The 48634-nt window shown below is 63.4% G+C and carries 50 protein-coding genes; 17 read left to right on the plus strand and 33 right to left on the minus strand.

What is annotated here, in order from left to right:
* Positions 1-93 precede the first annotated feature (93 nt).
* Entirely contained in the window at positions 94-1458 is a 1365-nt protein-coding gene (locus M3G19_RS09020) for an MFS transporter (RefSeq protein ID WP_259902271.1), read from the minus strand.
* 220 nt (positions 1459-1678) lie between these two features.
* On the opposite strand from M3G19_RS09020, the gene M3G19_RS09025 reads away from it, so the two are divergent.
* Positions 1679-2353 (plus strand): helix-turn-helix transcriptional regulator, encoded by a 675-nt coding sequence (locus M3G19_RS09025; protein ID WP_259902272.1) that lies wholly within the window; start codon positions 1679-1681, stop codon positions 2351-2353.
* Positions 2354-2611: 258 nt separating this feature from the next.
* Here the strand turns inward: M3G19_RS09025 and M3G19_RS09030 are convergent, their stop codons facing one another.
* From M3G19_RS09030 to M3G19_RS09040, 3 genes are all read right to left on the minus strand, one after another.
* Complete coding sequence (locus tag M3G19_RS09030; protein WP_083476082.1) at positions 2612-2893, minus strand: 3-oxoacyl-[acyl-carrier-protein] synthase III C-terminal domain-containing protein; 282 nt, start codon at positions 2891-2893, stop codon at positions 2612-2614.
* Positions 2894-3031: 138 nt separating this feature from the next.
* Entirely contained in the window at positions 3032-3535 is a 504-nt protein-coding gene (locus M3G19_RS09035; protein ID WP_259902273.1) for an ATP-binding cassette domain-containing protein, read from the minus strand.
* A gap of 88 nt (positions 3536-3623) precedes the next feature.
* Entirely contained in the window at positions 3624-4385 is a 762-nt protein-coding gene (locus tag M3G19_RS09040) for a MerR family transcriptional regulator (RefSeq protein WP_259902274.1), read from the minus strand.
* An 82-nt stretch (positions 4386-4467) separates the two neighbouring features.
* Between M3G19_RS09040 and M3G19_RS09045 the strand changes: the two genes are divergently transcribed.
* On the plus strand, positions 4468-5145 hold the full coding sequence (locus tag M3G19_RS09045) for a 3'-5' exonuclease (RefSeq protein ID WP_259902275.1): 678 nt from the start codon (positions 4468-4470) through the stop codon (positions 5143-5145).
* Here M3G19_RS09045 and M3G19_RS09050 read toward each other — a convergent pair.
* Complete coding sequence (locus M3G19_RS09050; RefSeq protein WP_259902276.1) at positions 5142-5390, minus strand: hypothetical protein; 249 nt, start codon at positions 5388-5390, stop codon at positions 5142-5144. The genes M3G19_RS09045 and M3G19_RS09050 overlap by 4 nt on opposite strands.
* A gap of 77 nt (positions 5391-5467) precedes the next feature.
* Here M3G19_RS09050 and M3G19_RS09055 point away from each other — a divergent pair, with 77 nt between their 5' ends.
* Complete coding sequence (locus M3G19_RS09055; protein WP_259902277.1) at positions 5468-5827, plus strand: helix-turn-helix domain-containing protein; 360 nt, start codon at positions 5468-5470, stop codon at positions 5825-5827.
* Complete coding sequence (locus M3G19_RS09060; RefSeq protein ID WP_259902278.1) at positions 5817-6641, plus strand: ImmA/IrrE family metallo-endopeptidase; 825 nt, start codon at positions 5817-5819, stop codon at positions 6639-6641. The genes M3G19_RS09055 and M3G19_RS09060 overlap by 11 nt, the downstream gene beginning before the upstream one ends.
* Before the next feature lie 320 nt (positions 6642-6961).
* Here M3G19_RS09060 and M3G19_RS11960 read toward each other — a convergent pair whose 3' ends face one another.
* Positions 6962-7264, minus strand: coding sequence for a hypothetical protein (locus tag M3G19_RS11960; RefSeq protein WP_396121775.1), 303 nt, complete (start codon positions 7262-7264; stop codon positions 6962-6964).
* A gap of 446 nt (positions 7265-7710) precedes the next feature.
* Positions 7711-8397, minus strand: coding sequence for a hypothetical protein (locus M3G19_RS09065; RefSeq protein ID WP_259902279.1), 687 nt, complete (start codon positions 8395-8397; stop codon positions 7711-7713).
* A 177-nt stretch (positions 8398-8574) separates the two neighbouring features.
* On the opposite strand from M3G19_RS09065, the gene M3G19_RS09070 reads away from it, so the two are divergent.
* Complete coding sequence (locus M3G19_RS09070) at positions 8575-9396, plus strand: IS3 family transposase (protein WP_259902280.1); 822 nt, start codon at positions 8575-8577, stop codon at positions 9394-9396.
* Between the two features lie 254 nt (positions 9397-9650).
* Here M3G19_RS09070 and M3G19_RS09075 read toward each other — a convergent pair whose 3' ends face one another.
* Entirely contained in the window at positions 9651-10547 is an 897-nt protein-coding gene (locus tag M3G19_RS09075; RefSeq protein WP_259902316.1) for a methionine synthase, read from the minus strand.
* A 50-nt stretch (positions 10548-10597) separates the two neighbouring features.
* Between M3G19_RS09075 and M3G19_RS09080 the strand changes: the two genes are divergently transcribed.
* Entirely contained in the window at positions 10598-10969 is a 372-nt protein-coding gene (locus M3G19_RS09080) for a PH domain-containing protein (protein WP_076598605.1), read from the plus strand.
* Between the two features lie 29 nt (positions 10970-10998).
* Here the strand turns inward: M3G19_RS09080 and mnmA are convergent, their stop codons facing one another.
* A complete protein-coding gene (gene mnmA, locus M3G19_RS09085) occupies positions 10999-12093 on the minus strand; it encodes a tRNA 2-thiouridine(34) synthase MnmA (RefSeq protein WP_259902281.1) in 1095 nt (364 codons plus the stop codon).
* Positions 12094-12199: 106 nt separating this feature from the next.
* Here mnmA and M3G19_RS09090 point away from each other — a divergent pair, with 106 nt between their 5' ends.
* From M3G19_RS09090 to M3G19_RS09115, 6 genes are all read left to right on the plus strand, one after another.
* A complete protein-coding gene (locus tag M3G19_RS09090) occupies positions 12200-13333 on the plus strand; it encodes a sensor histidine kinase (protein WP_259902283.1) in 1134 nt (377 codons plus the stop codon).
* The gene (locus M3G19_RS09095) at positions 13330-14016 is read left to right on the plus strand and encodes a response regulator transcription factor (RefSeq protein ID WP_259902284.1); all 687 of its coding nucleotides are present in this window, start codon (positions 13330-13332) and stop codon (positions 14014-14016) included. Before M3G19_RS09090 ends, M3G19_RS09095 begins: the two co-directional genes overlap by 4 nt.
* A gap of 83 nt (positions 14017-14099) precedes the next feature.
* Positions 14100-15017, plus strand: a complete 918-nt coding sequence (locus tag M3G19_RS09100; protein WP_259902285.1) for an ABC transporter ATP-binding protein — start codon at positions 14100-14102, stop codon at positions 15015-15017.
* Positions 15014-15760 carry an ABC transporter permease gene (locus tag M3G19_RS09105; protein ID WP_259902286.1) on the plus strand — a complete coding sequence of 249 codons (747 nt, stop codon included), beginning with the start codon at positions 15014-15016 and terminating at the stop codon, positions 15758-15760. The genes M3G19_RS09100 and M3G19_RS09105 overlap by 4 nt, the downstream gene beginning before the upstream one ends.
* A 4-nt stretch (positions 15761-15764) precedes the next feature.
* Positions 15765-16514 carry an ABC transporter permease gene (locus M3G19_RS09110; RefSeq protein ID WP_259902287.1) on the plus strand — a complete coding sequence of 250 codons (750 nt, stop codon included), beginning with the start codon at positions 15765-15767 and terminating at the stop codon, positions 16512-16514.
* Positions 16515-16525: 11 nt separating this feature from the next.
* Positions 16526-17326: a spermidine synthase gene (locus M3G19_RS09115; protein WP_259902288.1), complete on the plus strand. Its 801-nt coding sequence runs from the start codon at positions 16526-16528 to the stop codon at positions 17324-17326.
* Between the two features lie 3 nt (positions 17327-17329).
* On the opposite strand, the gene M3G19_RS09120 is transcribed toward M3G19_RS09115, so the two are convergent.
* Genes M3G19_RS09120 through M3G19_RS09150 form a run of 7 tightly spaced genes read right to left on the minus strand, consistent with a single transcriptional unit; the run spans position 17330 to position 24315 of the window.
* Entirely contained in the window at positions 17330-18418 is a 1089-nt protein-coding gene (locus tag M3G19_RS09120) for a glycoside hydrolase family 25 protein (RefSeq protein ID WP_259902289.1), read from the minus strand.
* Between the two features lie 51 nt (positions 18419-18469).
* Positions 18470-19615, minus strand: coding sequence for a cysteine desulfurase family protein (locus M3G19_RS09125; RefSeq protein WP_259902290.1), 1146 nt, complete (start codon positions 19613-19615; stop codon positions 18470-18472).
* Positions 19612-20559 (minus strand): electron transfer flavoprotein subunit alpha/FixB family protein, encoded by a 948-nt coding sequence (locus tag M3G19_RS09130; RefSeq protein ID WP_259902291.1) that lies wholly within the window; start codon positions 20557-20559, stop codon positions 19612-19614. Before M3G19_RS09130 ends, M3G19_RS09125 begins: the two co-directional genes overlap by 4 nt.
* 14 nt (positions 20560-20573) lie before the next feature.
* Entirely contained in the window at positions 20574-21365 is a 792-nt protein-coding gene (locus M3G19_RS09135) for an electron transfer flavoprotein subunit beta/FixA family protein (protein ID WP_210572254.1), read from the minus strand.
* A 40-nt stretch (positions 21366-21405) separates the two neighbouring features.
* Positions 21406-22632, minus strand: a complete 1227-nt coding sequence (locus M3G19_RS09140) for a THUMP-like domain-containing protein (RefSeq protein WP_259902292.1) — start codon at positions 22630-22632, stop codon at positions 21406-21408.
* Positions 22622-23449, minus strand: a complete 828-nt coding sequence (locus M3G19_RS09145) for an NUDIX hydrolase (RefSeq protein WP_259902293.1) — start codon at positions 23447-23449, stop codon at positions 22622-22624. Before M3G19_RS09145 ends, M3G19_RS09140 begins: the two co-directional genes overlap by 11 nt.
* A gap of 14 nt (positions 23450-23463) precedes the next feature.
* Positions 23464-24315, minus strand: a complete 852-nt coding sequence (locus tag M3G19_RS09150) for an ABC transporter ATP-binding protein (protein WP_210574730.1) — start codon at positions 24313-24315, stop codon at positions 23464-23466.
* Positions 24316-24446: 131 nt separating this feature from the next.
* On the opposite strand from M3G19_RS09150, the gene M3G19_RS09155 reads away from it, so the two are divergent.
* From M3G19_RS09155 to M3G19_RS09165, 3 genes are all read left to right on the plus strand, one after another.
* Entirely contained in the window at positions 24447-26474 is a 2028-nt protein-coding gene (locus tag M3G19_RS09155; RefSeq protein ID WP_259902317.1) for a maltotransferase domain-containing protein, read from the plus strand.
* 46 nt (positions 26475-26520) lie between these two features.
* Positions 26521-28737, plus strand: a complete 2217-nt coding sequence (gene glgB, locus M3G19_RS09160) for a 1,4-alpha-glucan branching protein GlgB (RefSeq protein WP_259902294.1) — start codon at positions 26521-26523, stop codon at positions 28735-28737.
* Positions 28738-28889: 152 nt separating this feature from the next.
* Positions 28890-29990, plus strand: a complete 1101-nt coding sequence (locus M3G19_RS09165; protein ID WP_259902295.1) for an HNH endonuclease signature motif containing protein — start codon at positions 28890-28892, stop codon at positions 29988-29990.
* On the opposite strand, the gene M3G19_RS09170 is transcribed toward M3G19_RS09165, so the two are convergent.
* The 17 genes from M3G19_RS09170 to rho all read right to left on the minus strand — a co-directional run bounded on the left by M3G19_RS09170 (position 29987) and on the right by rho (position 45239).
* A complete protein-coding gene (locus tag M3G19_RS09170) occupies positions 29987-30262 on the minus strand; it encodes a hypothetical protein (protein ID WP_259902296.1) in 276 nt (91 codons plus the stop codon). The two genes, M3G19_RS09165 and M3G19_RS09170, sit on opposite strands and share 4 nt — an antisense overlap.
* A gap of 2 nt (positions 30263-30264) precedes the next feature.
* On the minus strand, positions 30265-30957 hold the full coding sequence (gene nucS / locus M3G19_RS09175) for an endonuclease NucS (RefSeq protein ID WP_259902297.1): 693 nt from the start codon (positions 30955-30957) through the stop codon (positions 30265-30267).
* 53 nt (positions 30958-31010) lie between these two features.
* The gene (locus tag M3G19_RS09180) at positions 31011-31478 is read right to left on the minus strand and encodes a DUF2550 domain-containing protein (protein WP_259902298.1); all 468 of its coding nucleotides are present in this window, start codon (positions 31476-31478) and stop codon (positions 31011-31013) included.
* 116 nt (positions 31479-31594) lie between these two features.
* Positions 31595-31957 (minus strand): F0F1 ATP synthase subunit epsilon, encoded by a 363-nt coding sequence (locus M3G19_RS09185; RefSeq protein WP_259902299.1) that lies wholly within the window; start codon positions 31955-31957, stop codon positions 31595-31597.
* 9 nt (positions 31958-31966) lie between these two features.
* Entirely contained in the window at positions 31967-33517 is a 1551-nt protein-coding gene (atpD, locus tag M3G19_RS09190) for a F0F1 ATP synthase subunit beta (protein ID WP_259902300.1), read from the minus strand.
* Between the two features lie 3 nt (positions 33518-33520).
* Entirely contained in the window at positions 33521-34495 is a 975-nt protein-coding gene (locus M3G19_RS09195) for a F0F1 ATP synthase subunit gamma (protein WP_259902301.1), read from the minus strand.
* 79 nt (positions 34496-34574) lie between these two features.
* Entirely contained in the window at positions 34575-36254 is a 1680-nt protein-coding gene (atpA, locus tag M3G19_RS09200) for a F0F1 ATP synthase subunit alpha (RefSeq protein ID WP_259902302.1), read from the minus strand.
* 9 nt (positions 36255-36263) lie between these two features.
* The gene (locus tag M3G19_RS09205; RefSeq protein WP_210574715.1) at positions 36264-37097 is read right to left on the minus strand and encodes a F0F1 ATP synthase subunit delta; all 834 of its coding nucleotides are present in this window, start codon (positions 37095-37097) and stop codon (positions 36264-36266) included.
* An 8-nt stretch (positions 37098-37105) separates the two neighbouring features.
* A complete protein-coding gene (locus tag M3G19_RS09210) occupies positions 37106-37687 on the minus strand; it encodes a F0F1 ATP synthase subunit B (RefSeq protein WP_259902305.1) in 582 nt (193 codons plus the stop codon).
* A 47-nt stretch (positions 37688-37734) separates the two neighbouring features.
* Positions 37735-37977, minus strand: coding sequence for an ATP synthase F0 subunit C (locus M3G19_RS09215; protein WP_210574711.1), 243 nt, complete (start codon positions 37975-37977; stop codon positions 37735-37737).
* Positions 37978-38077: 100 nt separating this feature from the next.
* On the minus strand, positions 38078-38875 hold the full coding sequence (gene atpB / locus M3G19_RS09220) for a F0F1 ATP synthase subunit A (RefSeq protein WP_210574704.1): 798 nt from the start codon (positions 38873-38875) through the stop codon (positions 38078-38080).
* A 308-nt stretch (positions 38876-39183) separates the two neighbouring features.
* Positions 39184-39612 (minus strand): hypothetical protein, encoded by a 429-nt coding sequence (locus M3G19_RS09225; RefSeq protein ID WP_259902306.1) that lies wholly within the window; start codon positions 39610-39612, stop codon positions 39184-39186.
* 11 nt (positions 39613-39623) lie between these two features.
* Positions 39624-40763, minus strand: coding sequence for a glycosyltransferase family 4 protein (locus M3G19_RS09230; RefSeq protein WP_259902307.1), 1140 nt, complete (start codon positions 40761-40763; stop codon positions 39624-39626).
* The gene (locus tag M3G19_RS09235) at positions 40760-41425 is read right to left on the minus strand and encodes an L-threonylcarbamoyladenylate synthase (protein WP_210574699.1); all 666 of its coding nucleotides are present in this window, start codon (positions 41423-41425) and stop codon (positions 40760-40762) included. The genes M3G19_RS09230 and M3G19_RS09235 overlap by 4 nt, the downstream gene beginning before the upstream one ends.
* A 31-nt stretch (positions 41426-41456) precedes the next feature.
* Positions 41457-42311 carry a peptide chain release factor N(5)-glutamine methyltransferase gene (prmC, locus tag M3G19_RS09240; protein WP_259902310.1) on the minus strand — a complete coding sequence of 285 codons (855 nt, stop codon included), beginning with the start codon at positions 42309-42311 and terminating at the stop codon, positions 41457-41459.
* A complete protein-coding gene (prfA, locus tag M3G19_RS09245; protein ID WP_259902311.1) occupies positions 42298-43377 on the minus strand; it encodes a peptide chain release factor 1 in 1080 nt (359 codons plus the stop codon). The genes prmC and prfA overlap by 14 nt, the downstream gene beginning before the upstream one ends.
* Positions 43377-45239, minus strand: a complete 1863-nt coding sequence (gene rho, locus M3G19_RS09250; RefSeq protein WP_259902313.1) for a transcription termination factor Rho — start codon at positions 45237-45239, stop codon at positions 43377-43379. Before rho ends, prfA begins: the two co-directional genes overlap by 1 nt.
* A gap of 271 nt (positions 45240-45510) precedes the next feature.
* Between rho and M3G19_RS09255 the strand changes: the two genes are divergently transcribed.
* The gene (locus tag M3G19_RS09255) at positions 45511-47271 is read left to right on the plus strand and encodes a long-chain fatty-acid--CoA ligase (RefSeq protein WP_259902314.1); all 1761 of its coding nucleotides are present in this window, start codon (positions 45511-45513) and stop codon (positions 47269-47271) included.
* A gap of 68 nt (positions 47272-47339) precedes the next feature.
* Positions 47340-48482 carry a glycerol dehydrogenase gene (locus M3G19_RS09260; protein WP_259902315.1) on the plus strand — a complete coding sequence of 381 codons (1143 nt, stop codon included), beginning with the start codon at positions 47340-47342 and terminating at the stop codon, positions 48480-48482.
* Positions 48483-48634: the final 152 nt, after the last annotated feature.

Raw genomic sequence — 48634 nt, forward strand, 5'->3', positions numbered from 1 at the left:
CAGAATATCTAAGCAGGCTGGGCCATAATGCTGGCCAGGCGACGAAGAAAGGAGTGTTCGCGGTTCTCCACCCAACTTTGCAACAGCACCATTCTAAACTTCAGGTGTAACTGGCTCCTGTAGGTGACTGATGATGGTGGCAGCAACTACGAGCGCTGCGGCACCGAAGACTCCACCGGCGACCGCGACGGCTGTGTGGAAGCCTGTGAGGAACGCTCCACTGGCGACCATTTCGCCGAGGACTGCGACGCCGACGACGCTGCCGGTCTGGCGGGCGGCATTGATGACTCCTCCTGCGATGCCGACATGTTCCGGCGGGGCCGAGGCCACTGCGGCCGAGGTCGCGGCCGGCATCGCGAAGGCCATCCCGAATCCAGCCGTGAAGGTCAACACCGCGACCACCACGTAAGGGGTTTCTGCGGTGAGCAGCACGAGGCTGCTGAAGCCGATCGTGCCGACTACCAGGCCGGTGAGCATGGTGGGGAACGCGCCCCACCGGGCGACGGCACGGCCGCCCAGCGGTGACGCGACCACGGCGCTGCACGCCTGTGGTGCCAGCGCGAGGCCTGCCAGCCACGGCTCGTATCCCAGGTACTGCTGGAAGAAGAGGGAGAGCACGAAGAGTTGTCCGAAGAAGCTGAAGTTGAGCGCGAGCCCTACCATTGCGGCCACGGAGAACCGGGCACGAGTGAACAAGGCCATCGGCAGCATCGGGTCCGGGTGTCGTCGCTCTGCGATGATGAACAGGGCGAGGAAGACGCCCCCGGCGATCAGCACGGCTACCTGCCAGGGTGACCATCCGTGTTCGCCTGCGGTGATGACTGCATAGGTTACTGCCACCAGCGTGAGCACAGAGAGCACCTGTCCGGGTAGGTCCACCCGTCTCGCGCGACTGCCCGTGAGCGCGGGAATTGCCCACAAGGTGAGCAGACAGCCGATAGCGACGATGGGGAGGTTGACCCAGAACACCGCCCGCCACCCGATCGTCGACACCAGCGCTCCGCCCAGGACCGGTCCGATCGCGGCGGCAACACCTCCTGCGCCGCCCCACAGCCCGATGGCGCGTGCTCGTTCCTTCGGATCGTCGTACACAGCCGACAGCAATGCCAGAGAGCCCGGCACGATCGCTGCCGCGCCCACGCCCTGGACGGCGCGACCAGCGACGAGGAACCCGCCTGTGGGAGCGAGGGCGCACACGGCCGAGAGCACAGCAAAGACCACCAGGCCAGCGAGGTAGACCCTGCGGGCCCCGAGACGGTCGCATGCGGCCCCAGCTGTGAGAAGGAACGCGGCGAACACGAGGGTGTAAGCGTCGACGACCCACTGCAGTGAGCCCACCGTCATGTCGAGGTCAGTGCCGATCTCGGCGAGGGCGACATTGACGATGGTCGTATCGAGCATGACGATGAAGAAACCGAGGAGGGTCGCGACCAGCGCCGTGCGCCGATGCGCGGTCATACGCGAGACTCCAGCGAAGCCTCGGCGGGCGGGTGGCCGAAGTAGGTGCGCTTGTAGAAGTCCTCATCGTAGTGCCCGCGTAGCCGTTGGCGGTCCCCGTTCATCGCGATCGCTCCCTTCGTCTCCTGATGCAATGAATCTGGTGAGTTCAAACTACGCCTGCGAATGTTCGGTCGTCACCGAACAGTTCCGGGTGCACACTGGAGACATGGTTGCGCGCGTGTTTCCTGAAGCGGTCCCGGATATCTCGACAGTCGCGTCGGCTCTGGCTGACTCGTCGCGGGCGGCCATGTGTGCTGCGCTCATGGACGGGCGGGCCTGGACGGTTGGTGAACTGGGCAGGTACGCGGGCCTGGCCCGGTCGACGGCGAGCGAGCATGTTGACGTGCTCGTCACCCACGGTCTCGTCCACGACATTCGGCAGGGCCGGCACCGCTACATTCGCCTGGCCGGGGAAGACATCGCACGAGTGGTCGAGAGCCTTGGCGTGGTCGCCCGCTCGCCCCTGCCCACTCCTCACAGCCTCAGCGCGTCACGGGCGAATGCGAACCTACGTGAAGGCCGCACCTGTTATCAGCACCTCGCCGGTAAGCTCGGGGTGCGCCTGGCTGAACAACTGGAAGAGCACGAGTTCATCGACTCGCACTGTCAGGTCACTAATCAAGGTCATCGCTTGTTCATACAGTGGGGTGTGCCCCCGAAGATGCTCGACACGGGCAGGTCGTGCATGGACTCCACCGAACGCCGCTTCCACCTCGCCGGCCCTCTCGGCACGGGAATCTGCAAGACTCTGCTGGATAAGGAATGGCTTTCCCGCAGGGGTCGTACCCGGGCCGTGCGTCTCACTCCCGCCGGGCGGGCAGCGCTCAACGACGCGGGGATCTCCCTCAATTGACCGACAGCCGTCCCTGAGGGCTTCAGTCGTTCTTTGGCACCGGCGTGACCTTTCGGACGATCGAAAGCCGGTCGGAACAGGATGGGAGTTCCTGGCAAGGGTTGAACGGATCAAATTCGCGCGATCCTGGACGATCCGCCTGGGGATAACGAAGCATTTGGTCAAGAATATGAGGCAGCCAATCGCTTCAGGGAGACTGCCTCACATCCGTCATTGCGTAATCCTGAATTTCAAGTCAGTAGATGCGCGTGCCGTTCATCACTGTATGAGGGTGAGGCCGACGGACATGCCACCACCGAATGCCGCTAAAAGCACGTAGTCGCCAGGGATCGCTTGGCCGGGCGTGGCGAGTTCGCTGAGAGTGATCGCGATGGAGGCGGAGCCGGGGTTGCCGAGCCGTTCGACAACCAAGTGCTGGGTCGCGTTGGGCAGGTCGAGGGTGTCGAGGAGTTCGGCGAGCATGACGCTATTGGCCTGGTGCGGCACGAAGTGCGCCGCCTCTGACGGGGCGACGCCGGCGTCAACGAGGAAGGAATGGATGGTGCAGCACCGCGTGTGGCATCGGTACCGTCGACACGCTCACCCGTGCCTTCCGCAGAGCCTTGAACGTCGCCCCGAACGAGTACCGAAACAGGTTCCGTATCGACTAGGAACGCCGGGACGTCCTTGTCCGGATCTCTACGCTGCCAAGGCATATCCGGTAGACTGGGAGAGCAAGCAACGGGTATCTCCCTTGAGCATCTTCGGCTCGTCGAGGAACAGCAGGCTCGGGTGATGCACCAGCCCCATCGCGAGATCGAGCCGGCGACGCTGACCTCCGGACATCTCCTGGGTGCGCCGCCGCCCCATCCCCTCCAGGCCGAACGTCTTGAACAGCTCGGTCGCCCGACGGGCCGCGGCGGCCCGGTCCGCGCCATAGATGCGTGCCTGGGCGACGACCTCATCACGGGCGCGCTGCGTGTGTCCTGCACTGTTGCCCTGACCGACGTAACCGATCAGCGACCGCACCCGGCGGGCCTCGCGGGACACGTCCATGCCCGCCAAACGCGCTGTGCCCGACGTGGGCGGCAGCAACGTGGTGAGCATGTTCATCAGCGTGGTCTTGCCAGCCCCGTTGGGTCCGAGAATCGCGAGCGTCTGCCCGCGCGGCACGCGCATCGAGATGTCATCGACGGCGACCACGTCCTGTTTGTCGGGGCCCGGGTAGGCGCGCCGCAGCGCGTCCTTCGTGAAGCCCCTCCGTATCCGGTAAGCCGCGCTTACACCTGCGTCACCATGAAGGGTTCTCCACGTCCACGCCCTCAGACGCAGCGTGCTTTTCGACGAGCCCCAGCAAGTAGTCCTGCGTCCCGTCGTAAGCCTTGTGGAAACGTTCGTCCCCGACGTACATCCGCGCGAGGATGAGCTGGCGTGCCGGGGTGACCTCGTACCACTGACCGATCATCTCGCGGTGGCGCGCGACGAGCGCCTCGGCCTCTTCCGACCCGGCTTCGACGCCGGCATCACGCGCGGCGGCTAAGTCGGCGACGAAAGCGTCGTGCTCACGCTGGAGCGCGGCGAAATCGTTCTCGTCCATCTGCGCCAATTTTTCCTGGGACTGCGCCCACTCGGCGGTATCACCCCAGCGCTCTTCGGCTTCCTTCTGGTACTCGGGCATTTTCTCGCCCAGGTATTTCTTCATCGCATCCATGTCAATGTGTCCTTTCTCAGTCTGTTCAATCAGGTTGTCCACCGCATCGAGTTGCTCGGCAACGGCTGAAAGCTGCGCTGCCAATTCGGCGCGGTGACGGGTGAGGGCATTGCGGAGGGTGTGAGAGGGGGCGTCGATAAGCTGCGCGATTGTCTCAAGCGGGATGCCGACGCCACGGTAGAGCGCGATCGCCGCACCCCGTTCGATATCTGCGTCCGCGTACATGCGGTACCCGGTCGCCGTACGCGACGGCTCGAGCAGACCGCGCTCCTCCCAATGCCGCAATGCCTTCGTGGAAACTCCGAGCATCGCGGCGGTTTCTCCGATCGTGTAATCACCCATGACCACAGTGTGAACGTTGCCGTTGGGTCAAGGTCAAACGCTCGCGCAAAAACGTGTCGCCGCGCTCATTAGAATGAACCCCATGCCTACTTTCGACGCCTCGCGGATGCTCTCCTTCGACCTGGAGACCACCTCGGCGAACCCGCGGGAGGCACGCATCGTGACCTCAGCGCTCGTGCGTATCGACGGCCGCGATGTCACCGCCACCGAGCACCTCGCCGACCCCGGCGTGGAGATCCCGGAGCAAGCCGCCGCGATTCACGGCATCTCAACGGAAAAGGCCCGCGCCGAAGGCCGACCGCACGATGACGTGCTGCGCGAGACCGTCGAGACGATCAAGCAGGCGTGGGACGACGGCTTCACCCTGATCGTGTTCAACGCGCCCTACGACCTGACTGTGCTGCGCGCGCTCACGGGCGATTTCACGGTGACCGGGCCCGTCTACGACCCGCTGCTCATCGATCGCGCGATGGACCGCTACCGCAAAGGCGGCAAGCGCAACCTGGGCGCCCTGTCCGAGTTCTACGGCGTCCAGCTGGAAAACGCCCACGAAGCGACCTCCGACGCGATGGCCGCCGCGCGCATCGCGTGGAAACAAGTCAAAAAGGTTTGGCCGGAACTATCCGCGAAAGAGCTCGACGAGCTCATGGAATTCCAGGCCGTCAAGCACTTCGAAATTCAGACGGACTTCCGGAAATATTGCGAGTCACGCGGGCGGGATGTCCGTGGCATCTCAACGTCGTGGCCGATGATCGGCTAACTCACATACCTCTGGGCCTGGCCCACAAACTCGCTGACCCCCTTCTCGTCGCCACCGTTTTCAAGGTAATCGCTCGTGCCGTCCTTGAACTCGAATACGAGCGAGCCGGACATTGGTTCCTGGGTGATCCGGGCAACCTCGGATACGGGAACGGTCTTCTTATTCTTGCCAGTGTTGTAGGTCAGCGTGCTGAGCATCCACGTTTGGTCGTCTTTGTTTACCCACGTGAGTTCAGCGTCGCTCATGGAACCGAGCATAACGCTCGACATTCAGGGAGTGCCCTGATAGGGTCTGAATCAGAATTGAAAGGATCTGATTCACTATGAGTGCTGCGAGGGGTATCCCTGCCGATTTCGCTTCGCGCTTGAAGGCAATGCGCGAGAACCGGGGAATGAATCAACGCGCTTTGGTAGCGGCTCTTGACGGCGTGATTTCGCAATCCGGCATCTCGCGGATGGAGAAAGGCGAAAAGTCACCCTCTCCGAGTGAACTCATCGCGTTGAGCTGGGCCTTAGGCGTGGACGTGAGCGAATTTACAGACCCCATCCCCCTCAATGCTCGAAAGACGTGGGCCGCGCGATCTACAGGACATGTCAACGTGACGGACGCGCTGGATCGTTTGACTGCCCAATTGCAGTTGCGCAACATTCTCGACGAAGTGAACGCACACCGTGTCTCTTAACTACGGCCGTTTCGGTGGTCACCGATCTCCGAAAGCGCAAGGAATATACCTAGCGGAGCGTTTTCGCGAAGATCACCAGCTCGCCTCGGGCCCAGTGGAGCGAATCGAGCAGCTGACTGAACTCGTCGATGCTGATCTTCTAGTCACTGAGCTACCCGAGGGTGTCGAGGCTCTAACTGTCCAGGATCCGACAACACGCAACTTGATCATCGGAATTTCTACGTCTGAAGTCCCTTTCAGGCAGAATTTCTCATTGGCCCACGAAATCGGCCATGTTTGCGCCGGTGATCTCGACATCATGAGTCGGCGGAACCTCTGTCACGACATTGACGGGGAAAAACGAGCAGATTCGTTTGCGGCGCACGTTCTCTGCCCGCTCGATTCTCTCGAGGCTCAATTGGAAGGGCGGGATCCGAACTCCCTTGAAGCACTTTCGCACCTCGTGCAGAAGTACAAAGTTTCTCCTATTGTGGCCGTGAACCAACTGCGGCGGGCAAAACTCATTGCCCCTGAACACACATCGGAGCTCCGCAAATGGACGGCGCCGAAGCTCGCATCGCGTTTCGGATGGCGCGACGAGTACGACCTAGAGGTTGCTCGCTCCTCAATGGCCCGGCCCGCCCCACGACTCGCTGCAGATGCGACACAAGCTTTTCTCGAAGGTCGTGTTTCGGCCGAAGCCGTCGCTTTGGCGCGCGGTGTTTCGACTAATCGGATCCATGACGAGCTTGACGATCTTATCCAGCCAACGGCGAACGAGAATGCTAATGCCGATCCCGTTGCAGCACTTGAAGATTTCTTCGGCGGGGACTGAGACGCATGAATTCATCGCGCAGGTTCATCGTTTCGGATACTTCCATCCTCCTGTCATTCGTATGCGCGAACAAGCAAGACATCCTGATCAAGTTTTCCGGGTCCGACCCGATCCATTTACCTCAAGTTGTGGTTAATGAAATGGAGCGAAAACTGCGTGACCCTCGGTTCAAATCGGGTCGATCCAGATGGACTCGCCTCATTAACTCCAGATACTTTGTGGTCTTAGAGGAGACTGACGGCCTGCTTGCGAGGGTGAGAGGCTTCGCAGGATATAACTACACCTACCAAAACGGGCTCGCGAAGAATCTCGGCGAATTCTTAGGCCACCCCAAACGCATGTCTATGGATGGTCTCCACGAACATTGCAGACGCCCAGGTGCTGATAATGTCGAGCGCTTTCAGATAGATAGACGTGGCCATCTTCAACGGCACGCCCTCCCAATCGCACTTTTGCTGCATGATGTCGTAACCATGTAGCTCAGAATCTAGATGTACCTCCCGAGTCGTCGATGCATACCGAACAACCAAGTTATCTAGCGCTGCTTCGAGGTGAGGCAGGTTCTCGTCCGAAATCACGAGGGCCGTCAGAATAAAGTATCTTCCCCGATCTGACTCGTCCATGTAAGCGTGCAACACCAGCGCACCCTATCAACTAGAATGTTTGCCTACGATTCATCGACCGCACCTAGAGAACGCACGAGTCTCGGCACAATGCCGTGTCGATGACCACTTGGCAGGAAGTGTCTGATACACCCTCCAGCGCACGTGCGACCACAGCACGAGCCGTACGCACCGCCCCCTTTTCTGATTCGATGCTTGTCGTTGATCAGCGTTGCCATAAAATCGACTTTCCCTATCAAACATGTCGACCTTTAAATCCGCATTATAGGACTCTCCAGAATGGTCGGCATAATAAAAGTCGATTACGGGAGCCTTCTTCCGTGCGAACTGGGTCTCTTATACAAATATTTGGGAAAATATCTACTAAGGATTCCTTAGTAAGCGAGAACACGTATAAACACCGGCACCTGATGTCCGGGTGCCGATGTTAGATCATTTTCAAACTGTCACAATGCTTTGAGTGCTCTGCCGTAGCAGAAACTGACTGTTGCTGCGTATCCTCCGGCAGCAGCTATCAAACAAGCTGGAGCGCCGACACCTGCCGTAAAGGTTCCCAGAAAACCGCAAGCCAACGAGAGCCCAGTGACGACTGCCCACGGAACCCCAGCGTTACTCAAGCAGCTATTGAATGCGCTCCAAGCATCACCAACACTGCGTGTCTGGTATGCCGCATCGGATTCTCGTACTACATCATCGAACTCGGGCTTTCCATCTATCCAGATTTGAAGTCGCGCATCATTCTCTCCACTCTTCGTAATCTGAGTCTCGGCCACACTATCGATGTCGTCATTTGACGTTCGTACCAAGATGTAATTCGTGTCTTCGAACTCGCCAGCGAGCGGGAGCCTGTACACAGTCTCGGTATCGCCTTCCACCGCCACAGCCTGGCCAAGATCTATGTCTTCCACCGGAGCAACGTGCGGAATCTTTCCGTTCACGAGACCATCCTCGAGAAACTCTTTTTCCGCACCTGTGGCATCACGCCCCACTTTTTGATCTGGCTGTTCCGCCACCGCGTGAGCCTTACACTCTTCATCTACTGGTACGTTCGAAGCTTCCTGCGCACCGGCATTTGGCTGACCCAGAGTTATTGCAAAAGCGACTGTGAGAAGAGCGGATGTGAATTTTTTCATCTTGCAGCTGAACCCCTTTTCTGATTGTACTTGGTGATGAAGTAGAAGACTGGGACCCAGACGAGTGTGGCGATAGCGACAGAACCTAGGATTGCCATCGCAGTAACACCTAGCGATACCGGTGCCCAAAGAATCCCTGACAGGAGGAGTCCCAAGAAACTGAGCAATTGGACGGCGGTGAACGACATTACGGCTGATTTTTTACCCATTCTTACCTTCTTATTTTGGAATTCTCTCATTGGACGACTGTCTCCCAAAAGAGACGGTAATGCATCCACCGCCCCCTCGCTCTCGATTCATCGGAGTTCATTTTTCATACACGGCACATTAACTAGAAGAACCTGGTTTGGCTTTGCATCAAAGCTAGACCAGGGGTACGGGATATGCCGGGAAACCTTCCGGAGGATTTGGCGTGAAGAAGGCCTGCGCGTCCTACCCAGGAAGAAGCGCAAACGCGTCGATGGTCACGGCCAGCGCGATGTTCCTGCCGGCCAGTACCCGAACGACGTGTGGGCGCTGGATTTCCAGTTCGATTCAACATGGCACGGCAAGACGATCAAGATCTGCAACATCATCGATGAATACACTCGCGAGCACGTCGCCTTCACAGTCGACAAGAAGATCGACGCGGATTCGGTGATCGAGCTGCTCGACCTCGCTTGTTGTGACCAAGGCGGGCGCCCGCGGGTGATCCGGATGGATAACGGCCCCGAGTTCATCGCTCATGCGCTCAAGGAATGGGCTGGGGAGGATGAAACGATTCAGGCGTTTATCCCGCCCGGTCAGCCCTGGCATAACGGTTATGTCGAGTCTTTCCACAACCGAATGCGTGACGAACTCTTAGAAGACAACAGCATCGAGAATCTCGAACATGCACGGATGCTCGTGGCCCAGTGGTCGCAGCGGTACAATGACTTCCACCCGCATTCCTCGCTGGGCTACCTCAGTCCACGGAAGTATGCGGAACAATGGAAACATGAAAACACGGTCAACGCTTAAACCAACTGGACCGAATTCTTAGGCCACCCCAAGGAGAATGGGTTTAAGGTCGCAATGCTCGTCGATGACGGGGATGCACGCGCGACGGCTAGGAAGCGTTCGGTCGCAAATTTCGGATCGGAAGAAATCCTTCTTCGCGCAGTGCAACTCGGTCTCATCAACAGTCGAGGTGCAGCGCGTGAAACATGGAATCAGCTCAGCAGATTCGATACTCACGTTCCGTTTGAAGATACGCGCCTCAACGATCCGGCACTCTATAAGTGATCGCGGGAGATCGCTTCCGCCATCTCCGCCGCCGCGCGGTAGTTCGCGGCGGTCGCAACCAGCGTGGGCCCGGGTTCCGCGTACACGTCGATCGCGGTTTCCGCCGGGTCGATCTGCAGTCGGTCGAAGATACGGAAGACCTCGCGCGGCTCCATCACCGGCACCGCGATCCGGGCGCCGCGGTCGAGCGAGCCGGCCAACGCATCCAGGTCGAGCGCACCCGCGAGATCGACGGTGAACCAGTCCGCGCCGCACAACGGCTCCGGACTGTTGAGCAGGTGCTCGCCGAAACGCCCGAGCACGTCCAGCACGCGCTCGTCCGGCACCGCGGGAATCTCCTCGTAGTCGGTCGCACCTGTCACCGCGCCGCGCCGAACACGCCCGAGCATCGGCTCATCGAGCTGCAGCAGCGTGCGCACGCCGAAACGCTTTTCGACGTCTCCCCTATGCTCCTCCACCCCGTGTAGCAGCGCATCGGCGATATCCCGTGTCGCGCCGCGGTCGGTGATCATGCGGTGGCCGTTGCCTATCTCCAGTTGGGCGGCGAGTGTCCACGGCCCGACGAGCTGCACCTTGAGTTCCGTGATCTTACCGGCCCACAGCTCTTCGAGCGCGTCGAGATCTCTTTCGAATTGGTCGCGTGCGCGCATGGTTGCGAATTGCGGACGCCGCGTGACGCGCCACGACCGTGGCCCGATGTCCAGGTTCAGTGGCAACAGCGCCGCGGTGCGGCCGACCGCATCGGAGCCGACACCGCGTGCAGGAAGCTGCGGGATGTGCGGCGTCGGTGATTCCGAGAGCACCACGTCCGCCGCAGAGGCGAGGTCGGTGCCGGGGAGCGGGCCGAGACCGAAGGCTGTCATTTCGCGGCGCGAAACCGGAGGCATATTCACACGAAAAAGTCTATAGATTACGGTGCCCGGTTAATATGCTCCCCATGGCACTTGAACAATTCTCCGGGTGGACATTCATTTCTCCCTGCCCGATTCCGAACGATGTACATGAGTTGATGGCCCCTGGCGAGCAACCACTTCAGGCGTTCAAAACAGTACGTGACTCGGCAATCTTCACAAACAAACGGCTTATTGTGAGAGATTCACAAGGCCTGTCGGGCAAGAAAGTCGAGATGTACTCCATCCCCTTCAAGAACGTAACAATGTGGTCGACTGAAAATGCAGGAAAGATGCTCGACTGGAATGCCGAATTAGAAATGTGGACCAAAGCTGGTCACATCAAAATCAATCTCTCCAAGGGAATCGATATCCGGGCAATCGACCGGCTCATCGCGAGCTGCGTTTTGAGCGCTTAGGGCCTCGACTCTTCCGTAACTGCCTTTCACTAACTAGCAGACTCCGTCCCGCAGATCGTGCCGGAACCCAGCACGATATCGCCCTGTCCGTCCGGGTCCGGCAGGTAGAGCACGGCGGCCTGACCACGGGCGACACCGGAAAGAGGCTCGGTGAGAGCCAAGGTCATGGTGTCGGCATCCACATCGACGTGCGCACGGCACGGCACGACACCACCGTGGGCACGGATCTGCACGTTCGCGTCGAATTCCCCCTCCATCGCTGGGTGAAGGACCTTGAGGCGGTCGGCGTGGATGGTGGTCACGTCGAGAGCGGCGCGTGGACCGACGGTGACGGTGCCGGTAGCGGCGTCGATATCGGTGACATAGCGCGGCTTGCCGTCGGCGGCGGGCACGCGGATATTCAGACCCTTGCGCTGCCCGATCGTGTACTGGAACGCACCGTCGTGCTCCTTGAGCTCCGCGCCGTCCTGGTCGACGATCATGCCGGGGCGCATGCCGATGGACTTGCCCAAAAACGCCTGAGTGTTGCCGTCCGGGATGAAGCAGATGTCATAGGAATCCGGCTTCGTCGCGGTCGAGAAACCGTGCGCCGCGGCCTCCTCGCGGATCTGCGGCTTCTCGGTATCGCCGACCGGGAAGATGCAGCGGTCCAGCTCATCGCGGGTCATCACGCCGAGCACATAAGACTGGTCCTTCTGCGCGTCGGTGGAGCGGCGGAGGTTGCCGGCGTCGTCGATAAGCGCATAATGCCCTGTCGCAATCGCGTCGAAACCGAGCGTGACCGCGCGCTCGAGCAGTGCTGCGAACTTGATTTTCTCGTTGCACCGCAGACACGGGTTGGGGGTCTCGCCGCGCGCGTAACTGTCCACGAAATCGTCGATGACGTCTTCTTTGAAGCGGTCCGAGAAATCCCACACGTAGAACGGAATGCCCAGCTTGTCGCACACGCGGCGCGCGTCAGCGGAATCCTCGATCGAACAGCAGCCGCGCGCGGATTCGCGGGTCTGCTGCGCGTCCTTGCTCAAAGCGAGGTGAACGCCGACGACGTCGTGTCCGGCATCGACAAGCCGCGCCGCCGCCACAGAGGAATCGACGCCGCCACTCATTGCTGCCAAAACTCGCACGTGGCGTGAGTGTAGTCGCGTCACCGCAGGACGAAAAATACCCGGCGCGCAAAGTGGTACCTGGGTACGACGACGGCGGTGTGCGCGGAAATTACGCTGGCAAACCATGACCGATCACTTCACGGCCAAATCTTTTCGGCTCCGGGACGTCGCCCTGGCGCTCGCGCTCGTGGCGTTGTGCCTCATCAGTCCACTCGCCGACGGTTTCAGCGTGCTCGACGGGGCGCTTCTCGTGTGCGCGGTAGCCGCGCCTTTCACGCGCAGACGCTGGACGTGGGCGACCATCGGGGCGTGCGTCGCGGTGCTCGCGGCCTGCGCATTCGCAGAAAGTCTGCCGACCGGGACGATCGGTGTGGCGATGTTCACTGCCTATATCGTGGCGCGCCACCTTCCCGCACCCGCGCGCTACCTTGCGGCCGCCGCGCTCCTTGCGGGAGGCATCGCCGCGACAGCGTTCATCGCCCCGGCCCTGCGCTCCCTGCCGCTTGCGGAGCGCGCGCAGTACATCGCGTGGAGCGTCACGTTGCTCACCGTCGCGTTCCTCGTCGGAGAGTTGCGGCGCCGCGCGGAGGAAGCGGCGGCGAAGGAAGTGCAGATCCAGCTCGCGCGCCAGCGGGAGGAATTCGAGCGCGAAGCAGCTGAGCAGCGCGCGCATCTCGCTCGAGAGATCCACGACATCGTGACGCATTCGCTCACCGTCATCGTGGCGCAGGCCGACGGCGCGCGCTACGGCGCCCCGCCCGACGACGCGCTGCGCACCATCAGCTCGGTCGGCCGCGAATCGCTGCGCCAGATGCGCGGCGTCGTGGGGCTGCTGCGTGGCGGGGAGCAGCGCCCAGTCGAGCCGCTTGTTCCGTCGCTCGACATCGACGGACTCGTCGCCACCAGCCGCGCGGGCGGACTCGACATCGCCTACAGCGTCGACGGCACCCCACCCGCACTCGACCCGGGTACGACGCTGACAATCCACCGCATCGTCCAAGAGGCGCTCACCAACGCGATGAAGCACGGCGACGGTACCGCGCGGCTCGCCGTGTCCTGGCGCCCGGACGAGGTCGCCGTCTACCTTGAAAACGGTTTCACTCCCGGCACCGCTCACCAGCACGGCCACGGTTTGCGCGGCATGCGCGAGCGAGCATCGCTTATCGACGGCACCCTTACCTCCTCCCCCTCCGACCACCACACCTGGGTCACCGAAGCGCGCTTGCCCCTGCAGCGTACAGATAGGGTCGAACCATGACCTTTTCCATTGGTCTCGTCGACGACCAGCTGCTCTTCCTCCACGGCATCCGCGCTGTGATCGACTCCCAGCCGGATTTGTCCGTGAGCTGGCTTGCCGGCAACGGTGAGGAAGCCTTGGAGGCGATGACCGCGGACCCCGTCGATATTGTCCTCATGGATATCCAGATGCCGGTGCTCGACGGCATTGCGACCACACGCCAACTCTCGCAGCGTTTCCCCGGCGCGAAGGTGATCATCCTGACCACATTCGACGATGAGGGCTACGTCATGGGGGCATTGTCCGCGGGGGCGAGCGGATTCCTGCTCAAAGACGCCGAACCGGACACGCTTCTAAGCGGGATCCGCACCACAGCAGCAGGCGATGCGGTGATTTCGCCGAGGGCGACGAAACGGATCGTCGATAAGCTCAGCTCTTCTTCTGCTGAGGCCGATGTTCCGCTGTCGCCTGCCGACCGTCTCGCATTGGACGAGTTGACCGAGCGCGAAACCGAGATCCTCGTTGCCGTCGGCCGTGGCTGGACGAACACGGAGATCGCCGAGCGGATGTTCATCTCCATGCCGACCGTGAAGACGCACGTCGGGCGTGTGCTCGCCAAAACGCACTCGCGCGACCGCGTCCATGCCGCGCTGTTCGCGTACCGGACTGGGCTCGTCGCGCGCGCGGACCTACTGGATACGTAAGGCGCGTCATACCCGGGTAGGACGGCGGAAATCATGCCCCGCGCCGACGCGGAACCTGCTGGTTGTGCGGGAACCTTGAGGGCATGGAGACATCATCGATCATCAGGACAGAAGGTCTGACGAAGACCTACGGCGGCACGACCGTCGTCAACAACCTCGGCTTGGACGTTGCGGCCGGTACCGTGCACGGGCTGCTCGGTCCGAACGGATCGGGTAAGTCGACCACCATGAAGATGCTGCTGGGGCTGGTCACGCCCACCAGCGGCGAGATCAACATGCTCGGGCAGCCCATGAACCGTACGAACCGGCCCGAGGTGCTCGCCGGTGTCGGCTCGCTCATCGAGGCGCCGTCCGCGTACCCGCACCTCACCGGCGGCGAGAACATGAAGATCGCGTCGCGGCTCTTCGGCGCCTCGGAAGCCAATGCGCAACGCGCCATCGAGCTCGTGCGCCTGAGCAACCACATGGACAAGCTGGTCAAGAACTACTCGCTCGGCATGAAGCAACGCCTCGGCATCGCGATGGCGCTCGCCCGCGACCCGCAGCTGCTCATTCTCGACGAGCCCACCAACGGCCTCGACCCCGCCGGCATCGAGGAAATCCGCGCGCTCATCGGGAGCCTCGCCCGCGACGAAGGCCGCACGGTGCTGGTGTCTAGCCACCTGCTCTCCGAAATCGAGAAAATGGCCTCGAATCTGACCATCATCGACCGCGGCACGCTCATCTTCCAGGGCTCGCAGCAACAGCTTTACGACGCCCAACTCCCCGACCTATTCATCCAAACCCCCTCCGCGGATGCCGCCGCCTCGCTACTGGCCGCCCTGCACCCCGTTGCTGTGGAAGGCGGAGTTGAGCTGCACGGGCTGAGCGACGCCCAGGTCGCCGATGTCTGCGCCCACCTGGTCAGCCACGGCGTTCCTCTGCACCAGGTGGTACGCAAGCGCCGCAGCCTCGAGGAAATCTTCATCGGTCTGACGGGACGGGAGGGTCTGAGCGCATGATCACCGAGATCGCTAAGCTGCGCCGCACCAAGGTGGTGCTGCTCGGATTCCTGCTGTCCGCGGGCATTGTGCTGTTCGCCGGCATGAATCTCTTCGCCGGGGGCCGCATCGACGATTTCCGCGCAGACCCCGGGACGAACTGGGCCGGCCACATCGTCGGCTTCTACATGGCGCTGGCGTTTTTGTCGCCGCTGCAATTGGCGATCATCGCCAGCCGCGTGGCGGACACGGAGAACGTGGGCGGCGGGTGGCGCCTCAACGCCATCGCCGGTGTGCCGCCGGGCACGTTGATCGTCCGCAAATTCGTGGTGGCGGCGGTGCTCGTGGCCGTACTCAAGCTCGTCGAATTCGCCGCGGTCCTCGCGTTGCCTCTTCTCTTAGGTGCCCCAACTCCAAGCTCCGAGATGCTGGCTACCTGGACGCTGTTCGGCCTCGGCGCGCTCGGGACCTCTCTCGCACTGCTCGCCGTGATGCTGTGGCTGGCTGCGGTGACCGACTCGCAGATCGTCGTCCTCGCGATCGGTGTTGTCGGCGGATTCCTCGGCGTTGCCGCACTGCTCTCGCCGACGTGGTTGGCCGCCATCAACCCGTTCGGCTACTTCGCCATGCTCACCCCGTTCACCTTCACCGACACAGGCATCGCGCCGACTGCTCCGCACTGGCTCGCATGGGGCGTCTTCATCCTCGCGGCCGCCGCAGTCTTTCTCGCGGCAACCCGCATGCTCGACCGGAAGGAACTCTAGAACCATGGATCTTCTGCGCAACGACCTTCTGAAATTCCGCCGGTTACATATGTGGGCAGTGCTCACCCTCGTTCCACTGATCGCTGTGGCGATGGGGGCCGGCAACTACTTCGGCAACCAAGGCCAACTTGAGGCCGGATGGACCAGCTACCTCTCCCAGATCATGCTCTTCTACGGAATGATCTTCATGACGGCAGGCATCGCGATCATCGCCTCCGCCGCCTGGCGCGTCGAGCACCGCGGCCACAACTGGCACTCCCTGCTCACCTCCACCCGCTCGGCGGGTGGCCTGACCGCCTCGAAGATCGCCGCCATCACGATCTCGGCCGCGGCGATGCAGACCGTCCTCGTCGTCCTGGCCGTCGTGGTCGGACTCGTACTCGGTGTGCCAGGCACCCCGCCCGGCTCATTTATCGCGGTCGCGTTTCTGTCGCTGCTGCCCGCCACCGCTGTGGCCGCGTGGCAGTCCTTCCTGTCAATGGTGATCCGCAATTTCGCGGGCCCCGTCGCCATCGCCCTCGTGGCCAGCATCATCTCCTTCGGCATTCTCGCTTCAGGCGCGACGTTCGCCCGCTTCGTCCTGCCGCCGGGGCTGCTCAGCGACACCCTATGGCTGGGCAGCAGCGCAGTCGCAGACGCCGGCGCGATCAGCGCGGCGACGGTCGTCCAAGTCGCTGTCGCCTCTGCTCTCCTCGCTCTGGCCGGATGGCTCTCCGCCACCGCCTATCTCCGGGCGACGGACGTGCGTCTGTAGTCTCAGCGTCTATGGCCCAGAAAAGTGAGACGATCGAGATCGACACCGGCATCGCGGAGATCATCCACGAGCCTGACGGGTCGATGCTCCTCATGGTCAACGGTGTGCCCAGCTCGCACATCGTGCCAGGTGAGCCGGAGCGGCTGGATTTCTCGTACATGCGCTGGATCGCAGCCGCGATCGAGGAGACGCGTTCGTGGGAGAAGCCCCGCCTGACGCACCTCGGCGGGGCCGGATGCTCGCTGCCGCGCTATTTCGCACACGTGTGGCCGCATTCGCGCAACACGGTCGTCGAATGGGACATGGACTTGGCGCAGCTCGCGCGCGAGAAATTCGACATCCCGCGCTCCCCGCTCGTCAAAATCCGCGTGGGCGACGCGCGCGAAGTCACCGACGGCTTCGTCGACGCATCACGCGACGTCATCATCCGCGACGTTTTCGAATCAGCGACAACGCCGCGCAGCTTGACGACGCTCCCCTTCTACCACTCCTGCCTCCGCTCCCTCTCGTCAACAGGCCTTTATGTCGCCAACTGCGGTTCCCGCGGCGACCTGACCGAGGCCCGCGAAGAGCTCGCCGGCATGGCAGAAGTCTTCCCCCACCTCGCCGTGATTGCCGACCCTCCGATGCTCAAGGGGCGCCGCTACGGCAATATCATTTTGCTCGGCTCGCAATCCGAGATACGCGAAACCCCCGAGCTGACCCGGAGGTTGCTCGGGGGTGGGGTGCCCGCGCACTTCAAAGACGATGCGTGGGCCCGCGCGATGGCCGCATCCGCCACGCCGCGCGATGACGTAGACGCTGACGCCTAGCTTTTACTGGCTCGACCCGGCGCCCGCCTCGCCGCCGCCCTGCTTATTCGCGTTGTCGAGCAGGATGAGCAGGTCGCCGACGGAGTAGTCGTTGCCGACCATCATCTTGTTGAGGTCATCGACGGGCAGCGTGCCGTTTTCGACCTGGCGGCGCGCGGTGTCCGCGATGTTCTGGGCATCGCCGGCATCGAAGCCGAAGGTCTGTGCCGCGCCCTCAACGTGCTGCGGCGAGAGTACGCCAGATGCCAGGCCGAGGATCGCCGCGGCGAGCGCCGAGTTGGACTGCTCGAGGACGGCGAGGGAATCAGCGATGCCGCTGTCGATGTCCTTGTCCTGCAGTTGCTCGAGCAGACCGCCGGTGGCGTTGTGGTCGCCGGCGACAAACCGCACCCACTGGCCCTGGTTGCCGTTGAAGAGGTTCAAGTCGACCGGCGTGTTAATACCCGCGACGCGCCCCGATTCCGAACGCTGCCAGATATCCACCTTGTCCCAACCGCCGACCGGGCCCGGCGCCTTGTTCTGGTACGCAGCGAGCCACAGCGGGTAGTCCGCGAACTCGTCGGTGTTGCCCATCTGCTCGAGCCAGAAATAGCGGTAGGTGTACATCATAGGGCGGCGGCCCGTCTTATTTTCGACTTCGGTGAGGAACGTGCGCGTCCATTCGCGCAGCTGCTCGGGGCTCAGTCCTTCGTCGACCTCGAGGTCGAGCACCGGCGGCAGGGTCGTCGCCGGGCCGGTGTTGAGCACGTTGGCGAAGTTGTCGGCCTGCGCCACTGGGTCGTTGCCCGGGCGCGCGTAGTGGTACGCGCCGACGGTCATGCCCGCATCGAGAGCGCCCTGCGCGAATTTCGCGTAGGCGTCGTCGGTGTAGTCGGTGCCTTCGGTGGCTTTGACGATGGCGAAGCGGTGGTTATCGTCGCGCACCGAATTCCATTCGATAGCGTTGCTGCCGGTGTCTTGGTGGTGGGAAACGTCGACGCCGTTGACCCAGTCGGCACGGCTATCAGCGTTGACGGAACCAGCGGCCATGATGCTGCCGAAAGCAATGGCCGCGGATGCGATGAGGGCTGCAGGGCGCAAGGAACGAGTCATGGCACGCACCTTAACTCACATTCGTCACACAAACCACACGCGACACACAATTCACAGCTTTGCGACGTCCCGTGCCTTCCCGATCACCTCCGGCAGCCTTTCGAGGAGAAACTGCACATCCTTGTCCGTCGTCGTCCTCCCGAGTGTGAACCGCAGCGCGCCGTCTGCGTGGTCGTCCGGCAGTCCCATCGCTTCGAGAACGTGGCTGCGCTGGTTGACCCCGTTATTGCACGCCGAGCCCGTCGATGCCTCGATACCCTGGCTGTCCAGCAGCATGATCATCGCGTCGCCGTTCGCTCCCGGGAAGATCAGGTGCGCGTGCCCCGGAAGCACCTGCACACCATCACGGCCGAGCACCGTCGCGCGCGCGTCGGGAATGGTGGAGAGGATGCCGGCGACGAGGTCGTCGCGAAGCTTCTCCAGGCGCGCGGCTTCTGTGTCCATTTCGCCGGCGGCTTCTTTCAGCGCGGCCGCCGTCGCTGCAGCCGTCGCGACATCGACCGTTCCCGGCCGGATCCCGCGCTGCTGTCCCCCGCCCGTCAGCACGGGCGCCGGTGCCGGCGAGCGCTTCGCCAGCAGGATTCCCGCCCCGCGCGGCCCGCCGAATTTGTGGGCGGAGGCCGCGAGTGTTGTCGCGCCAAGCGCGTGGAAATCGACCGGCAGGTGGCCGACGACCTGGACCGCGTCGACGTGGACAGGCGTGCCCGCGACATCCGCCCGTGCGATGATCTCTTCGATCGGCTGGATCGCGCCCGTCTCGTTATTAGCCCACATGCACGTCGCGACAGCTGCCGGCTCGTCGAGCACGTCCGTGGGAACCACGATCCCGTCCTCCCCAACGGGCAGCATCTGCACGTCCGCCCCGCGCTTTTCTACATCCGCGACGGTCTCGCGGACGGCGGGATGCTCGATCGGCGTCGAGATGACGCGCGCACCCGGCTCGTCCGCAAAGCCGCGCAGAGCCACATTGTCTGCCTCTGTGCCGGAGGCCGTGAAGATCACCTCGACGGGATCAGCCCCGAGGATCTCCGCGACGGTCTCGCGCGCCTGAGCTAGCACTGCGTTGGCGGCGCGCCCAGACGCGTATTGCCCGCCGGGGTTGAGCAAATGCGCATGCTCGGCCCACGTGTCGACGGCGACCTGCCGCATTGGAGTGGTCGCCGCGTGATCGAAATAGCGGGGCGCGCTTACCGTCACCGGTTCTTCAGGGCCTTGATCAGCTCGGGCACGAATTCTTCAATGTCGGCGACGACACCGATGTCGGCGATGGAGAAGATCGGCTCATCGCGGTCCTGGTTGACAGCGACGATGGTGCCGGAGGTCTGCATGCCCGAGGTGTGTTGGATCGCGCCGGAGATACCGAGCGCAATATACAGGTCCGGAGACACGGTCGCGCCGGTCTGACCGACCTGGGTCTCAGGTGAGGCCCACCCCAGGTCGACGATGTCGCGGGTGGAGCCGGTGGCGGCGTCCAGGACGTCGGCAAGAGCTTCGACGTACTCCTTGTAGCCGTCTTCCGAACCGACACCGCGGCCGCCGGACACGACGGTGGCTGCCTGAGTCAGCTCGGGACGGTCAGCGCGCACCTTCGGCGTGAACGACGCAACGCGCACGTCGCGCTCGGTCGCGGCCGGCAGAGGCATCGGCGCGAGCTCGCCGGCAGCTTCCTGCGGCTCGGCTTTCACGGAGCCGGGGCGCAGAGTGTAGATCGGGCACTCGCCGCCCGCGATCGCGGTGGTGGTGTAGCTGCCGCCGAAGATCTCGTGGTGGGCGGCGCGGTTGTCCTCGATGCCCACAACATTCGCCAGAACGCCGGAACCGAGGCGTGCAGCGAGGCGACCGGCGATCTCGTTGCCGGTCACGGTCGCGGCAATGACGATCGGGGCCGGGTTCGCGGCACCGAGCGCCTGCAGGGCGTCGACCTCGGGAAGAATCAGGCGCTCGTCATAGTCCTCGGCGGACGCGTCGATCACCTGGGCGGCACCCAACGCCGCCAGCGATGGTGCGAGCGCTTCCGCATCGCCAGGCGCACCGACGACCACCGCCGAGACCACCCCCAGTCCCCGCGCCGCAGTGATCAGCTCGCCGGTGATCGGGCTCAGTTCAGAGCCGGTGTGTTCTGCCAGTACATAAACGTGCATGTCGGATCGGCTCCTTAGTTATTGAGAAGGTTGCGGGCGGACAGTTGCTCGACGACCTGCGCTGCGATGTCGTCAGCCGGGCCTTCGAGCAGCTCGCCGGCGGTGCGCGGCGGCACCTCGGTCGCGTGGGTCACATTCGTCGCGGAATTGCCCAGGCCGACCTGGCCGGCATCCACGCCGATATCGGCGATGGTCAAACGCGTGATCTCGTGCTTCTTGGCGGCCTTCATGCCCTTGAAATTCGGGAAGCGCGGCTTATCGGACTGCTCGGTCACAGCCACAACGGCAGGCAAGGGTGCCGCGAGCTCCCACGTGCCGCGCTCGTCTTCGCGCGTGGCCAGGATCTCTCCACCCTCGATGCGCAGGTTGTGCGCCTGCGTCACAGCCGGCACCTGGCGGTATTCCGCCAACAGCCCAGCGACCGCGCCGGTCCCGCCATCGGACGACTGGTTGCCGGCCACCACCAGCGCAAGATCGTCGATGGTGTTCAAGACATTGTGCAGGGCCCACGCGGTGGAGATGGCGTCGGAGCCGGCGAGGGTGTCGTCGATAAGCGAAATCGCGTCGTCCGCACCCATCGCAAGGGCCTTGCGCAGCGCTTCCTCGCACCCCTCGGGCCCCATCGTGACAGCGACGACGCGGTAGTCGCCCGCATCGCGCAGACGCAGCGCCGCCTCGACGGCGTACTCGTTGATCTCGTCGATGACGTTGTCGGCGTTCGCGCGATCGAGCGTGTTGTCCGCCTCGAGCGATTTCGTCGACCACGTGTCCGGCACGTTTTTCACCAACACAGCAATGGTGGGCATGAATTTTCACCTTCCATCTGTCAGATTCGCTCACACGAGCCTAGCGCACGCGTGCTCCGCAAATGAACGCCGTCGCATGGTCCCCAATGCGCGCGATCGCCACACCCATCGGGCGGTCGCCTTTGAGTTTCAGCTTGGCGCGAAGCTGGTCAGGATCGACGTCCACACCGCGAACGAGGATTTCGAGCGATCCCGCGCCGTGAGCTTTAAGCGCGGCCCGCAGCTTCTTCAGCGGCACCGCTTCAATGAATGGAAATCCGGAGTAGCCGTCCGGAACCGCATCCCCCGTAAGGAACGCAATGTGCGGGTCCAGCATCGTAAGGCCGTGCCGCGCAGCCCATTGCTGCACGAGCCCCGCGCGGATCACCGCACCATCCGGCTCAACTATGAAACTTTTCGGCTTATCGACGTCCACCCCATCCCCACAGTCCTCCACCCTCTCCGTGAAGCTCTCTCGGATGACCACTGCTTCGCGCGTGTGCCCTGGATCCGCGAGATCAGGTGTGTACAGGCACGCCTCTTTGACTCCCCCGTTCACGCTGACCACGCTAACCAGGCCGTGCCAGTCCGCGTAGTCGATCCCCGGCGCGCACTTGATGGCCATGGCCGCACCGGGGTACGCCGCGATGAGGTCCGGCAGCGGCGGGATGAGTTTCGCCGGGTCGGTGATGCGCCGTCCGTCCGCCCGGCGCGCCGGGTCGGCCACGATGACACGTCCCGGCCGCGACCCTGTTCCTGAGCACGCGCGGATTCGGGGCCCGGGGCTGCTCGCCGGTGTCGTCACGGGGGCCAGCGCATCCGCCTGTGCGACCCACGCGCGCCCAGCTGCAGCACCGCCGCCTACGTTCTCGCGGGCCATGAGCAGACGCGAATAATCGATGTCCGTGCCGAGCCAGTCCATGCCCGCCGCAGTCACAGCGGGCGCCTCCGTACCGATCGAGCACGTCACGTCGTGCACCAGCGACGCGCCTGCCGCGGCGATGCGCCCGGCGCGGACCTGCGACACCGCGAACGGGGTGGCCTGCTGCGCTGAATCGCTGTCGGCCATCCAGTCCGCGGCAGGTCCCGCAAGCTTGGGGGCGAGCGTTTGCCGTGCCTGGAGGAGCTCCATCACGGCGCGGGCGTGATCGTCGAAAAGCTTGGACAGCACAGTGCGGTCGGCGATCGCGGATTTCTTGGTCAGTGCCACCTCACCGGAGGCTGCGACGCGGGCGATATCGTCGCGGTGGGCAGACAGGAACCGGATTTCTGCGGGGCTAAAGCTCAAATTTCTTTCCCATCCGGTTGACGGGCTGGCGGTCGAAAAGTTCGGAATAGCGCTCGATCTCCACCGGATCGCCGACGATGGCTTCGATCTCTAAACCCTTCACATGCGACATGACCTCGGCGACAGAGGCGAATTCAGCCATGTCGTACACCTGCGCCCACGTGGAGGGGGCGAAGCGGACGAGGCCTTGGCGCCAGCCGTCGATAAGCAAGCTCGGCGGAAACCAGTTCGCGTCGCTCGCCTCGCCGGTAGTCACGTCGGGCGCTTGTCCGGCGGGCAGCTCCGCGACGAACGAGAAGGTGTCGAACCACTGGCCTTTCTCCGACTTGCCCACCCAGCGGCCGGACGGCTTGAGCAGGGTCGCATCGACATCCAGCCCGGTTTCTTCCAGCAGCTCCGTGAGAGACAGCTCGTGGCTTTCCAGCCGCTTGCGCTCGCGGTGGAAGGGGCGGGCGTCGCTTAAAAGGGCACCGGTGTCGTCGACAAGCAAAAGCGTGCCTGTTTCCTCGAAGAGCTCGCGCACGGCGGCGAACATGAGCGCGTGCGCCTGGCGCGGCTTGACGTCGAGCTGCTTCGCCAAATCCGACGCGGAACGGCCCGACCACAGCTCTTTCGCGTCCTCCCTCGTGGGCGGAAAATCGCGGATGTCCACGCCGCCGCCCGGGAACACGGTCATCCCCGGGTAATTGCGCATCGTGAGCACGCGCTCCTGCATCCACACCTCGAGGCCGTGAGCGCCATCGCGCACGAGGATCACGGTCGCCGCGAGGCGCCCGTAGTTGATCCCCAGCATGTCCTCTTCGTCACGCGTGGGCACAGTTTCACCTCCGCTTATCGACGGTGCGCCCCACCCCGCCGCTCCCTCCGCGCGAAGAAGCGGTCGTCTTCCTTCGTGAGCTTGATCGGCTGGTGGTACGCCTTGGTGAGATTCTCACTGGTGAGCACGTCGTCGATGAGGCCTTGGGCGACGACATCGCCTTCGTCGAGCAGCAGCGCGTGGGTGAAGCCGAACGGGATCTCTTCGACGTGGTGCGTGATCATCACGATCGCCGGCGCATCCGGGTCGAGCGCGAGATCGCCCAAGTACGCGACGAGATCCTCGCGGCCGCCGAGGTCGAGTCCCGCGCCGGGCTCGTCCATGATGAGCAGCTCCGGGTTCACCATGATCGCGCGGGCGATGAGCACACGCTTCTTCTCGCCGTCCGATAGCGTGCCCCAGCGGCGGCCCAGCAGGTGGAATCCGCCGACCTGGTCGAGCGCGTCGTGCACCTGCTCGTAGTCCTGCTCCTCGTACTCCTCGCGCCAGCGGCCCACGACCGCGTAGCCGCCGGAAAGCACCAAATCTTCGACGCGCTCGTCGACCGGCACGCGGGTAGCCAGCTCCGAAGTGGTCATGCCGATCACCGCGCGCAGATCGCGCATGTCGGTCTTGCCGATCTGCTCGCCCAGCACGAACGCCGTGCCCGCGGACGGGAATTCCTGCGCCGCTGCCATGCGGATCAGCGACGTCTTGCCGGCGCCGTTCGGGCCGATCACGACCCACCGCTCATCCAGCTCCACCTGCCAGTCGATCGGTCCCACCAGCGTGTTCCCGCCGCGGCGGAACTCCACGCCGCGGAAGTCCAGCAGCAAATCGGGGTTAGTCGGTTCAATTTCAGCAGTTCGGTCAGTCACGCTTTCCATTGTGACGCATTTTGCTTCACGACGGCCGACTGACATGGCCACTTCGCTACTCTGGGAGTCAGAAGGCGTGCCCGTGCACCCTTTAAGCCCCCTGCAACGTCAATTGGACGAGGTGAATCGACGTGAGCCCAGTGATCGGCCGACTTGGAATCGACGACGTCCGACCCCGCACTGCCGACGGCGCCCTGCCTACCAAGGCTGTCGTCGGCGAGGTCGTACCTATTTCCGCGCTGGTGTGGCGCGAGGGGCACGATGCGATCGCTGCCACTGTCGTCGTGACGGACCCGGAGGGACACGAATATTCCGTGCCCATGACCCCGGAAGCCGACCGCCCCGACTACTGCCACGCCGTGATCACTCCTGACACGACCGGTCTGTGGACATTCCGCGTCGAGGCTTGGTCCGACCCGATGGCCACCTGGCGCAACGCCGTGACCAAGAAGTCCGCGGCCGGCCAGTCCGCCGCCGAGATGGCCAACGACCTGTCCCACGGTGCCGAGCTGCTGCGCCGTGCTGCTTCCGAGGCTGGTGCCCACGCCGCCGGCAGCAGCCAATTGCTGAACGCCGCCGACGCCCTCGAATCCGACGCCCCGCTGCGCGAACGCCTCGAACCGGCACTCGACCCGTCGGTCGCGGAGGTGCTCGCCGGGCGCCCTGTCCGCGACCTCGTCACCGAAGGTCCGACCTGTCAGATCCTCGTGGAGCGCAAAAAGGCCCTGTTCAGCTCCTGGTACGAGCTCTTCCCGCGCTCCACCGGCGGGTGGGACGCCGACGGCCACCCCGTCCACGGCACGTTCGAAACCACCATGGACGCCCTGCCGCGCGTTGCCGCGATGGGCTTCGACACTGTCTACTTCCCGCCCATTCACCCCATTGGCGACAAGAACCGCAAGGGCCCCAACAACACCCTCGTCGCCGAAGAGGGAGACGTCGGCTCGCCATGGGCCATCGGTTCGAAAGATGGCGGCCACGACGCGATCCACCCGGAGCTCGGCACCGAGAAGGATTTGAAGAAGCTGCTCGCCCGCGCAAAGGAGCTCGGCTTCGAAGTCGCCCTCGACTTCGCCCTCCAGGCCGCGCCTGACCACCCGTGGGCGGTAAAGCACCCGGAGTTCTTCACCGTGCTCGCCGACGGCACCATCGCCTACGCCGAGAACCCGCCGAAGAAGTACCAGGACATCTACCCCATCAACTTCGACAACGACGCCGACGGGATCTACAAAGAGATCTACCGCGCGCTCATGGTGTGGGTGAAGCTGGGCATCACGACCTTCCGCGTGGACAATCCGCACACCAAGCCGGTGGATTTCTGGCACTGGATCATCAACAAGGTCCACGAGACAAACCCCGACGTGATCTTCCTCGCAGAAGCCTTCACCCGCCCGCCGCGCCTGCTCGGCTTGGCCAAGGCCGGGTTCTCGCAGTCCTACACCTACTTCCCGTGGAAGACGACGAAGAAGGAGCTCACGGGCTTCACCGAACAGGCCGTGCGGTTCGCCGACGTCTCGCGCCCGTCGTTCTGGGTCAACACCCCGGATATCCTCCACGCGTTCATCCAGACGGGTAACCGCGCGGCTTTCGCGATCCGCGCTACGCTCGCGGCGATGCTCAGCCCGCTGTGGGGCATGTACTCCGGTTTCGAGCTCTACGAGCACGAGCCTGTCGCGCCCGGTAGCGAGGAATACCTCAATTCCGAGAAGTACGAGCTGCGTCCCCGCGACTTCCAAGCAGCTCTCGAGCGCGGCGATTCGCTGGAGCCGTACATCACGCGGCTCAACACCATCCGCCGCGAGCACCCGGCGTTCCAGCAGCTGCGTAACCTGCACTTCCACGACGCGGACAACGACAACATCCTCGTCTTCTCCAAATTCGACGCCGCGACCGGCGACAGCGTCCTCGCCGTGATCAACCTCGACCCGACGTACACACAGGAGGCCACGGTCACGCTCAACATGGACGCTCTCGGACTTGCGCCCGGCGCGAGCTTCCCCGTCCACGACGAGATCTCCGGCGCCGACTACGAGTGGACCATGCGCAATTACGTCCGCTTGAGCCCCGTCGACAACGTCGCGCACATCTTCCGCCTTCCGCTTATCGACGAACCCTCCCGCACCCGCCTCGCCTTCCGCCACATCCCCGACGAGGACTATCGCCCGTAAGATATTCCTTCGAACGGATATCGACCGACCATTTATAAGGAACCCCATGACCTCCGGCTACGACGACACCCCCGCACAGCTGGAACCGGCGCACTACATCCCGGATGAGGACCGGCGCCGACTCCTCGAGTGCAAGCACCACGCGCCTCATGATTTCTATGGGTGGCACGCCACGTCGACAGGCTCTGTGATCCGCACGCGTCTGCTCGGCGCAACGCACGTGGAGGCGCTGATTCACAACCAGGGCATGCCCATGACCCCGATCGGCGACGATATCTGGGTCCTGCCTCTCGACGACGACCTTGCACCGGACTACCGCTTCCAGGTCTCCTACCCGGATGCCCCGCCCGTCATCATCGCGGACCCGTACCACTTCCTCCCCACCTTGAGCTCTTTCGACCTCCACCTCATCGGTGAGGGCCGCCACGAGCGCCTGTGGGAGGTCCTCGGCGCGAACCAGCACACCTACAACACCTCCATGGGCGAGGTGAAAGGCACGTCGTTCGCGGTATGGGCGCCGAATGCGCAGGGTGTCGCCGTCATTGGCGAGTTCTGCAATTGGAACCCGAACCAGTACCCGATGCGCACCCTCGGTTCCACGGGTATCTGGGAGATCTTCATCCCCGGCATCACACCTGGTACCGAGTACAAGTTCACGGTGCAGGGGGCGGATGGACGGGCCGTCGACAAGGCGGATCCGTTGGCGAAGCAAACCAAGACTCCCCCGGAAACCGTCTCCGTGGTCGCCGCTGCCGACGAATATGCGTGGACCGACCACGAGTGGATGGCCGCGCGCCCCGGCACCGACGCGACGAACGCCCCCATGAGCGTCTACGAGGTGCACATCGGTTCTTGGCGCGTCGGGTACGGCTACCGCGAGCTCGCCCGCGAACTCGTCCCCTACCTCGTCGAGCATGGCTACACGCACGTCGAATTCCTCCCCGTTGCCGAGCACCCCTTCGGCGGCTCCTGGGGCTACCAAGTCTCCGGCTACTACGCTCCCACCGCGCGGTGGGGGTCGCCGGAGGACTTCAAGTATCTCGTCGATACGCTCCACAACGCTGGCATCGGCGTGATCGTCGACTGGGTTCCCGCGCACTTCCCTAAAGATGAATGGGCACTGGCGCGTTTCGACGGCACCGCCCTCTACGAGCACCCCGACTGGCGCCGCGGCGAACAAAAAGACTGGGGCACCTACGTCTTCGACTTCGGCCGCAACGAAGTGCGCAACTTCCTCGTCGCTAACGCCTTGTACTGGTTCGAGGAGTACCACCTGGACGGCATCCGCGTCGACGCCGTCGCCTCCATGCTCTACCTCGACTACTCCCGTAACCCCGGCGAATGGCTCCCGAACCAATTCGGCGGCCGCGAAAACCTCGACGCCGTCCAATTCCTCCAGGAAGTCAACGGCACCGTGCACCGCACCCACCCGGGCGTGCTCACCATCGCCGAGGAATCCACCGCATGGCCGGGCGTGACAGCCCTGACCTCCGCCGACGGCCTCGGGTTCTCCCTGAAGTGGAACATGGGCTGGATGAACGACACCCTCGAATACTTCGCCCTCGACCCCATCCACCGCTCCTACCACCACCACGAGATCACGTTCTCCCTCGTGTACGCCTTCTCCGAGCGCTACGTCCTGCCGTTCAGCCACGACGAAGTCGTCCATGGCAAGGGCTCTTTGTGGGAGCGCATGCCCGGCGATGCCTGGAACAAGGCCGCCGGCGTGCGCAACCTGTACGCGTACATGTTCTCCCACCCCGGCAAACAGCTCATGTTCATGGGCTGCGAATTCGGACAGACCACCGAGTGGGCTGAGGCCGGCTCCATTAACTGGGACGACCTCGAGGGCTGGGACAGCGAGTACCACCACGGCATCCGCACCCTCGTGCGCGATTTGAACCACCTGTACCGCGACACGCCCGCCCTGTACAGCCAGGACAACACCCCGATGGGCTTCCAGTGGATCAAGGGCGACGATTCGCAGCACAATATCCTCGCCTACATCCGCTGGGGTGCGGACGGGACGCCGGTACTCGCCGTCATCAACCTGTCCGGCGCGTCCCACCCCGATTACCGCCTGGGGCTGCCGCGCGCCGGCGAGTGGGAGCTGATCCTCAACACCGACGACGCGCGCTACAACGGCGCGGGCCAACCGCTGAGCGACGCCGTCTCCACCGACCCCCACCCCTGGGACTCCTTCGAGCAGTCCGCCTCGTTCCACCTGCCGGCGATGAGCGCGCAGTTCTACCGCCTCCGCTAGCCCCTGGGCAGCACCCCACCAGACACGTGGGGCGCAGGGCCCGGCAGGTGTCACTCGGGCACCACAACGGCGTGAAAGGTTCCATGAAAATGCGCATTATAGTGCGCATTTGGCGCTTTACTCGGCCCCGGCGGGACGCTAGCGTTCGAGGCATGAACCTATTTAGAACACTGATCCAGACAATGTCGGGGGCGGCGATAGACGTCCTCGCGGACTTCGATAAGCAATTAGCGCTCGACGCGGGAATGGACCCGAACCGCGTCAGAGAGTGGGAAGGACTGCACGCGGTCTACTTCGGGAAAACGTCGTCACGCCAGAAACAACGCATCGCGCGCGAAAAAGCTCAGCGGAAGGGTTTCTCGCTCGATCAGCTCGTGCTCATCGAGCGGCGCATTAAGAAGGTCGCGTCGAACCGCACGCGCACCAAGCTGCGCCTCATGCTTCTCGACGCGACTGGGAACTACAAGGCTCTCGCCCGCCTCGCCAGGAAGATCGTCCCCGGCACAGAGAAGCCCCCGCGCAAACAGGTCACGTTCACCCGCTCCAAGGCAGGCTGCCGCACCATGACGGTCACCGCCAGCGATCGTGACATGTCGGACCTCGAACACGCGCTCATGACCGGTGTGGACACAACCAAGCCCGTAGCACCGCAGATGCTCGAGAATTTCCTGCGGCTCATGCGTGGCTATCACGCGGAAGGTAGTCCGCCGGAAGAAAGCGCGCACGGAGTCCCGTACGCCGTTCCGCGTCCGCTGCTGCTCATCCCGCTGCCCGACTGGGTGAAAATCCACCAAGGCAGGGGCGACGAGACGATACTGCAGCTCACGGACGGCACGTCTATAACCGGCGCGGAATTCCTCAACCAGCATTACGCGACAGCGGAAAACCACCTCGAGGCGGCCACGTTCCACCCGGAGGAAGGGGCGGTGAACCTGTACCGCGGGCGTCGATTAGCGAATGAGAAACAGCGAGTCCTCGCGCGCGCAACGAGCCCCGTGTGCCCCGTGCCCGACTGCCGCCACAGCGCAGACGCGTGCGAAATTCACCACATCACCGCGTGGAAGCACGGCGGCGAGACCAACATCGCCAACCTCGCGCCGCTGTGCCGCTACCACAACCGCGTCAACGACGACGACCCGGGACGCAACAAACGCGGGCGCATCGTGAACGTCGCGGGCACGCCCACCTGGCGCTCGCCGCGAGGCCGCATCGTGCCCAACACGCACGGCGCGATGCACACGCTGTTCGCTTAACGACGCTCCCAGCAGTGCCTATGCCAGTGCCTTCGATCGTCGCCCCTGCCGCCGGTGTCCCGCGGCCACGCCACGATATGCGACGCCCCAGGCGGAATGTTCTGGTTGCACCGCGGACACACGTAGTACTTCTGCGCCGAGGCCGACCCCATGTGACGGACTAAATAGATGTCCCCGTGCGGGCCGACCTCCTCGCGCGTGCCGTAATACGACCCGCCGTCGCGCGGTAAAGGACGCGTTTTCGGCGCGTATCGACGATTCCTCCGCGGCATCTCTAAAACAACCGCAACTCGTTGCTCTCAATGCCGCGCAGCTCGTCGTAATCGAGGGTGACACACCTGATTCCGCGGTCCTCCGCGAGCGTTTTTGCCTGCGGCTTGATCTCCTGGGCGGCGAATACGCCTTTCACGTCGCCAAGCAGTGAATCGCGGCTGAGCATTTCCACGTAACGCGTGAGCTGCTCCACGCCGTCGATATTGCCGCGACGTTTCACCTCGACTGCGATCGCCGTGCCGTTTGGGTCTTTCGCCATGATGTCTACCGGGCCCAGTGGCGTCGGGTATTCGCGGCGCACGAGCGTGTACCCCTCGCCTAGCACCGTGATGTGTTCCGCCAAGAGCTCCTGCAGATGGAATTCCACGCCGTCCTTGATCAACCCCGGGTCGACTCCGAGGTCGTAGGTGACATCCGAATGGATCTCCTCGACGGTCACGCGCAGCTGCTCACCCTTCGGGTTCTCCACGACCCACAGCTGCGCACCGGTCTCGTCCCCGTCGACGTCCACGATCGGTTCTTCCACGATCGTGCACGGAGGGGTCATCCAGTTCAACGGCTTATAGGCTCGGTCATCCGCATGCACCGACAACGAGCCGTCCGCCTTGACCATGATCAGACGGTCCGCGAGAGGCAAGTGCGCATCCAGGCGGCCGACATAGTCCACCGAACAACGGGCGATAACAAGACGCATAGTCCCCTACCCTAGCGCCGACGACGCGCCGCGCATCCCACGGCCCCCTTCGGCTAGAGATTGCCCAGGCTCGACCTGAACGCGCGATTGTGAAGCCTATTCATGTCCGTGCGCACCTGCCGCCTGTCCGGGGCAGACTCCACCCACGACACCAACGCCATGCCCGCATGGCGGTCCGTCGCGAACTCAAATTTGTCGCGCGCCGAAGAAAACAAAACGACCACCTCGACCCCGGGCATGAAATGCCGTTCGGTCTCAGTGGCCTGTCTATTGCCGTCAATCGACAGCATGGAACGATTCAGCTCCATATCCGCCGAGAAAGACAGCGAGCGCAGCTTGAAAAAGCGCATCGTTTCGCCGGTATATACAGCAATACCGTGGCGCCACCCATGCGTTCCCGTCGCTGGGAGCTTGCGCAGCAACGCCGGTGTGCCGTTATTCCTCACCGTCAGGAACCTCCACAACGCGCCGGCAAGCAGCACCACTACTACTGCGCCGAAGAGGAACCCGAGAAGCTTCATAAGGGTCCAGTTTAATGACAAGACCCATCATCTCTGAACCGTCGAAAGTTGTACCCCCCGAGAAAAGAAACCGCCCGGACCAAGCCAGTGGGCTCAGTCCGGGCGGAAAGGGAGAACTAGGCGTTGCCGCTACGTCGCAAAGCTGCTTGCTCTGCGTCGTGACGAGCCTTCGACGTCGGATCCTCCTCGTCGAACGCACCGTTGGCATCGACCTCATCGGCGAAGATCGCGTAGTCCGCCAGAATGGTGACCTTATTGCCAGTCACCGAGACGAACCCACCCTGGACGGCCGCGACGATCTTGTCGCCGTCGACCGGGGTGATGGTCACGACACCGTTTTCCTTGAGCTGGCCCAAGAACGGCTCGTGGCCGGGCAGCACGCCGATCTCACCTTCGGAGGTCTGGGCGGTGACAACCTTCGCGTCGCCAGACCACAACATGCGCTCAACCGAAACGAGGTGCGCGGTGATTTCAGCCATGAGCTACTCCTACTTCTCTTGCAGCTTCTTGTACGCAGCCTCGACGTCTTCCAGACCGCCGAGGTTGTTGAAGGCCTGCTCCGGGTAGTGGTCGAACTCGCCGGACGCGAGACGGTCGAACGCGTCGATCGTCTCCTCGAGCGGCACGTAGGAACCCTCGTCGCCGGTGAACTTTTTCGCGACGAAGAAGTTCTGGCCCAGGAAGCGCTGGATCTTACGAGCGCGCATAACGGTGATCTTGTCTTCCTCGGACAGCTCGTCCATACCGAGGATGGCGATGATGTCCTGCAGCTCCTTGTTCTTCTGCAGGATGTTGATCACCTTCTGAGCGACCGCGTAGTGGCGCTCGCCGACGATGCCCGGCTCCAGGATGCGGGAGGTCGAGGTCAGCGGATCCACAGCCGGGTAAATACCCTTCGAGGCGATGGAACGGGAGAGCTCGGTCGTCGCATCCAGGTGAGCGAAGGTCGTCGCCGGGGCCGGGTCGGTGTAGTCATCAGCCGGCACGTAAACGGCCTGCAGAGACGTAATCGAACGGCCCTTGGTCGAGGTAATGCGCTCCTGGAGAACACCCATCTCGTCAGCCAGGGTCGGCTGGTAACCCACAGCAGACGGCATACGGCCGAGCAGCGTGGACACCTCAGAACCTGCCTGGGTGAAACGGAAGATGTTGTCGATGAACAGCAGCACGTCCTGGTTCTGAACATCGCGGAAGTACTCCGCCATGGTCAGGCCGGACAGGGCCACGCGCATACGGACCCCGGGCGGCTCGTCCATCTGGCCGAAGACAAGGGCGGTGTCTTGAAGGACGCCCATGTCCTCCATCTCGAGGAAGAGGTCCGTACCCTCACGCGTACGCTCGCCGACACCGGCGAAGACCGACGTACCGGAGAACTCGCGTGCAATACGGGTAATCATCTCCTGGATGAGAACGGTCTTGCCCACACCAGCGCCGCCGAACAGGCCGATCTTGCCGCCCTTGACGTACGGGGTGAGGAGGTCGATGACCTTAATACCGGTCTCGAGAATCTCGGTCTTGCCCTCGAGGTCTTTGAATGCCGGGGGCTCACGGTGGATGCCCCAGCGCTCGCCGTCCTGGCCGACCGACGGGTCGTCCAGGCAGTCGCCCAGCGCGTTGAAGACGTGGCCTTTGACCTGGTCGCCGACCGGCACCGAAATCGGGTTGCCGGAGTCGACGACCTTGGCGCCGCGTACGAGGCCGTCGGTCGGAGCCATGGCGATGGTACGGACGAGGCCGTCGCTCAGGAACTGAGCGACCTCGAGAGTAATGGTCTTAGCCACTGCCTCGAGCTCGATGTTGGTCTGCAGAGCGTTGTAGAGCTCCGGCAGCTCGCCGCGCGGGAACTCCACGTCGACGACGGCGCCGATGACGCGCACGACGCGGCCGTTCTCGGAGCCCTGCGGGTTCTGCGTGCTCTCAGCGCTACGAGCCTGGGTGGCATTATCAGCGGCGTTCTCGACGGCACCGGAGGCTGCGACGTTGTCCTCAGCCCCGGTCGGCTCGTCGTTACGCCCATCAAAAGATTGAGCTGTAGTCATGTTCTAGTCACTTTCTCCGCTACCGGACAACGCGCCAGCGCCGCCGATAATCTCGGTGATTTCCTGGGTAATCTTCGCCTGACGGAGCTGGTTCGCTTCACGCGAAAGCTCGCCGGCAAGTTCGGTTGCGTTGTCGGTCGCGTTCTTCATCGCGGTGCGTCGAGATGCGGACTCCGCTGCCGACGCCTCCAGGAAGATCGAGTAGAGCGACCTGGAAACGTACGCGGGAAGCAGCTGCTCCATGAGCGTTTCTGCATCCGGCTCGAAATCCATGTCCGGCAACACATTACCGGACGTGCTCAACAGATCTTCCTGATCGAACTCAACGTCGTGGAAGACGGGCTCGATCGGAAGCAACTGGTGAACAGTAGCTTCTTGCGACAGCATCGACACGAACTTCGTGTACACAACGTGCACCTGGTCGAAGCCACGGACAGCCTGCCCCTCAGTGCTGCGCAGGCCGTTACGCCACTTCGCCTCACCCTCGGAGCTGGCTTCGAAGCCCTGGATCATGTGCTGGCGGACATCATGGGTGGACTCCCACGACGGATCCTGGGACCAGCCAGTCCACTCTCCCGCGATCTCCTGATCACGAAAGTCGTAGTGACTGACGCCCTTGCCGCCGGTGATATAGCGGACCACGTCATAGCCGTTGTCCCGGAGCATGCGCTCCAGTTCGCCAGCCTTCTTGAGCACGTTGTGGTTGTAGCCACCGGCCATGCCGCGGTCGGACGTGACCACGAGCATCGCCGCCACCTTGCCGTTTTCGCGTTCACGAAGCATCGGGTGATCCAGGTTGGTCGCAGAGACCAAGCGCTCCATCATGTCCTGCATCTCGTTGGCGTACGGCTGTGCCGCCTCAACGCGCTGCTGGGCTTTGGTGATGCGCGAGGTCGCGATCAGCTCCTGGGCCTTGGTGATCTTCTTCGTGGAATTGACTGACCTGATACGGTCACGCAGTTCGCGAAGTGTAGCCATGGTGTGTGCTCCTCCTTTCTCTTAAGTCGTAGTGAGTCGTATTCGCTCGTCTAGTTCGTCTAGCTTGCTCTGGACTGAACTAGTCGCGCTTCTGCGACTTACGAGAAACGTTGATCTGGTGCTTCGACACATCCGCCTCGTCGAGGGGCTTTGCCTCCGGCTCGCGGACGACGTGCTCCTCATTGGTCGGCTGGAAGGTGCGGGCGAAACGATCGTTGACCGACTTGAGAGTCTCCTTGGACTCGTCGGACAGCGCGGTGCCGCCTTCAACCTGCTCGTAGACCTCCGGAGCCTCAGCACGGACCGTCTCGTGCAGCTCTGCCTCGTAACGGCGGACATCTTCGACGGGAACGGAGTCGAATGCGCCCTCGTTGGCGAGGTAGATCGAGATGATCTGGTACTCGACCGGCTGCGGCGAGTTCTCGGACTGCTTCAGCAGCTCGACGAGGCGCTGGCCGCGCTCGAGCTGACGCTTGGAAGCGTCGTCGAGATCAGACGCGAATGCTGCGAAGGACTCGAGGTCGCGGTATGCGGCCAGGTCCAGACGCAGGTTACCGGCGACCTTCTTCATGCCCTTGGTCTGCGCTGCGCCACCGACACGGGACACGGAAATACCCACGTCGATAGCCGGGCGGACACCCTGGTTGAACAGGTCGGACTGGAGGAAGCACTGACCGTCGGTAATCGAGATGACGTTCGTCGGAATGAAGGCGCCCACGTCGTTCGCCTTCGTCTCGATGATCGGGAGAGCGGTCAGGGAGCCGGCACCGAGCTCGTCGTTAAGCTTGGCTGCGCGCTCGAGCAGACGGGAGTGCAGGTAGAACACGTCACCCGGGTATGCCTCGCGGCCCGGCGGGCGACGAAGCAGCAGCGAGATCGCACGGTACGCCTCAGCCTGCTTGGTCAGATCATCGTAGATGACCAGGACGTGGTTGCCCTGGTACATCCAGTGCTGACCCAGCGCAGCGCCGGCGAACGGAGCCAGCCACTTGAAGCCCGCGGAATCGGACGCCGGAGCAGCCACGATCGTGGTGTACTCCAGAGCGCCATTCTCCTCGAGGGTGCGGCGCACACCTGCGATGGTCGAGCCCTTCTGGCCGATGGCGACGTAGATGCAGCGGACCTGCTTCGTCTTGTCGCCGGTCTCCCAGTAGGCCTTCTGGTTGAGGATGGTGTCGATGCAGACCGCGGTCTTACCGGTCTTGCGGTCGCCGATGATCAGCTGACGCTGGCCACGGCCGATCGGGGTCATGGCGTCAATCGCCTTGATGCCCGTCTGCATCGGCTCCTCGACCGGCTGACGGTCGAGCACACTCGCGGCCTGAAGCTCGAGCACACGCTCTTCTTCGGCCTCGATCGGGCCAAGACCGTCGATCGGCTGGCCCAGGGGGTTGATTACGCGGCCGAGGAATTCCTCTCCGACCGGGATGGACAGGACCTCGCCGGTCCGTACAACTTTGTCGCCCTCAGTGAGGGTCTCGAAATTACCCAGCACCACAACACCGATCGTGTCGGTGTCGAGGTTCTGTGCGACGCCGATGACGCCGTTCGGGAACTCAAGCAGCTCGTTGGTCATGCAGCCCGGCAGCCCGGAAACCTGGGCAATGCCATCTGCAGCCGACGTCACCACGCCGACCTCCTCACGGGAGGCCTCCGCGGAGTAGCTCGAGGTGTAGTTCGCTATCGCGCTACGGATCTCATCGGAGGAGATCGTCAGCTCCGCCATGTTCTTCCTGCTCTCGGTAGATTGTTCCAGCATTTTTCGTCATTAGTAAGCCGTGTTGGCTGCCATGTCGGCACGCAGGCGCTGCAGTTTGCCGCGCGTGGAGCCGTCGATAAGCTCGTCGCCAACGCGGATGGTCACACCGCCGAGGAGGCTGGGGTCAACCTCGGAGTGGATGGCCATCTCGCGGCCGTAAATCTTGCCTAGCTTGTCTGCCAGTGCGTCACGCTGCGCATCAGTCAGCTCTGTCGCGGATGCGACCTCCGCAACCGTCTTGCCCGTCAACTCGGCGGACTCGCGGGAAACTGCGGCGATGTCGTCAACCGGGTTGTGCTCGGGGCGACCAATCACCTGCAGCGCAAGCGCCTCGGTGTACATGGTCACCTTGCCGTACAGGACGCTCGCCAGAAGCTGGCGCTTCTGGTCTGCGGTTGCGCGGCGGTCGGACAGCAGCTGGGTCAGCTCGCCCTCGCGCTCGAGAAGACGGGACAGTGCGAAGAGCTCGTTTTCAACGTGCTCGAGCTTGCCCTCGTTCTCGGCACCGCGGAGGAGCGCCCGGCGACCCAGGTGCACGAGTCCCTCGCGGAACTCGCGCGGGGTCGACCAGTCTTGTTCAGCAGCCTCCTTCAAAACGGTCAGGGTGGCATCCCCCACCTTGCCGTTGAAGACGTCGCTGATCATGCCCGAGCGCTGCTCCGGCTTCAGGGAGGTGTCTGCCACTGCGACACGCAGGGGGCGGTGGTTTTCGAGCTGGTCCACAACGAGGAACAGTTCGGTGCCCACCTGCGCTGCGGTGGAGACGGTGTCGCCAGCGTTGCGCAGAAATGCGTCCAGTTTCTCGGCAACCCGAGTCTGTGCTTCGCGGCTAGCTGCTTTCATGGACTACCTCACTTCCGCGTCGCCGAGCGGGCGGAGACGGTATCCAGCTGGCTCAGGAAGGAATCGATGGTGTTGGAGCGTCGGGTGTTGTCCGACAGTTCCTCACCAAGCAGTTCCTCTGCCAACGTGATGGAGTTCTGGCCCAGGTCGTTGCGAAGTTCAGCGATGACCTGCTCGCGAGAGGCCTGGAGCTGCTTCTCGCCGTTTTCGACGATGCGGCGGGACTCTGCCTCTGCGTTGGCGCGGGCTTCTGCCTCGATCTCCTTGCCCTTCTGGCGGGCTGCTTCGCGGATTTCGGCGGCTTCGGCGCGTGCCTCAGCGAGCTGTGCGTTGTTCTTCTCCAGAGCAGCCTTGGCCTGTGCCTGAGCGGACTCGGCGCGCTCAATGCCGCCCTTGATCTTGTCTTCGCGCTCGGCGAGGACTTCCTGGAACTTCGGAAGCACGAACTTCCAGAAGAGAAGGAAGACGATGAGGAAGACAACGAGGGACCAGACGAGGTCGTAGTTCTTGGGCAGGAGGATGGAGTTTCCGCCCTCGAGCGGAAAGTCCTCGGCCCCCTCGGCCGCAAGTAGGTAGATGACGTTCGTCATTGGTTGCTCCTGTACTAAAAGGTTTACGAGTTAATGTGCGTGTTCTTTTAGAACAGGAAGCCGGCGACGAAGCCGATCAGGGCGAGCGCCTCGACGAAGGCGATACCCAGGAACATCGTGGTGCGCAGCTGGCCAGCCATCTCCGGCTGACGTGCCATGCCCTCGACGGTCTTGCCGACGAGAATGCCGATGCCCAGGCCCGGGCCGATGGTGGCGATGCCGTAGCCGATGGCGCCGAGACCGGTGTACTTGGTGGCGTCTGCTGCCTGCGCGAGGATGATGTCGTTCATGGAAAGTCGTTCCCTTTCTTGGTGCCCGTGCCGTCTGCGGCCCGGGCTTTGACGTTGTGAGTGGGGTTATTCAGTTGACCGTGTGTCAGTTCGCGCCTGACTAGTGCGAATCTGCGTGCAGCGCCAGTTCGATGTACACCGCGACCAGAAGGGCGAAGATGTACGCCTGCAGGAAGATGACAATCAACTCGAACAGGGTGAACAGGACCGCTGCGACCAGTGTGAGGCCACCCATTGCCGTCCAGCCGTTGAGCTGCCAGAAGAAGAAGTTCGTGGCGGAGTACAGCATGACGAGAATGATGTGGCCGGCCAGGAAGTTCGCCATGAGACGAAGAGCCAGGGTGACCGGACGCAGAATGAATGTCGAGAAGAACTCGATCGGCACCACCAGGAGGTGGAGCACGGGTGGCAAGTTGGGGATCACGAGCGAGTGCTTCACGTATTTGCCAAATCCGTAGCGCGATGCGCCCGCGTAGATCATGGTGAAGTATCCCACCAGCGCGAGCACAATCGGTAGACCGATTCGCGAGCTCGGCGAGATGTTCAACCCCGGAATGATCGTGGCAACGTTCATGAAGAGGACCGTGAAGAAGATGGTCGCGATTACCGGAAGGAATCGGCGGCCTTCTTTCTTGCCCAAGATGTCTTCGGCGATGTGCAGACGGACGAAGTCCACTGCGAGCTCACCGAAGTTCTGCAGACCTTTGGGAACCAGCTGGGGTTTCCGGAAGGCCAGCAGGAAAAGGATGATCAGGACGGCCGCCATGAACAGGCGGACGATCATGATGCGATCCAGCGCGAACCAACCACCGAGGAAGTCTTCCCCGATGATGTGGCCGTAGTATTGCCCCGGGAAAAATTCTGGGTCCAATTCGGGTGCGTGGAAGCTGCCCCTCATGGCCAAAGTTGTAACGCTCAGCGTTCTCTCCCGTTCTCGGGCCGCACTCTTTGGAAGTGCGGTGCGATGGACGTCTTCATTTCTGCTTTCCGCGGCGGATTCCGTCGCACATCAGCTACCGCGGTGCAGGGGACTTTTAGAGGTGATTACCCCATTAAGGCGTAGCTCTCCTCTTCTAACCCGCGATTAGCCTATCAGCAGATGGGGCGAATCGGGCACGTTGGGGGGAGGTTGTTGCGGGGCTTTATTCAGGCTGGGCGTATGAGCAGGTGTGGGCACCATTCAGGATGCTGTTAGCTGAGTCACAGCTACCCGACGTACATAGACCGAGTCGTCATGATTCCCCAGACTTCAGAAGCAAGGACGAAAACGAGAGCTGCGATGGTGGTCACCCCGAATGCGGCGGTGTCGTAGAAGTCCATCGTGCGCAGCCACATCATCAGGCCGATCAGGACTAAAAGCTTGACTAGCCAGCTTCCAAGGACGACAGCCATGGTCATAGACGGCGTGGTGTTCGCGGTCGCGAGGACGGAGATGACGGTCAGGAGGACGAAGCCGCCGCCGACGGCTGCACCGAGGAGCACTCCCCAGATGCCGGGCAGGTCACGTGCGGCGCCCCAGGCCGCGAGAGAGACGAGGGTGAGGACGATCAAAGCACCAGTGCCCAACTTCAGTGCACGCTTGAGCGGAGCTTGGGGGTCTTCGTACTCGGGGACGTCTTTAGCTTCTGTATTCACAGATGCTCATGCTACCGCGCGGGTCCGATCTTTCCTTTCATCGCGGGCACGGCGGTAGCGGCGGCAGCGAACAGGATCGCGGTGATGAGCAGCGCGGCGGCATAGCGCGACGGAATGACGGAGAAGCTCACTGCCCCGAACGCGATCGCGGACACCCACATGTACAGCACAAGAACGGTACGGCGGTGGGTGTGGCCGAGCGCGAGGAGGCGGTGGTGAATGTGCTGACGGTCGGCGGCAAACGGGCTCTTGCCCTGGGACACGCGGCGGATAACGGCCATGATGAGGTCGATGACAGGCAGCGCGACAGCGGCGACCACCACGATAAACGGGCTGATGAGGGCGACGAAGTCGGCGGTCCCGTAGAGCGACATGTTGATTTTGCCGGACGCGGAGATCGATGCGGCGGCGAGCAGCAACCCGATGAGCATGGCGCCTGAGTCCCCCATGAAGATCCGCGCGGGTTCGTAGTTGTGCGGCAAAAAGCCGGCGCACATGCCCACGAGCGCAGCGCAGATGATGGCGGGCGGATAGGCGGAGACAGCGCCGCCTTGATCGTGAAGCACGGTCAGCGAGAACACGAGGATGGCGGCGCCGGCGATCATGCCGAGTCCGGCTGCCAGTCCGTCGATGCCGTCGACGAAGTTGAAGGCGTTGATGAGCATCACGATGATCAGCGAGGACACAATAACGCCCTGCGCCGGGTCGAGAATCAATGTCGTTCCGCCGCCGAACGGCAGATAGAAGACATTGAAAGACAGCCCCATCACCGACATGGTCACTGCGGCGACGACTTGGCCGAAGAATTTGGAGAGGGCGCCGAGCTCGTAGAGGTCGTCGATAATTCCGACGACCACGATGAGGAAGGCTCCCACGACCACGGCCGTCATCTCGGGGGTCACGGGAGCGAACCCGCGGGTGAGCGCCGGCAATTGCATCGCCAGGTACACAGCGGACAAGAAACCGGTGAACATGGCCACGCCGCCGAGGCTCGGGGTGGGCTGGGTGTGCACGTCTCGCTCGCGGATCTCGGCGATCCGGCCGGTCCGAACGAGGAGGGAGCGAATAGGACCCGTAGCTAGGAAGCTGAGCACCGCAGCGACGAGGATGACCAGCCCCAGCTCTCGTAGAGGGACGCCTGATCCGGTCACCGGTCTTTCCGCCTCAGTTGCTCCGGGTCAAGGTTCAGGACCTCACCAATGCGTTCCGGGCTCACGGCGCCCTCGCGGAGAATCACCGGGGCGGGACCGGAGATATCCAGGATGGTCGACGGCTCCCCCACCTGCGCGGTGCCTCCGTCGAGGTAGGTCTGCACGGCCTCACCGAATTGGTCGCGTGCGCCAGCAGCGGACACCGGCGGGGCCTGCCCCGAGATATTGGCGCTCGACACAGCCATCGGACCGACTTCGCGGAGCAGCTCGATCGCAACGGGCTGCAGGGGCATGCGCAACAGGACGGTGCCGCGGGTGTCGCCAAGATTCCACGGCAGCGACGGCGCCTCGGGCACAACGAGGGAAAGCCCGCCGGGCCAAAACGCCTCGACCAGCGTCTTCGCAGTATCCGTGAACTCGCGCACCAGCCCCTGAATCGTGGTCCACGACCCCACGAGAACAGGCACGGGCATATCAGGGCCGCGACGCTTTGTAGCAAGGAGCTTTGCGACGGCATCCGGATTGAACGCGTCCACCCCGATCCCGTAGACCGTGTCAGTCGGCAACACCACGCACTGCCCCGCGCGAACTGCCTTTACGGCGGCGTCAATGCCGTCCTTGCGCCCCTGGGGGTCAAGGCAGTCGTAGATTCTGCTGGGCATTGAAGTGGTGCTCCTTAAGAGATGAAAGAGGTCAGTTTGTCCGTAGCTTACTCGCCGTGACGAAACGGTCGCGCCCCGTGAGGTCGGGCATGTTGCGGATATTTTCAAAAGAACCGTCTGCTTCGACCAGTTCGCGGGTGAGCGCGGCTGTCGTGTCGTCGTGCTCGATGCCGAGTTTCCCGCCCGGGGCGAGCAGCCGCGCCGCGACAGGAATGAGCCCGCGGATAGCGTCCATGCCGTCGTCGCCGGAGAAGACGGCATCCAGTGGGTCGCGGTAGACTTCCGGTTCGAGTTCACCGGATTCTTCCGGCACGAACGGCACGTACGGCGGATTGGCGACGATGAGGTCGACGGTGCCGGTCAGCTCGGACAGCAGGTCCGGGTCAGTCATGTCGCCCTCGATGATCCGCACGTTGGAAAGCGCGGCGGAGTTGTCGCGGGCAGCTTGAGCAGCGACGGGAGATTTCTCCACCCCGATAACGAGTTCGGGACGCGCCCGCTCGGCGATATAAATCGCCAGCGCACCGGAACCGGTGCCCAGGTCGACGACGGTGCCGGTCGGTGCCTGCCCCACCGCCCACTCGGCGAGCACCTCGGTCTCCGGGCGCGGGATGAACACGCCCGGGCCGACCTTCAAATCGTGCACTCCAAAGGCGGCGGTACCGAGAATGTGCTGCAGCGGCTCACGCTCAACGCGGCGGGCGATAAGGGCCGCGTAGTCCGCCTCGAATTCAGGCGTCGGCTCGGCCAAAATCAGCTGAGTTGCGGGCACACCGAGAAGGTGGGCGGCGATGAGGCGGGCATCGACGTCGGGGGAGGCAACGTGGGCGTCGATAAGCAATTGCGTGGCGTTATCGATCGCTGAGCGAAGGCTACTCTGCTTCAAGTCGCTCCTGGCGCTCGTGGGTCTGGAGCGCGGTGATCAGATCGTCCATGTTGCCGTCGAGCACGGAGTCGAGGTTGTTCGCCTTGAAACCGATGCGGTGGTCCGAGATGCGGTTCTCCGGCCAGTTGTAGGTGCGGATGCGCTCCGAACGGTCCATGGTGCGGACCTGGGAAGCGCGGCCTTCCGCTGCCTCGGCCTCGGCCTTTTCGCGCTCGGCCTGCTCGAGACGGGCCTGGAGAACCTGCATCGCACGCGCGCGGTTCTGGATCTGGGAACGCTCCTTCTGACACGTGACCACGATGCCCGTGGGCAGGTGCGTGATGCGCACGGCCGAGTCCGTCGTGTTGACGCCCTGGCCGCCCTTGCCGGAGGAACGGTACACGTCGACGCGGATATCCTTCTCGTCGATTTCCACCGCGCCGACTTCCTCTGTCTCCGGGAAGACGTACACACCAGCTGCCGACGTCTGGATGCGGCCCTGCGACTCCGTCACCGGGATGCGCTGCACACGGTGGACGCCGCCCTCGAACTTCAACTTCGACCACGCGCCGTCACGCGACGGATTCTTCATGGTCACCGAGACAGTCATGTCCTTCACGCCGCCCAGGTCGGACTCTGCGACGTCGAGAACATCCCAGCTCAGACCCGCCTTCTCGGCGTACTTCTGGTACATGCGGGCGAGGTCGCCGGCGAACAGAGCGGCCTCTTCGCCGCCCGCACCGGCCTTGATCTCCATGATCACGTCGTCGGCGTCGTGCTCGTCGCGCGGTGCGAGCAGGTCAGCGAGCTCCTCTTCGAGGCGGACAATCTCGCCTTTAAGGCGCGTGGCCTCCTCCGCGAACTCCTTGTCCTCGGCTGCCATCTCCGCGGCGGCCTCGTGGTCCTCGCGGGCCTGGTTGAGATCGTTGTTGACGTTGATGATCGGCTGCAGCTGCGCGTAGCGCTTGGACAGCTTGCGGAAGAGATCCTGGTCGCCGACCACTTCCGGGTCGCTCATCTGGGCTTGGATGCCCTGGTACTCGGAGACGTAGTCGTCGACAAGCGAAACCTGCGATTTCTCTGCCATTACTGGTATTCCTCCGTCTCCTGGTCCGCGGCCATCGGTGCGGATTGTGCCACGCCGACGAGGAATTCGCCGTTGTTCTTCGTCTTCTTCAGCTGCTTGATCAGCATGTCAATGGACTGCTGCGGATCGAGCGCGGAGAGGATACGGCGCAGCTTGTGCATGATGCGCGCCTCCTCCGGGCTCATGAGCAGCTCGTCCTTGCGCGTGCCGGACGGGTTGACGTCCACGGCCGGGAAGACGCGGCGCTCAGCGATCTTGCGGTCCAGCTTGAGCTCGGCGTTGCCGGTGCCCTTGAACTCCTCGAAGATGACGGTGTCGCCTGCCGAACCGGTCTCCACCATGGCGGTGGCGATGATGGTCAGCGAGCCGCCTTCCTCGATGTTGCGGGCAGCACCCAGGAAGCGCTTCGGCGGGTACAGCGCGTTCGAATCGACGCCGCCGGACAGGATGCGGCCCGATGCCGGCGACGAGTTGTTGTACGCGCGGCCCAGGCGGGTGATGGAGTCGAGCAGGACCACGACGTCCTGGCCCATCTCCACCAGGCGCTTCGCGCGCTCGATCGCCAGCTCAGCCACGGCGGTGTGCTCGCTCGGCGGGCGGTCGAAGGTGGAGGCGATCACCTCTCCCTTGACGGAGCGCTGCATGTCGGTGACTTCCTCGGGGCGCTCGTCGACAAGCACGACCATGAGGTAGCACTCCGGGTTGTTGTGCGCGATCGCGTTGGCGATATTCTGCAGGATCGTCGTCTTACCTGCCTTCGGCGGGGAGACGATCAGCGCGCGCTGGCCCTTGCCGATCGGCATGACCAGGTCGATCACACGCGTGGTGAGGATATTCGGCTCGGTTTCCAGACGCAGACGCTGATTCGGGTACAGCGGGGTCAGCTTGTGGAATTCCGCGCGCTGCTTCGCCTCGTCCACCGTCATTCCGTTGATCGTGTCCACGCGCACCAGCTGGTTGTAGCGGTGGCGGTTACGGCCGTTGCCGTGCGTGTGCCCCTGGCCGTTCGCACGGACCTGGCCGATCACCGCATCGCCCGAGCGCAGGCCGCAGCGGCGCACCAGGTTGTTGTTGATGAACACGTCCGCCTGGTTCGCCCGGTACCCCGTCGTGCGCACGAATGCCGCGTTGTTGTCGACAATGTCGACGATGCCCGCGACCTCCTGCAGCTCCTCCGGGTCCAGGTCCTGGCCGTTGTTGTGGTTCTGGTTGTTGCCGCCACCACCGTTGTGGTTGTCGCGATTGCGGCGGTTGCGGCGGTTGCGGCGTCCGCGACGGCCGCCCCCGCCGCCATTTCCGCCGTTACCGCCGTTACCGCCGCCGTCGTGGTTGTTTCCGCCGCCGCGGTTGTTGTTGCCGTCTCCGCGGTTGTTCCGATCGCCACGGTCGTCGTGGTTGTCTCGGTTGTCACGGTTATCGCGGTTATCGCGGTTGTCGCGGTCGTTCCGGTCGCCCCGGCTATCGCCGCCACGGTCGTCGCGGGAGTCGTGAGATTCGCGGGAGTCCCGGTTAGCAGAGCCGTCGTCAAGCTTCTGCTCGTGCTTGGCGCGGTTGCGGCGCGCGCGGCGAGCGGCGGAGCGGGATTCGTAGCGCTGCTCGTCGCCCTTATTGTCGTCGCTCTTCTCGGCCTTTTTGTCGTCTTTCTTCGGAGCTTCAGCAGCGCCGGCGTTGTCTGCGGCGGCTTGCTCGCTGGCGCGCTGACGTGCGCGCTGCGGGACGGTGCCCGTGGTGATGGCTTGGATCAGCTCGCCCTTGCGCAGGGCGGACGTGCCGCGCAGGCCTTTTTCGGCGGCGATCTTGCGCAGCTCCGGAAGCTTCAGCGATGCGAGGTCCTGGCTCGCGGCGTTACCCGTATCGGTCACGGATGTCCTTTCGTCATATTCGTGCGACGCTGTGTTTTCACGCGGTTGTCCCCACTCTCGGCCGACAGGCGATCAAAGCCCGCAATATATAAGGGGCGGAGGTGGTGCACGCTAGATCGGAGACGCGCTGCATGCGGAAAAGCTAAGGGCATGGGCGGAATCTGGAGGCGAAAAGCGCCTCAGCTCGCGATCTTGTTCGACAGTGTAGCGGACGCGCGCAAAATGCGGTTCACCAACCCGCGCTAAAGGGGGCCACGGTAGAGTGAGCTGCATGCTTTCCACCATGCAGGAAGTGCCGTTTTCCATCGGGCGCATTCTCGAATACGGGGCGTCGGTGCACGGGACCACGAAGGTGACCACGTGGCGCAACGGCGAGGCGGAGGAGACCACGTTCGCGGCGGTCGGTGCGCGCGCGGCGGCGTTCGCGCATGCGTTGGAGGACCACCTGGGCATCGACGGGGACCAGCGGGTGGGCTCGTTGATGTACAACTGCGCGGAGCACCTCGAGGTAATGTTCGCCGCGTCGGCGAAGGGGTCGGTGTTCGTGCCGCTGAACCTGCAGTTGATGGAGGACCAGATCGCGTACATCGTCAACCACGCGGAGATCGAGGTGCTCGTCGCGGATCCGCGCCTCGCGCCGAAGGTGGGCCGCATTGTGGAGGAATGCCCGACGGTGCGTGCCGTGTGTTTCACGGGGCTGACAGATTTGAGCGCCGAGCGCGCCGCGGTCCCGGACAGGGTCGAGGTTTACTCGTACGAATCGCTTCTCGACGGCGCGTCTACCCTCTACCCCTGGCCCGAACTCCCCGAAAACACGGCCGCGGCGATCTGCTATTCCACCGCGACGAGCGGCCCGCCGAAGGGAATCGCGTACTCGCACCGGTCTATCTGGTTGACCGCGATGAGCCTGCGTGCCACGGATTCGCTGGCGATCACCCACGGTGAGTCGTTCTTGTGCTGCATCCCGATCTACCACGTGCTCAGCTGGAACGTGCCGTTCTCCGCGTTTTTGGCGGGCACTCCCCTGGTGCTGCCTGATTCGGATATGTCGGCGCCGACGCTGGCGAAGCTGATCGCTGGCACGCACCCACGCGTGGCGCACGGCGTGCCCACCTTGTGGATTCAGCTCATGGTGCACTACCTGCACAACCCGCCGGAGCGCATGTCCTTGACGGAGATCTACGTTGGCGGCTCCCCTGCCCCGCCTGCACTGATCAAGGTGTGGGAGGAACGCTACGGCGTGGACATCATCCACGTCTGGGGCATGACCGAGACCTCCACGGTGGGCACAGTTGCTCGTCCCCCATCGGGTGCTTCCGGCGAGCGCCGCTGGGCCTACCGCATCTCGCAGGGTCGCTTCGCCCCGTGGCTGGAATACCGCGTGGTCAACGACGGCGGCATCGTCTCCCGCACCGACCGTAACGACGGCGAGATCCACGTCCGCGGAAATAATGTCATCGCGTCGTATTACTGGCCGTCGAATCCGGAAGCAGCAAAGCGCGTATCGACGTTCCGCGGCGAGCCCGTCCCCACATCCGACGACTCCTTCACCGAGTCAGGCTGGTTGCGCACCGGCGACGTGGGCACCGTGACCTCTGACGGATTCATGACTCTCTACGACCGCTCCCGCGACGTCATCCGCTCCGGCGGCGAGTGGATCTACTCCGCCCAGCTGGAGAACCTCATCATGGAGTCCGACGAGGTCGTCGAGTGCGCCGTCATCGGCTACCCCGATAAGACATGGGGCGAGCGCCCCCTAGCCATCACCGTCCTCCACGCCGACGTCACCCCGACGATCGACGTGGCCAAGAAGCTCCGCAAGGACCTCGCTGGCGAGCTGCCCACCTGGATGGCTCCCGAGTACTGGACTTTTGTCAGCTCGATCGACAAGACGTCGGTGGGCAAATTCGACAAGGTGGATCTACGCTCGCACTTGGCCAAGGACGAATTCGACATCATCACCCTGCCCGGCCCCGGCACCCGAACCACAGAGGATTCTGGCTCCAACTCCGACGCGGCAGCCCCCGATTAGTCTGGCTCGCCCGCCGACGCTTCGCCGGGCAAAAACGCATGTCACGAGATCGGCGTACCGTTGGGGCTATGGCACAACACGACATTTTCTCTTCCCCGTCCCGCTACATCCAAGGCAAGGGTGCAATCGCCGACCTCGGCGAGCACCTGAAGAAACTCGGCGAGAACCCGCTGCTGGTGTCGGATGACACGGTGTGGGGGATCGTCGAAAAGCAACTTACTGAAGGCTTCGAATCCGCAGGTCTTCCCGTCAACCGCGTAGGCTTCGAGAAGTTCGCGACCGCGAAGGCCATCGATGGCCTGGTGGAAAAGATCAAGGCCGAGGGCCACGACATCATCGTCGGTATCGGCGGCGGTTCGGCGATCGACGCCGCGAAGGCCGCCGGCTTCGACGCTGACATCGTGTGGGCCAGCGTTCCCACCGCCGCGTCCTCCGACGCCCCGACCTCGACGCTCGCCGTGATCTACACCGAGGACGGCGCGTTCGACGAGTACCGCTTCTTCCCGAAGAACCCGGACGTCGTGCTCATCGACACCCAGCTCGTCGCTGGTGCACCGGAGCAGTTCCTCGTTGCCGGTATCGGCGACGCCCTGGCCACCTGGGTTGAGGCACGCGCCGCAGCCAAGGGCAACGGCACCACGATGAATGGCGGCCACCCGACCCGCGCCGGCGCTGCCCTGGCGAAGTTGAGCTGGGAGATCCTGTGGGAGCACGGCCTCGCTGCTCTCGATGCCGTCCGCTCCGGCGTGGTCACCCCCGCGCTCGAAGCTGTCGTCGAGGCCAACACCCTCCTGTCCGGCCTCGGCTTCGAGTCCGGCGGCCTCGCCGCAGCCCACGCCATCCACGACGGTCTCACCGCCGCCGAGCAGACCCACGGCCTGTCCCACGGCCAGAAGGTCAACGTCGGCACCTGCGCCCAACTGATCATGGAGGGTGCCGACGCCCAGGAGATCGAGGACTTCATCGAGTTCACCACCAAGGTCGGCCTGCCCAATACCCTGACCGAGATCGGCCTCACCCCGGATGACGCCGACGAGCTCGAGGCCGTGGCCAAGGCCGCTACCGCCGAGCACGAGACCATCCACAACATGCCGTTCCCGGTCACCCCGGAGATGGTCATCGAGTCCCTCATCGCCCTCGAGCGCATCTCTCGCCGCGTCCGCGAAGACCGCGGCCTGCCGGAGCCCGTCAAGTACGAGGCCAAGCACTAAGCAGCTTTCGCTTTACGACGCCTAAACCGCCCCGCCCCAGTCTTCCTGGGCACGGGGCGGTTTCGTCTGTTTCCAGCAATCTGTCTTCGCTGGCCTTGGTGTCCCCTATGCTGTCTGCACTATGCGATGCCGATTCCCGGCGAGCCTCGACC

It is taken from the genome of Corynebacterium sp. p3-SID1194 (assembly GCF_025144155.1).
Lineage (GTDB): Bacteria > Actinomycetota > Actinomycetes > Mycobacteriales > Mycobacteriaceae > Corynebacterium.

What these genes read in the sequence shown, in the direction of transcription:
- nucS (WP_259902297.1), bottom strand. Translation starts at nt 30,957, where the DNA reads ATGCGTCTTGTTATCGCCCGTTGTTCGGTGGACTATGTCGGCCGCCTG.
- prfA (WP_259902311.1), bottom strand. Translation starts at nt 43,377, where the DNA reads ATGGCAGAGAAATCGCAGGTTTCGCTTGTCGACGACTACGTCTCCGAG.
- M3G19_RS09020 (WP_259902271.1), bottom strand. Translation starts at nt 1,458, where the DNA reads ATGACCGCGCATCGGCGCACGGCGCTGGTCGCGACCCTCCTCGGTTTC.
- M3G19_RS09045 (WP_259902275.1), top strand. Translation starts at nt 4,468, where the DNA reads ATGCCTACTTTCGACGCCTCGCGGATGCTCTCCTTCGACCTGGAGACC.
- M3G19_RS09055 (WP_259902277.1), top strand. Translation starts at nt 5,468, where the DNA reads ATGAGTGCTGCGAGGGGTATCCCTGCCGATTTCGCTTCGCGCTTGAAG.
- M3G19_RS11960 (WP_396121775.1), bottom strand. Translation starts at nt 7,264, where the DNA reads ATGGACGAGTCAGATCGGGGAAGATACTTTATTCTGACGGCCCTCGTG.
- M3G19_RS09100 (WP_259902285.1), top strand. Translation starts at nt 14,100, where the DNA reads ATGGAGACATCATCGATCATCAGGACAGAAGGTCTGACGAAGACCTAC.
- M3G19_RS09180 (WP_259902298.1), bottom strand. Translation starts at nt 31,478, where the DNA reads ATGAAGCTTCTCGGGTTCCTCTTCGGCGCAGTAGTAGTGGTGCTGCTT.
- M3G19_RS09210 (WP_259902305.1), bottom strand. Translation starts at nt 37,687, where the DNA reads ATGACGAACGTCATCTACCTACTTGCGGCCGAGGGGGCCGAGGACTTT.
- M3G19_RS09185 (WP_259902299.1), bottom strand. Translation starts at nt 31,957, where the DNA reads ATGGCTGAAATCACCGCGCACCTCGTTTCGGTTGAGCGCATGTTGTGG.
- M3G19_RS09130 (WP_259902291.1), bottom strand. Translation starts at nt 20,559, where the DNA reads ATGCACGTTTATGTACTGGCAGAACACACCGGCTCTGAACTGAGCCCG.
- M3G19_RS09165 (WP_259902295.1), top strand. Translation starts at nt 28,890, where the DNA reads ATGAACCTATTTAGAACACTGATCCAGACAATGTCGGGGGCGGCGATA.
- M3G19_RS09195 (WP_259902301.1), bottom strand. Translation starts at nt 34,495, where the DNA reads ATGGCTACACTTCGCGAACTGCGTGACCGTATCAGGTCAGTCAATTCC.
- M3G19_RS09260 (WP_259902315.1), top strand. Translation starts at nt 47,340, where the DNA reads ATGGCACAACACGACATTTTCTCTTCCCCGTCCCGCTACATCCAAGGC.
- M3G19_RS09065 (WP_259902279.1), bottom strand. Translation starts at nt 8,397, where the DNA reads ATGAAAAAATTCACATCCGCTCTTCTCACAGTCGCTTTTGCAATAACT.
- M3G19_RS09255 (WP_259902314.1), top strand. Translation starts at nt 45,511, where the DNA reads ATGCTTTCCACCATGCAGGAAGTGCCGTTTTCCATCGGGCGCATTCTC.
- M3G19_RS09075 (WP_259902316.1), bottom strand. Translation starts at nt 10,547, where the DNA reads ATGCCTCCGGTTTCGCGCCGCGAAATGACAGCCTTCGGTCTCGGCCCG.
- atpB (WP_210574704.1), bottom strand. Translation starts at nt 38,875, where the DNA reads ATGAGGGGCAGCTTCCACGCACCCGAATTGGACCCAGAATTTTTCCCG.
- M3G19_RS09080 (WP_076598605.1), top strand. Translation starts at nt 10,598, where the DNA reads ATGGCACTTGAACAATTCTCCGGGTGGACATTCATTTCTCCCTGCCCG.
- M3G19_RS09095 (WP_259902284.1), top strand. Translation starts at nt 13,330, where the DNA reads ATGACCTTTTCCATTGGTCTCGTCGACGACCAGCTGCTCTTCCTCCAC.
- M3G19_RS09120 (WP_259902289.1), bottom strand. Translation starts at nt 18,418, where the DNA reads ATGACTCGTTCCTTGCGCCCTGCAGCCCTCATCGCATCCGCGGCCATT.
- M3G19_RS09050 (WP_259902276.1), bottom strand. Translation starts at nt 5,390, where the DNA reads ATGAGCGACGCTGAACTCACGTGGGTAAACAAAGACGACCAAACGTGG.
- M3G19_RS09235 (WP_210574699.1), bottom strand. Translation starts at nt 41,425, where the DNA reads ATGCCCAGCAGAATCTACGACTGCCTTGACCCCCAGGGGCGCAAGGAC.
- M3G19_RS09110 (WP_259902287.1), top strand. Translation starts at nt 15,765, where the DNA reads ATGGATCTTCTGCGCAACGACCTTCTGAAATTCCGCCGGTTACATATG.
- M3G19_RS09205 (WP_210574715.1), bottom strand. Translation starts at nt 37,097, where the DNA reads ATGAAAGCAGCTAGCCGCGAAGCACAGACTCGGGTTGCCGAGAAACTG.
- M3G19_RS09135 (WP_210572254.1), bottom strand. Translation starts at nt 21,365, where the DNA reads ATGCCCACCATTGCTGTGTTGGTGAAAAACGTGCCGGACACGTGGTCG.
- M3G19_RS09115 (WP_259902288.1), top strand. Translation starts at nt 16,526, where the DNA reads ATGGCCCAGAAAAGTGAGACGATCGAGATCGACACCGGCATCGCGGAG.
- atpD (WP_259902300.1), bottom strand. Translation starts at nt 33,517, where the DNA reads ATGACTACAGCTCAATCTTTTGATGGGCGTAACGACGAGCCGACCGGG.
- M3G19_RS09105 (WP_259902286.1), top strand. Translation starts at nt 15,014, where the DNA reads ATGATCACCGAGATCGCTAAGCTGCGCCGCACCAAGGTGGTGCTGCTC.
- M3G19_RS09215 (WP_210574711.1), bottom strand. Translation starts at nt 37,977, where the DNA reads ATGAACGACATCATCCTCGCGCAGGCAGCAGACGCCACCAAGTACACC.
- M3G19_RS09170 (WP_259902296.1), bottom strand. Translation starts at nt 30,262, where the DNA reads ATGCCGCGGAGGAATCGTCGATACGCGCCGAAAACGCGTCCTTTACCG.
- glgB (WP_259902294.1), top strand. Translation starts at nt 26,521, where the DNA reads ATGACCTCCGGCTACGACGACACCCCCGCACAGCTGGAACCGGCGCAC.
- M3G19_RS09040 (WP_259902274.1), bottom strand. Translation starts at nt 4,385, where the DNA reads ATGGGTGATTACACGATCGGAGAAACCGCCGCGATGCTCGGAGTTTCC.
- atpA (WP_259902302.1), bottom strand. Translation starts at nt 36,254, where the DNA reads ATGCTGGAACAATCTACCGAGAGCAGGAAGAACATGGCGGAGCTGACG.
- M3G19_RS09090 (WP_259902283.1), top strand. Translation starts at nt 12,200, where the DNA reads ATGACCGATCACTTCACGGCCAAATCTTTTCGGCTCCGGGACGTCGCC.
- M3G19_RS09150 (WP_210574730.1), bottom strand. Translation starts at nt 24,315, where the DNA reads ATGGAAAGCGTGACTGACCGAACTGCTGAAATTGAACCGACTAACCCC.